Origin of the sequence: Flavobacterium sp. LMO6, from assembly GCF_009495795.1 — a bacterium.
Classification (GTDB): domain Bacteria; phylum Bacteroidota; class Bacteroidia; order Flavobacteriales; family Flavobacteriaceae; genus Flavobacterium.
Genome location: NZ_WIBH01000002.1, coordinates 173,015 through 230,685, shown reverse-complemented (window position 1 = coordinate 230,685; position 57,671 = coordinate 173,015). Strand labels below are relative to the sequence as shown.

Here is a 57,671-nt window from a genome sequence, read left to right as displayed (position 1 = left end):
CCTAATTGCTTTGGAAGTAAGAATAAATTCAACACTTCTTCTAACGTGATATTTCCGATATTTTGATCTTGACGTAAACTTGCGAATTGCTTATTTTCTTCGTCAATGTCACCAATCTGAGCCATAGCTCCATATTTTCCTAAGCGTACCGAAACTTGTTTTCCTGAAACAGGATGAACTCCTAAGATTCTTTCACCACTTTCTCTATCTGCATTTTTTTCAACATCAACTACATTTGGATGAAAATGTTGGTAAAAATCATTCATCATTTTTGCCCAATCTACTTTTCCTTCAGCGATTTCGTCAAAATCTTGCTCCACTTTCGCAGTGAAATTATAATCTAAAATAGTTCCGAAGTTTTTCACCAAGAAATCATTTACGATAATTCCTATATCTGTTGGAACTAGTTTTCCTTTGTCCGAACCTACATTTTCAGTTAAAACTTGTGATTTTACTTCGCTATTTTTTAAAACTATTTGCGTGTATTTTCTTTCTTGACCTTCAAAACTTCCTTTTTCTACATAGGTTCTAGCAATAATTGTAGAAATAGTTGGCGCATATGTAGATGGACGACCGATTCCTAATTCTTCTAATTTTTTTACCAAAGAAGCTTCTGTATAACGACTAGGCGGGCGAGAAAAACGTTCAGTAGCTGTTATATTATTATTGACTAATTTTTCATTTACTTTTAAAGCAGGCAACATACCTTCTTGCTCTTCTTCATCGTCATCATGACCTTCCAAATATACTTTTAAAAATCCTTCAAATTTAATAACTTCTCCTGTTGCAGTAAAGGTTTCAGAATGATTGCTCGCTTCTATTTTTACGTTAGTTCTTTCTAACTCAGCATCGCTCATTTGAGATGCTAACGTTCTTTTCCAAATTAAATCATATAATCGAGCTTGATCTCTATCAATATTTACAGTATGACGCGACATATCGGTTGGACGAATTGCCTCATGCGCTTCTTGAGCTCCTTTCGATTTAGTATTAAAATTTCTTGGTTTAGAAAATTCAACTCCGTAGTAACTTGTAATTTCTGCCTGAGCTGCCGCCATTGCTTCTTGTGATAAGTTTACACTATCCGTTCTCATGTAAGTAATAAGTCCGGCTTCGTATAAACGTTGTGCAATTTGCATGGTAATTCCAACAGGTAAATACAACTTTCTAGCTGCTTCTTGTTGCAATGTAGATGTTGTAAATGGAGCTGCAGGTGATTTTTTTGTTGGTTTTGTTTCTAAATGACCAACTTTGTATGACGAACCAATATTTTTGGATAAGAAATCTTCTGCTTCTTTTTTAGTAGTGAAATTCTTAGGTAATTTTGCTTTGAATATTTTCCCGGCTTCGTTTGTAAATTCTGCTGTAATACTATAAGAAGCTTCTGCGTTAAAATCTTGAATTTCTCTTTCGCGTTCTACAATCAAACGAACAGAAACCGATTGCACACGACCAGCAGACAAACCACCTTTTACTTTTTTCCAAAGTACTGGGGACAATTCGTAACCTACTAATCTGTCTAAAACTCTACGCGCTTGTTGTGCATTTACTAAATTATAATCTATTCCTCTCGGATTTTCGATTGCTTTTTGAATGGCTGTTTTTGTAATCTCATGAAAAACAATTCGCTTCGTTTTTTCGGGTTTTAAATTTAATTCTTCAGATAAGTGCCAAGAAATTGCTTCTCCCTCACGGTCCTCATCGGAAGCCAACCAAACCATTTCGGCATTTTTAGCTAATCCTTTTAATTTTGTCACTAAAGCTTTTTTATCAGTAGAAACTTCATATTTGGGTTTAAAGCCATTTTCTACATCTACCCCTATTTCTCTCGAAGGCAAGTCGGCAATATGACCATAACTCGACTCAACTTGATACTCACTTCCTAGAAATTTTTCGATGGTTTTTGCTTTTGCTGGTGACTCAACGATTACTAAATTCTTTGCCATTTCACTTTTTATTTGTTCGACAAAAGTATAGGTTTTTTTTAAATTTTAACATCCTGAACTTTTTTTTACCTCAAATTACCCTAAATTTTGGTTAAATTACACCTATATATATAGGTGTAAAATCCATGAAAAACGGCTACTTAGAATCGGAAGAAAAAATAATTTAAAAATTTCATGTTAAACCTTTTCTGCCATCTTGTCAGATTTTATAATTTAGTATTATCTTTGCAATCCGAAAGTACGGAATGTCTTAAAGGAAATCTTTATATGGAAAAGGAAATTGACGAGAAAAAACAAGGTCAGAGTTTAGTGCTTGACCAAAAAGAAGGAAATACAAAAAAACTTTTTATAGAAAGTTATGGTTGCCAAATGAATTTTTCGGACAGCGAAATTGTGGCTTCTATTCTTTATGAAAACGGATACAATACAACTCAAAACTTAGAAGATGCCGATTTAGTTTTGGTAAATACTTGTTCTATTCGCGATAAAGCGGAACAAACTATTCGTAAACGTTTAGAAAAATACAACGCAGTTAAGAAAATCAATCCAACCATGAAAGTTGGGGTTTTAGGCTGTATGGCAGAACGATTGAAAAGTCAGTTTTTAGAAGAAGAGAAAATTGTAGACATGGTGGTTGGACCCGATGCATACAAAGATTTGCCTAATTTATTAGCAGAAGTAGAAGAAGGAAGAGATGCAATCAACGTAATTCTTTCAAAAGAAGAAACGTATGGTGATATTTCACCTGTTCGTTTAAATAGTAACGGAGTAAATGCTTTTGTTTCGATTACAAGAGGTTGTGATAATATGTGTACGTTTTGCGTTGTTCCGTTTACACGAGGACGTGAGCGTAGTCGTGAACCACAAAGTATTATTGACGAAATTCAAGATTTATACGATAGAGGTTTCAAAGAAGTAACGTTGTTAGGACAAAATGTAGACAGTTACCTTTGGTATGGTGGTGGTTTGAAAAAAGACTACGACAAAGCCACTGAAATACAAAAAGCAACCGCTATGGATTTTGCGCAATTGTTAGACAAATGTGCTACGTTGTTTCCAAAAATGCGTTTTAGATTCTCTACTTCGAATCCACAAGATATGCATGAAGAAGTATTGCATGTAATTGCGAAACACCATAATATTTGTAATTACATTCACTTACCTGTTCAAAGTGGAAGTACAAGAATTTTAAAAGAAATGAATCGCCAACACACCCGTGAAGAATACATGGCGTTGATTGATAAAATATACTCGATTATTCCAGATATTTCATTGTCACAAGATATGATTGCAGGTTTCCCAACAGAAAAGGAAGAAGATCATCAAGATACATTGAGTTTAATGGAATATGTAAAATATGATTTCGGATTTATGTTTGCGTATTCAGAACGCCCAGGAACATTAGCTGCCAGAAAAATGGAAGATGACGTTCCAGAAGAAGTTAAAAAACGTAGATTAACCGAAATTGTAGATTTACAACAAAAACACGGTTTAGAAAGAACACAACGTTTCATTGGACAAGAAGTAGAAGTATTGATTGAAAAAGAATCAAAACGTTCTGATGCTCACTGGAGCGGAAGAAATTCTCAAAACACGGTAGTGGTTTTCCCAAAAGAAAATTACAAAGTAGGTGAATTTGTAATGGTAAAAATTACAGATTGTACCGCTGCAACTTTAATTGGAGAAGCAGTTGGTTATTCTGAAATAATGAATTAAAAATATAAGCCACGGATTAAAAGATTAACACGGATTTCAATATGGGACTTTACAGAGAAGAAGAAACTTTTAAAATTATTGGGATTTGCATGAAAGTTCATAGAAATCTTGGTCCGGGATTACTTGAAGTAGTTTATAAAGATGCGTTAGAAATAGAATTTAAAGCAAATAATATTCCTTTTGAGAGAGAAAAAGAATTTTCAATCGAATATAAAGGAGTTATATTACCGCATAAATTTTATGCTGATTTCATAGTAAATGAAGATATTGTTTTAGAGGTAAAATCTATAAAAGAATTTTCAGGAGAACATACTGCACAAGTATTGAATTATATGAAACTTTCAGATTCAGAAATTGGATTATTAGTGAATTTTCAAAACAAATCATTACAACATAAAAGATTAGTATTTTAATTAATCCGTGAAAATCCTTTAATCCGTGGCAAAAAAATAAAAAAATGGAATCAGTACAAGCTATAAAACAACGATTTGAAATTATTGGGAATGACCCAAAACTAAATCGTGCCGTAGAGAAAGCTATTCAGGTAGCTCCAACGGATATTTCGGTATTGGTAACAGGTGAAAGTGGTGTGGGAAAAGAAAGTATTCCTAAAATCATACACGCACTTTCGCATAGAAAACATGGGAAATACATTGCAGTAAACTGTGGTGCCATTCCTGAAGGAACTATTGACAGTGAACTTTTTGGTCATGAAAAAGGTTCGTTTACTGGAGCAACTGGAACACGTGAAGGTTATTTTGAAGTAGCCGATGGCGGAACTATTTTTTTAGATGAAGTTGGCGAATTACCATTAACTACTCAGGTACGTTTGTTACGTGTTTTAGAAAATGGGGAATTCATTAAAGTGGGTTCTTCGCAAGTGCAAAAAACAAATGTTCGTATTGTTGCGGCTACGAATGTAAACATGTTTGATGCGATTGAAAAAGGCAAATTTCGTGAGGATTTATTTTATCGATTAAGTACGGTTGACATTATGTTGCCACCACTTCGTGAACGTAAAGAAGACATTCATTTATTGTTCAGAAAATTTGCTGCCGATTTTGCTCACAAATACAAAATGCCTCCTATTAAATTAGATGAAGACGCCATTCAATTGTTAATAAAATACCGATGGAGCGGAAATATTCGCCAATTGCGAAATGTAGCTGAGCAAATTTCAGTTTTAGAAACCAAACGTGAGATTTCTTTGCAAACACTTCACTCCTATTTACCTCAAGAAAACGCAAATTTACCTTCGGTAATTGGAACTAAAAAATCAGAAAGTGATTTTAGTAACGAAAGAGAAATCCTATACAAAGTACTTTTTGATATGAAAAGCGATTTGAACGATTTGAAAAAATTGACTCTAGAGTTGATGCAAAACGGAAGTTCAAAAGTGCAAGAAGCAAATAAAGGATTAATTCAGAAAATTTACGGAAAGCCAGAAGAAAATGCTATTTTTGAAGAAGAACCAAGAGTAGAAATGCTTACCAATAAAAACAATCCAATTCAAGAAAATTTTGAAGACGATGATGATGAAAATTATTTATTTGCAGAAACCGTTGACGAAGAAGAAACGTTAAGTTTAGAAGCTAAAGAAATTGAATTAATTAAAAAATCATTGGAACGAAATAAAGGTAAAAGAAGAGCTGCCGCAGATGAATTGGGTATTTCGGAAAGAACTTTGTACAGAAAAATTAAACAATACGATTTATAATGAGATATTTAATACTTATTCTTAGCATTGCTATTTCTCTTTTAGTTAACAGTTGTGGTATTTATAACTTTACTGGTGCAAAACCCGTAAATGCTAAAACATTTCAAGTGAATTACTTTCAAAACAATGCGCCTTTAATTGAACCAGGAATTGAAAGAATTTTTACACTAGAACTTCAAGATATTATTCAAAGTCAAACCAATTTAAATTTAGTTATTCAAGGTGGAGAATTAATTTATGAAGGAGAAATCGTAGATTACCGCATTACTCCTATGACTGCAACTGCAGATCAAAGAGCGGCTCAAAATAGATTAACCATTTCGGTAAATGTAAGATTTAGCAATAGAAACAGTGAAGATGATGATTTTGAAAAACGTTTTTCATTTTTCTATGATTTTGATGCAAATGAACAATTAGTAGGATCGCAATTAACAACAGCATTAGATGTAATTTTTGAAAGAATTACACAAGATATATTTAATGAGTCGTTAGCTAAATGGTAATTTTTAAACAGTTTTAAATTTTGAAATTGAAGTTGTAATTGAACTTGAAAATGAACATATCCGATTTAACATATCTTTTAAATAAGCCCGAAACCATAAACGAAAAGCAAACCATTGCTTTAGAGAATGTAGTTTTGCAGTTTCCTTATTTCCAGGCAGCTCGTGCTTTGCACTTAAAAGGATTGTACAATCAAGATAGTTTTAGATACAATTACGAATTAAAAAAAACAGCGGCTTACACAACAGATAGGACTATTTTATTTGATTTTATAACTTCGGATAATTTCACAGCAATAGAACAAGAGAAGATAGATGAAATTCAAAAATCATTATTAGATATTGAAGTGCATTATATAGAAGAAGTAATAGTTTCACCTCAAATAGAAACTATTTTTACGGAGGGAGAAAAAGCTGAGATTGAGGCAATAGAAAAAACTTCAGAAGAAAAATTAGATATTGGAAAACCTCTACCTTTTACACCTTCTGAAAAACACTCGTTTCAAGAATGGTTACAATTAACAAAGTTTAGCCCAATTGAACGTGAAATTGAGGAAAAAAATACACAAAATGATCCTGAGAAAGAAAAAAAATTGGCTTTGATAGATAAATTTATCGAAACCAATCCAAAAATTTCTCCGGTGAAGGAAATGACCAAACCACCTGCAAATATTAGCAAAAGTACCGAAGAGCCTAGTCACTTAATGACTGAAACTTTAGCAAAAGTGTATTTAGAACAAAAAAAATATACAAAAGCTATACAAGCTTATGAAATATTAATTTTGAAATATCCAGAAAAAAGTAGTTTCTTTGCAGACCGAATAAATGAAATCAAAAATTTACAACAAAATAATAATTAATTATGGGATTCACAGGTTTTTTAATTGCGATAACAATTGTTTGTTTTTTATTAATCTTAGCTATTATGGTTCAAAACCCTAAAGGTGGAGGTTTATCTTCTTCATTTGGTGGTTCACAACAATTAGGTGGAGTTCAAAAAACAACAGACTTTTTAGATAAAAGTACTTGGACGTTAGGCGGTATTTTAATTGCATTAATTTTACTTTCTAGCTTAAGTTTTAATGGAGCTGCATCTGGATCTAAAGTATTAGGAGACGATGAGTCTTCTATTCCTACAACAACTGTTCCTACAACTCCAGAGGCTGCTAAACAAGCTACTCCTGCAGTTGCAGCAGATTCTACAAAATAAGAATTGATAAAATATTTAAAATGCCAGCATGTCAGTGCTGGCATTTTTTTTACAGAAAAATTGTCAGAAAATTGATTTGGCACAATTTCTGAAAAACAACAAGCAACAATAATTTAATAAATAAAATATATAACCATGTCATTAAACATTAAACCTATTTCAGATCGCGTAGTAATTGCTCCGTTAGCAGCAGAAACTACAACAGCTTCAGGAATTATTATTCCAGACACTGCAAAAGAGAAACCGCAAAAAGGTACTGTAGTAGCCGTAGGAAATGGTAAAAAAGATTATACCATGACTGTTAAAGTTGGTGATACAGTTTTATACGGAAAATATTCGGGAACAGAATTCAAATATGAAGGTAAAGATTACCTGATTATGAGAGAAGACGAAATTTACGCTATTCTATAATAATAGTTAAAAAAGAACTTTTAAACATTTAAACGTTAAACATTTAAACAATACAAAAATGGCAAAAGATATAAAATTCGATATAGAAGCACGTGATGGATTAAAACGTGGTGTAGACGCATTAGCAAATGCAGTAAAAGTAACTTTAGGACCAAAAGGAAGAAACGTAATCATTTCAAAATCATTTGGTGGACCAACAGTAACTAAAGACGGTGTTTCTGTTGCAAAAGAAATCGAATTACAAGATCCATTAGAAAATATGGGAGCTCAAATGGTTAAAGAAGTAGCTTCAAAAACCAATGACTTAGCTGGAGACGGAACAACTACTGCAACGGTTTTAGCTCAGGCTATCGTTAAAGAAGGTTTAAAAAACGTAGCAGCTGGTGCAAACCCAATGGATTTAAAAAGAGGAATTGACAAAGCAGTGGAAACTATTGTTGCTGAATTAGGAAAACAATCAGTAGCTGTGGGCGATTCATCAGAAAAAATCAAACAAGTTGCCTCTATTTCTGCTAACAATGATGATACGATTGGTGATTTAATTGCAACTGCTTTTTCAAAAGTTGGAAAAGAAGGAGTTATCACTGTTGAAGAAGCAAAAGGAATGGAGACTTACGTTGATGTAGTTGAAGGAATGCAATTTGACAGAGGATATTTATCACCTTATTTTGTTACCGATGCTGATAAAATGGTAGCTGAGTTAAGTAATCCATACGTATTATTATACGATAAAAAAATATCTAATTTACAAGAATTGTTACCGGTTTTAGAACCAGTAGCGCAATCTGGAAGACCATTATTAATCATTGCTGAAGATGTTGACGGGCAAGCATTAGCAACATTAGTAGTAAACAAATTACGTGGAGGATTAAAAATTGCAGCTGTAAAAGCACCAGGTTTTGGAGACAGAAGAAAAGCTATGTTAGAAGACATCGCTATTTTAACTGGAGGAACTGTAATTGCTGAAGAAAGTGGCTATGCATTAGAAAACACTACTTTAGACATGCTTGGAACAGCAGAAAACATTACTATTGATAAAGATAATACAACTATTGTAAATGGTTCTGGTGACGCTGAAAATATTAAAGCAAGAGTCAACCAAATAAAATCTCAAATTGAAACTACTACTTCAGACTACGATAGAGAAAAATTACAAGAACGCTTAGCTAAATTAGCTGGTGGTGTTGCTGTTTTATATGTAGGAGCTGCTTCGGAAGTAGAAATGAAAGAGAAAAAAGACCGTGTTGATGATGCTTTACACGCAACAAGAGCTGCTGTAGAAGAAGGAATTGTCGCTGGTGGAGGTGTTGCTTTAGTTAGAGCAAAAGCAGCTTTAGCAAACATTAAAGCTGAAAATGCAGACGAAGCAACAGGAATTCAAATCATCAATAAGGCAGTTGAGTCTCCTTTAAGAACTATTGTTGAAAATGCTGGTGGAGAAGGTTCTGTAGTAATTGCAAAAGTAACTGAGGGAACAGCTGATTTCGGATTCAACGCTAAAACTGGAGAATATGTTCAAATGTTAGCTGCTGGAATTATAGATCCTAAAAAAGTAACTCGTGTAGCGTTAGAAAACGCTGCTTCTGTAGCTGGAATGATTTTAACTACAGAATGTGCTTTAATTGACATCAAAGAAGATAGTCCTGCAATGCCAATGGGCGGAGGAATGCCAGGAATGATGTAATTCAAAGTACGAAGTAAAAAATACAAACTAATAGAAACCCCGATTTGAAAATTCAAATCGGGGTTTTTAAAAACAACTAACTTTAAAAATTATAAATCAAAATTTCTAACAAATGTAGTTTGGATAATAGGGGTTGAAACAAAAGTGTTATTCCCTAAAACGTCCCATTGATTCATATAACCTAACTGTAAATTTGTTTTAGGATTAAATTTATATCCTAAACCTAAATACAACCAATTTCTATTAAATGCTTTTGGAGCTAATTTATCGGTCTGTGAAAACCAAATTTCATCAAAACCTTGAAAAAACAGTTCATCTCCATTTGCTAATTTTTTTACTGTAGTATTTACTGTTAAACGGTATCTAAATCTATTCCCATAATCGGTACCTATTTTTGTATAAGAACCATCTAAATTTTGACCAACTGTATCAAACCATCTGTTTTCTTGTCTAAATCGATGCTGAAAGTGTACTTTTTTAATATCATGTTTTAATAAAACTTGCTCCCAAATGTTATTTTCAACTACTCCAATTTTTGGATTTGGGTTGGGATCGTTTGGTTTATTATTTATATGAGAATAACCAAAACTAAACTCAACCATGTTATTCACGTGAAAATCTACAGAAGGACGCCACAGAAAAGTTCCTTGTTCGTTCATAAACGCTCCTAAACGTTCATGTAATTCGTTTGAAACACTCCATTTAGAATTTATATTCAATCTATTTAACATAGTGAACCAAGTATTGGTGTCATCTCTTAAAATAGTTTCGTTTTGTGCATTACTAAATTGAAAACTAAAAATAGTTATCATTGTAATGGCTGTATATTTTAATAAATTTTTCATTTTTTTTCGCATAGATATATTGGAAACCCTTTTCGTGAGGGCTTCCAATTAAATTAAGTATAAAAAGATCTTATTTTGCTTTTCTTGAAGATAATGGATGACTAGAAAGCGGTTTATGATCATCTAATCCGATGATTTTAACCGTACTGTTATCATGCGATTCATAATCGTGTTTAAAATGCTCTAAATTCTCCATCACAGAATGATCAACTAATTTAGTTTTCTTCAAATCAATTGTTACGTTAAATCCAGGAGGAATAGCATCTAATTTACTTTTTACTCCTAAGTAATTAGTAAAAACAGCTGCTTTGTCAATTTCAACTAAATAATTATCTCCTTCAAAAGATACTAAAGTTGGTGCTTTAAACATTGAACTTAATGGAGTTCCGTTAAATAAATGAATAATAATTTTTAATACAATACCAGCTGCAATTCCAACTAATAAATCTTCAAATAATGTAAAGAAAATAGTAACCAAGAAAATTGCTAATTGCTCTTTACCAATTTGGAAAGTATGAATAAATTCTTTTGGATGAGCCAATTTAATACCTACCGTAATTAACATTGCAGCTAAGGCAGCATTTGGAATCATTTCTAATATTGGTGCTGCTAACAACACGAATAAAAGAATAAAAACACCATGAAAAAAGTTTGCCCAACGCGTTTTTGCACCATTATTTACATTTGAAGAAGAACGAGCAACTTCAGATATCATTGGAATTCCGCCTAAAAATGCTGCAAAAGTGTTTCCAATTCCAACTGCAATTAAATCTTTATTCATATCTGATTTTCTCTTAAAAGGATCTAATAAATCTATTGCTTTTACTGTTAAAAGCGATTCTAAAGTTCCAACCAAAGCAAACATAATAACATATTTAATAAAAACTCCTGTTTGCGATAATCCAGCAAAACTAGCATTCATTCCTAAACTATCAACAAAATTTCCAATCTTTACTAAAGCGTAAGCTGGTTCTGTTTCTTTAAAATGCATAAATAATTCGCACGGAATAGCAAATAATAAAACTACTAATGGAGCAGGAATCATTTTAATACTTTTGTTTTTGATATAAGGCCAACCCATCATAATGGCTAAACTTACAATCCCTATAAATGAAGCTTTTGGATCTAAATTCATTATAAAATTAGGAATATTCGCTAATAATTCAATTGGTCCTTTTCCTTTTCCTAAAAGAGGATCATCATTTAATAAAACAGGAATTTGCTTTGCTATAATAATAATTCCAATAGCAGCTAGCATTCCGTGAATAGCAGAAAGCGGAAAAAAGTCGGCTAACTTACCTAGTTTAAAAACCCCAAATAAAATTTGAACGATACCCGCAACAACCATTGCTCCTAGAGCTAATTTCCATCCTAAAATATTATCACCATGCCCAAATTCGGCAACTGAACCTGCAACAATTACAATTAAACCAGCCGCTGGCCCTTTAATTGTTAAACGTGAACCCATGAAAAAACTCACAAGAACTCCACCAATAATAGCCGTTAACAACCCCATAACTGGAGGAAATTCTGACGCTTTTGCAATTCCTAAACTTAAAGGCAATGCTAACAAGAAAACGATAAATCCTGAAATTGCATCTGTTTTAAAGTTTTCTTTTAATCCTGCTAATCCATCAGCAGGAATGTATTTTTTTATATTTGAATTCATTTTGAATAATGTATTAAGATGATTTATACGGTAACTCATGATATGTTTTTACATGAGGACCAAGAAATAAACGAGCATAAATACGAATTCCGGCAATACCCGAAACTACAAAGCTCGATGCAATAAAAAAGGCTAAGAAAAGTTGATTACTTTCAATGTGACTAAATAACAAATCTTCTCCAATAAATGTAGTTGTGATAGGGAATCCTGTAATACCTAGAGTAGCCAATAAGAAAAAGAAAGCAAACTTAGGGTGTTCATAAACATGTCCTAAATACTGACTGATTAGTATTTTGTTTTCTAATTTTCTTAATTGTAACAACGCTAAATAACCTACAGTTCCGGCAACAATAATACCGGCTAAATAATAAGCAATTTCACTTATACTTACTTTATCATTAAAAACTATTGCTAATGCTATCCAGAAATGGTTTAAGACAATTAAAATCCAAGCTAAAAATGGACTTTTTCTTTCCGAAAAGGATTTAAAAACAAATACTAATCCAATAAAAGCAAACAATTCTGGAAGTATATTTGTCATTTGATACGGCAAATGCAATTTGAATTTATAAGTGATTAACCCCATTACATAAATAGGAATGAAAAAGAAATAAATTCGTTTTATATTTAAGAAATCCAATGATTTTCCAATGATTTTCAAAGGTTTCCATAAAACCATATTTAAAAACCCTTCTAAATTGAATTCTTTTAAAGCTAAAATATAAAGCGTGTATTCGATTTTCTTTGGATACGAATCTTCGATTGCTTTTTCTCTTGGTTTGAAATTATAAAACTGATCACGAATTAAGTAACTTACCACTGATGGAGAAACTAATAATTGATAGGTTCTTAAAAAGGCGTTTCCAGCAAAGTGAATTAAAGCTAAGGTTTCGAAACCTAAAGCAATTTCAATGAAAATAATTCCAATTTGAGAAATAGAACTATAGGCTACTTGACTTTTCACAGATGACTGAACTCTAGCCATAACCGATGCTGCCAAACTCGTAGTTAATCCCATTAATCCGATAGCAATTCGCATAGATGTTTGGTGCTCCCAAAAAGGATATGTTCTCAACATTAAGAAAACTCCTAAATGCACCGACAGCGATCCGTAAAAAATAGCACTTGAAGGCGTTGGCCCTTCCATTGCTCTTGGTAACCAAGATGAAAATGGAATTTGAGCTGATTTTGCAGCCGCAGCACAAGCCAAACAAAGCGCAATAAAAATACCTATCATTGAATGACTTTGCAAGTGTTCATTAACCAATTCGTAGTTATTCAACTTCATGAAGGTAATATTTTCATGAAATAAATGATGACTTGCCCACATAGCTAATAGTAATCCCACATCACCTATTCGATAAATTGAAAATACTTTAAATGCATTTTTAACTGGCAAATAACGCTCTCTATAAAAAGCAATTAAAAGAAAAGACGAAATTCCAATGATTTCCCAACCAATGAATAACGTTTCAAAATTTCCTGATAAAATAGCTAAGTTGTATCCGAAAAAGAAAAACAAAACAGTATTAAAAAAACGTTTGTATCCTTTTTCTCTATGTAAATAATAGCGACTATAAGTAGTAATCATTGAAGTTAATAAAGCACCAATGAATAAATAAACGGCAGAAATTTGATCAAAATAGAAATCAATAAAAAACTCATAATGAGCTGTTTTTAAAACTGATAATTCTACTAAGTTTAAATCTTGCGCTCCGTCTATTATCCAAAAAATGATAAAACCAACTAGCCCTATAAGTTGTAAAAAAACCGTTCCAAAAGCCGTCCATGAGATAGCTTTCTCTTTCGATTCAGGCAAAAACAAACTAATGATAAAGCCTAAAAACGGTAACAGTATAAAATATTGTAATATCTCGTTCATGACTTAAAATGTATTTGTAAATATTCCTGTTGGTAGATTCTCTTTTGTAGTTTCAGCTAACTGTAATTCATCGGCAATAAAATTAACAGCTTGCAACGGCTCATATGAAATGAATTTCTCATCTTCAAACACAAAAAGTTCTTTTGTTTCTGGATGAACCGCTACTAATTTTACCCAATCGTTCTTGAACCATTCATAAGTTGCCGGATTTTTTGAAATCGCATACAATACCTTTTCTGGAAAATGTTCTGCGATAACTAATAATCTAACTGGGTCGTGAACTTCAATCATTTGACTTGGTAAACCTGGTCGTAAATCGCCATCAATTCCATTAGCAACTCCAATTAATCCCATAACATTATGAGGTAATTTAGAACCAGCTCCTAGTTTTTGATTGTCTACTCTTGAGAAATAATATTCTAAATTAATTCCTCCGCCTACTGGCGCAACTGCACCTAAAATAATAGACAAATAATCTCCAGATGGATCTACTTCGTAATCATAAGAATTTAAAAAAGAACGTCTGTCTAAAAACAACTGTTTTGACAAACTTCTTCTTCCCACGATACACATTGCATTTGTAGCATGATTTAACTCTGGACGTGGTTCAAATAATGAAAGTGAACGACGTTTTACTTTTTCATGTACTTTTTCTAATGTATCTGTAGAGTCAATAGTATCAAAACGTCTTGAACGTTCTTTAGCATTATTATCTAGTGCTTTTGTGAAGGTAATAACGTTTTGTTGATGTAAAATTCTATTTTCATCAGACAAGGTATCTTCATCATAAAAAGCAATCTCATCTCGAGTAGTATCATGTAAAGCGGGTAAAAACTGAGTAGCAACGGGAATATCGATGCCACGCTCTTTTAAAATTGCTCTTACACTAGGATGATTTGCTGCAAATGATGCTACTTTAGCATTTACAGAACTTGGTCTTCCACAACAAGCACCACAATCATAACCTGCGTAATGCGTATTATTGATACTAGTTGCTCCGTGACCTACTACATAAACAATAGGTGAAAAATCAGTTACAAGTCCAATACTTTTTAACAAACCTTCTACTCTATTAGCCATTTCTTCTACAGAAAACCCAATTTGTAAATCAGATTCTCTCTGATTGGCATCTTTGTTTTCGATGACCAATTTCGATTTTTTATGTAAATGTTTAAACGAAGCTGTTGTAGCTGGCGACATAGAAGGTTTAAAAATATTTAAGAATAATTTTAAAGCCGATGAAAAACCTAAGGTTTGACTAATTATCCAACCAAAAAACAACGAGTGCGTTTGTTTGTGATAATGAAAATCTTTTGCATGTTTTTTCTTTCTATGTTCTTCTTTAATTAAGTATTTTGGCGTTACTGGTGCCGGACATAATTTAGTGTAAAATTTTCCGTTTACAGGCTGATAAAAGAATTCGAAATTAAAGAAAGCGGCTGTTCCATAAGTAGAAGCTGCTGCATCAATATGTTCTATATGTCTTCTAAACGAACATTCTCTGTCGTCCATACAAAACATTCCTTGAAAGCTAGGCGTATTTTCTAGTTTAACTTCTTTTACATTTTGAACGTTTGATAAAACTGCGTCATATAAATTCCATTCAAATGCTTGTTGCCAAATAGATAATACATCAAAAAGTTCATTATACTCAACTTTTTCAAACAATAAAAATTCTTGATTTTCTATTTTAAATCCAAGAGGCGCCCAAATATCATTGAACTTAGTATCTAAAGTATCAATCTCTAAAAGCAATTCAAATTTTATTAATTCTTCTAACGTAATTTGCTTTGTATCTAATAAAGAACTCGGATTATTTTCAATAGTAGCTACCATTCCGCTCCAACCAGGATGACCAAATTGCTGATCGAACAAATACTGTTCAAACAACTCTTCTTTTCCCACAATTAACTCTAGTAATTGTGTAATGGAAGCGTCATCTTGTAGTAATTTTTTTGCTCTATTTGAGTTAAAAATTCCTTTAAAAGTATTTTTCTCTAATTCTTTTATTGAAGCTAAAAAACCTTTATCGTGAATTGGAAAATTCCAAATGGCAATACCTTGATCTAAATAACTACACAACACTCTAAACAATAAACTATGCGTAGATTTTTCAAGATTTATAGCATAATATTTTTTCCAATTAGAACGCAAGCTTCCTATTCTTGGAGAAACAGATTCATCATAATTTGTTTTCAATAATTTATCTTTCCAAACTGAAAGATTAAAAGCTCCTTTTGCTTTTACAATAACGCTATCTAAAACCGCTTCATTGATTTCTTTATTAGCAAATCGCTGTCTAAAATCGGCAATAGACAAATACGTTTTATAACCAAAAATTGCTGATGCTTCTAGTAAAGCTTCATGAAATTTTTTGTTTTGAAAAGCGTGTAACGTATTGTGATGCACAAAGTCTTTTAATGGATTTTGTGCTGGTAAATAATGGGTTAAGTTATGAAGAACTTCATGTTCGTCAAAACCAACGTTATGTGTTTTCATTGATTAATGAAATAAATTAATACACAGTGAAGAATCACAATCAAAATAATGATGTGATAAAAATTAAAGGTGTATTAAGAAAGATGAAACTTCCAATTACAATATAAATCGTAAAGTGGAATAGTTTCTTTAGAAGTTAATAGTAATGTAGTGTATGAATTTGAGCTTTGTTTTAAATCTGTGTTTTTAAATTTAACAGCCTTGGAATTAACTAAAAACCAATCTAACTCAACTTCAAATTCAGGTTCAGATTCTATAAAGACAAACTCACTTTCTTCCACCTCAAGAGTGTGATAATGGAAAAAATTAGCTGTGTTATTATTTTGATGAAATTCAACTTGAGATTTAATTCCCGTATTCGTGTTCGGATTAGATCCAACACCAATAGCCCACATGAATAATGGGAGTATGAAAAACGGAAACAATTTTTTAAATTTATTCAAACTTGATTTCACTTTTTACCTAAAAGAAAGTACAAATGTATAGTATATTTTTAATAGAAATATTAATTTATAATTATTTTTAACAAAAAATCCGATTAGAAATTCTAATCGGATTTTTTACTATTCCATTCTTTCATATAAACAACAACCATGAAGTTGATCATAAACAGCATCATCTGCTTTTATAGAACCTGTATCATGTCCTACAGCAGCGATAGCTTTTGCAACATCTTCTTTAGAGCATTTTGTTTCATCAATAATTAAATGAATATCTCCATGATCGGCATGCCAATCGGCACTTTTAACTCCTTTAACTGAAAATGCAGCCTTTTCAATTCGCTTTTCGCACATTTCACAATTTCCAGCTACTTTGAATTCTACTTTTTTGTTTTTACTTTTCTTTTCCTGAGCTTGAACTGATATTCCAATTAAAGATACCAGCACAATTAAAATGATTTTTTTCATGTTATTATTTTTTTATCTTAATACTTAATACTTAATACTCAAATCTTAATTCTATTTAATTTTAAATCGCAATCCAGCGTAATACATCGCACCAAAAGTGGGTCCATATATCATACTACTATCAAAATAAGTACCAAAAGGGTTTTCATTTTGAACAATTCCATTCTTTTGTTTGTAATTCCCCATGTTTTCACCTCCTATATATATCTCAAAAGTACTTGAAAACGTTCTTGTAACTTGAGCATTTAAAACACCAAACGCAGGTGCATACTCATCTAAACGATATTGCACCGGATTAGATTGTGTAAATGGCAAACGTTGTTCGCCTAACCAATTGTATGTTACATCAAATTTCCATTGTTGCCCTTTATCTTTGATATGCGTTTCATAAGCTAAATTTCCAAAAACTCTATGTTTTGCTTGTAAAGCTCTTTGCAATTGACCTGTTGTAAATTGCGTTTGTACATCGTAATATTTATAAGCCGTTTTAAAGGTTAAATGCGTCATCAAATCAATTGAAAATTCGGCTTGAAATGAATTCGCAAAACTTTTCCCTTTTAAATTATAAAACAAAACGTCTTGAGGAGAATTATCGACATCTACAACTGCTTGATTTTGAAAATCTGTTCTGTAGTAATCTAAAATCACCTCAGCATCTTTTCCTGCTAATTTGAATTTTTGAATAAAACTCAATCCATAATTCCATGCAATCTCCGGATTTAACCCATACAATTTTCCGTCTGTATTTAAGATTGAGAAATTTCTATTGGAAGCAAATAATTGTTGGTTTTCAGCAAAAATATTAGCAGCTCGTTTTCCTCTTCCGGCTGAAGCTCTAATTACAGCTTCTTTCCATGGATTGTAACGAATGTGTAATCTTGGCGTGATAAAAGTTCCTAAACGATTGTGATTATCAACTCTTGCTCCGGCTACTAAACTAAAATTATCAGTATTATCAAACGTGTACTCAAAAAAAGCACCAACAGAATTATCAATTCTTGAAAAATCGCGACTGAAATTCACATTTACAAACTCGTTATAATCATCATAAGTAAAATTTAAACCGGTTGTGAATTTATTCTTGGTGTTGTTGATAATCGAATTGAACAACAAGTTAGAATAAAAACTTTTTTGTTGAATATCATACTGACTTAAACCAAAATACGATTCTTGCTTATGTGATTGAAATGAATTTTGAAAACCAAAACTTTGATACGGCATATCTGGAAAAACGTAACCTGTTTTGTTTGAGATTTCTATTTTTTCAGTATTGATTTCACTTCCCCAAGCGTTTGTGGTTAATCTATCCGTATCAGGATTAAAATCCATTTCCCCTGCTTGCTTTTCATCGTTCATGTAGCGAACATTTAAAAAACTGACAATGCCATTTTCGGCATCATTATATTGCCAACGATTTAAAACATTTACTTGTTTTCCGACTGGACCATCTAAAAATCCATCATCATTCATATCGTTTTTATTTTGTCTGGTATTACCATGCAAAAACAATGTAGAACTTAATTTATCTGAAAATTTGTTGTTAAAATGGGTGTTGATTTCATAACGACCGTCTTGAGAACCATAGGTATTTAAGAAAAATGGAATATCGTTTATAGGCTTAAGAACTTCATAATTGATTTGTCCTGAAATACTTTCATAACCATTAATTACACTTCCAGCACCTTTAGTAATCTGAATACTTTCTACCCAAGTTCCTGGCACAAAAGACAATCCGTAAGCTTGCGAAGCGCCACGAACCGAAGGAATATTTTCTTCCGTAATTAAAATATAAGGACTTGTTAATCCTAACATTTTTATTTGACGATTTCCTGTTACGGCATCTGAAAAATTAACATCGATAGATGGATTGGTACTAAAGCTTTCAGACAAATTACAACAAGCTGCTTTTAACAACTCTTTTTGCCCCATTACTTGCACATTTTGAACTTTGTATAAAGAATGTTCGGTTCCTTTTTTGGTTTTGGTAATTGTTACTTCATTTAAAGTTTTTACTTCTTTTAAAACCACAGAGATTGTGCTAGAAGTAATTTCTATTTTTTTAGTTTCAAAACCAATGTAACTTATTACTAAAGAGGAAGTCTCTAGATTTTTTTTAATGGAGAAATTTCCATTTTCGTCTGTTGTGGTTCCTATTGATGTATTGAACCAAAACACATTAGCACCTAATAAAGGTTGATTATTTTCGTCTGTAACTATTCCTTTTATGGTTTCTTGAGAATAAACAAAACTTGAAACAAAGAATAGCAAAAACGCTATTTTTTTAAACATAATAATTTATTTATTGTTATTAATTCTTTGATTTACAGAATAAAAAACAATAAACTTATGCGTAAAAAACCAATTGACAGTAAAGTTTGTAGAGAGGCGGTGCGTGTGAATCGCAATAAAAAGCAACTTCATTAGAGGTTGCAATAACTGTTTCAAATGCAACTAAATTTGGTTTCCAATCGGCATTAAAAACAGTTGGTTCTAAATCTAATTGAAAGTTATTTACCAATATATCATCGGTCTTTTTCTCAACTTTTATTACTTTATTTGAACAACAAGAGTCGTGAGAATCTTCTTTAGCACAACAAGATTTTAGATCTTCAACACAAGGTTCGTCTTCTTGATATTGAAAAGAAACCGATGCAATTTCATCCTTACAATAATGCACAGCGAAACTTAACCCTAGATTGGCAAGCAATACTAGAGAAGCAAGAAGTATACTTATGTGTTTTCTGAAATTCATTACTGCAAAAGTACTATTTATTTTGCAATTTGCTGATAATAAAATGCTGGAATAAAAAGAACTAAAAAAATCGGTTGAATTAAAAAGCGTCTTAAATAAAATAAAATAAGATAGTCTGGCTGACTTGAAAGAAACAAAACAGCGTAAAACAAGAGTATTAAAATCGCAAATAAAACCAAAAACAATATAGCAGAAAACTGAACTAGTTGTATTTGTTTAAAGAGTAAATAAATAATACCTAATGAAAGTAATGTGTTTAATAAATACCTTGAGAATAATCCAAAAAACAATTTTAAACCATCAAAATCAGGTAAGGATTGAGTTTTAGTGTTATTCATAAAAAAAGATAAAAATGGATCATAAAAAAGATCATCTTCAAATACACGTACCATAACTAATCCTACTAAAAACAAAAAAAGAAATAAAACACGCATTTTATGATTACTAATTTTTTTTAACATAGCCAGAAAATTTAGTTATCCATAAAATCCACAACAAAAATACCACACCATAAATGAATAATGGAAAAATACTACCGTGCAATATTTTTTCATAATCTGGATAATAATATAGAGCATAGCATAATAATGCAATTCTAACTACATTTAAAATATGAATTAATAGTATTCCTAGTCCAATATATAAACTTGTTTTCTTCCATTGAGTTGAAAACGAAAAAACAAAGGCAGCAAATAATATCATTACGCTAATAGCATTGCATCCTTCAACAACTCGTGCTACATATTTATGGTTGTAAAAAAGCTTAATAGAATATTCAAATTCATGAGGAAATGTATGAGAAGTATCTGCAAATAGATTCAATAGATATACCGTTTGTTTTGCCACAACTTCAGTAAAAAAATCCACTTCATTCTTAGCAACATTATATTGATTTAAATACACTTTATATATAAAGGTAAAAACCACATAAAAAAGCAGGAACTTTGATAAAAAAACAAAGAAAGGTTTGTATTGAGAAAAAATATTTTTCAAACTGTGAATTTTTAACAAAAATATAGAATTTTTAATACGCAGGAATAAATACTTTTGTAAAAAAAATAAAAAAATGAGTTTTGAAAATTTAAAACCTTTAGTTTCTTCGATACTAACAAAAGAAAACACAACAAGAGATGAAAAATTATTAGCGGTTTGCCAATTACTAACCGATTCTATAGACTATTATAATTGGGTAGGTTATTACTTTGCTAATCATGAAACAAAAACCTTGCATTTAGGACCTTATGTAGGAGCAGAAACTGATCATACTGTAATTCCTTTTGGAAAAGGAATTTGCGGACAAGTTGCAGAATCAAACGCTAATTTTGTAGTACCAGATGTAAAAGCACAAGACAATTATATTGCATGTAGTTTTACAGTAAAATCAGAAATTGTAGTTCCTTTATTTGTTGATGGAAAAAACATTGGTCAAATCGATATTGATTCTCATGTAATAGATCCATTTACTGAAGCAGACGAGCGCTTTTTAGAATTTGTAAATCAAGAAGTAGCAAAGTTATTTTTATAATTACTTGTGATTTTAAAAAATAAAACTACCTTTGCATCCGAATTGCAACCATACAATTCATACATAATAATCATTTAAAATAATATTAGCATGTACTTGACTAAAGAAACAAAAGCTGAAATTTTCGCTAAACACGGAGGTAAAGCTGAAAACACTGGATCTGCTGAAGGGCAAATCGCATTATTTACATTTAGAATTTCTCACTTAACAGAGCACTTGAAAAAAAATCGTCATGATTTTAACACAGAGCGTTCATTAGTACTTTTAGTAGGAAAAAGAAGAAGTCTTCTTGACTATTTAAAGAAAAAAGATATCAACAGATATCGTGAGATTATTAAAGAATTAGGTATTAGAAAATAATCAACTAAAGGGGCTTTGTGCCCCTTTTTGTTTTTTTATATTGACAGAAAAAGTTTGGTTTTTCATTGGGTTATAAACAACTACACACACAACAACACAACTAAAACCCATTGTTTAATCAATTAGAGAATTAATTATGATTCCACAATTATTTGTAGAAAGCATCGATTTAGGTGATGGCAGAAGCATCACAATCGAGACAGGTCGTTTAGCCAAACAAGCAGACGGCTCTGTAGTAGTAAGAATTGGAAAGACTGTTATTTTAGGTACAGTTGTTTCCGCAAGAAAAGCAAGTCCAGGCATCGATTTTTTACCATTAACGGTAGATTATCGTGAAAAATTTGCTGCAGCAGGTCGTTTTCCAGGAGGTTTTTTCAAAAGAGAAGCACGTCCAAGCGACAGCGAAGTATTAACCATGAGATTAGTTGACCGTGTATTGCGTCCACTTTTCCCATCAGATTACCATGCAGAAGTTCAAGTTATGATTCAGTTAATGTCTCATGACGAGGATGTTATGCCAGATGCACTTGCAGGTTTAGCAGCTTCGGCAGCACTTGCATTGTCTGATATTCCTTTTGAAACTTTAATTTCTGAAGCTAGAGTTGGAAGAATTGATGGAAAATTCATCATCAACCCATCTCGTGCACAATTAGAATTGTCTGATATTGACATGATGATTGGAGCTTCAACTGATTCTATCGCAATGGTAGAAGGAGAAATGAAAGAAATCTCAGAAGCAGAAATGCTAGAAGCAATTAAATTTGCTCACGAACACATTAAAGTACAAATTGCAGCGCAAGAAAGATTAGCAACTGCTTTTGGAAAAAAAGAAGTTCGTACATACGAAACTGAAAAATCTGATGATGCTATTTACGCTAAAGTAAAAGCAGCAGCTTATGATAAAATTTACGCTATTGCAAGTAAAGGTTCAGCTAAACACGAACGCTCAGCTGCATTTGATGCTGTAAAAGAAGAAGTAAAAGCATTGTTTACTGAAGAAGAATTGGCAGAAAATGGAGATTTAGTTTCTAAATATTTCTATAAAACCAATAAAGAAGCAGTTCGTAATGTAACTTTAGATTTAGGAACTCGTTTAGACGGAAGAAAAACTACAGAAATCAGACCAATTTGGTGTGAAGTAGATTATTTACCATCTGTTCACGGTTCGGCATTATTTACACGTGGAGAAACGCAAGCTTTGGCAACTGCAACTTTAGGAACTTCTAGAGAAGCAAACCAAATCGACTCGCCTAGCGAGCAAGGTGAAGAAAAATTCTATTTACACTATAATTTTCCACCATTTTCTACAGGAGAAGCTCGTCCGTTAAGAGGAACTTCAAGAAGAGAAGTTGGTCATGGAAACTTAGCGCAAAGAGCGTTGAAAAATATGATTCCTGCTGAAAATCCTTATACAATCAGAATTGTTTCTGAAGTATTAGAATCTAACGGTTCATCTTCAATGGCAACTGTTTGCGCTGGAACATTAGCTTTGATGGATGCTGGAGTTCAAATGATTCGTCCGGTTTCTGGAATTGCAATGGGATTAATTACTGACGGAGAACGTTTTGCTGTTTTATCTGATATTTTAGGAGATGAAGATCACTTAGGAGATATGGACTTTAAAGTAACGGGTACTTCAGAAGGAATTACAGCATGTCAAATGGACATTAAAATTGACGGATTAAAATATGAAATCATGGAGCAAGCTTTAGCTCAAGCTCGTGATGGACGTTTACATATCTTAGGAAAATTAACTGAAACATTGGCGAAACCAAATACTGATGTTAAAGTTCATGCTCCAAAAATTATCATGAGAACCATTCCTGGAGCTTTCATTGGAGCGTTAATTGGTCCTGGTGGAAAAGTAATTCAAGAATTACAAAAAGCTACTGGAACTACTATCGTAATTAATGAGGTTGACGAACAAGGAGTTGTTGAAATTCTTGGAACTGATCCTGACGGAATTGCAGCAGTATTAGCTAAGATTGATTCTATCATTTTCAAACCAGCAATGGGAGAAGCTTATGAAGTAAAAGTAATTAAAATGTTAGATTTTGGAGCTGTTGTAGAATATACACAAGCACCAGGAAATGAAGTTTTATTACACGTTTCAGAATTGGCTTGGGAAAGAACAGAAAATGTTACTGATGTAGTGAACATGGGTGACGTTTTTATGGTGAAATACTTAGGTGTTGATCCTAAAACACGTAAAGAAAAAGTGTCAAGAAAAGCACTTTTACCAAGACCTCCAAGAGAAGAAAGACCTATTGAAAAAAAGGATACGCCACAAGGTTAATACTTAATTATTAGTTCATATAAAAACCCCAATTCAAAATTTTGAATTGGGGTTTTTGGTTTTTGAGGCTAAAAGTTCCAACTACCAGAAATACCAAAATTAATTGATGACGCTCCAAAATTTCTCTCAACTTTTGAATTAAATAGTGTATAGGGCGAATATTGATAATTGCAGTGCAATCCAAATCCGTAAAGAACAATTTTTATACCTTGCGACACGGCTATTGTATTTAACGTTGGCTTTATATCTAACTCATCATAAATTTCATCTTCTGGTTTTGAGTAATGCAGGTATTTCCAGCCAATTCCTGAATTAGATTCGATATGGAAATTTTCATTCTTAGATTGGAATAAAAACCGAGTATAACGAAACCCTAAGAAAAGTGCCGACTTACTTCCATCTAACCGAATATTTTCAGTTTCTGCATTATAATCGATGCTATTTCCTTTCACAATTCCACTTAATTCTACACCAAAATCAACAAACTGTCGCTTTGCAATTTTAGTACGCATATAAAAAGCAGTTGTAATTGAACTTTCATACTTATTCGCCAAATTCCCGAGTGGTTTCCCATAACTAACTTCTAAAATATTTCTTTTAAAAGCGTCAATTTTAGGAAAAACAATGGTGTCTTGCGCCCAAACAGAACAGCAAATAAAAAATAAAATTATTGACTTTTTCATTTTTATATTTTTTTAGTTTAATATATTAATTTGCAATGAAACATTATGTTCTTGCGGTTGCAATTCACTTTGTTTAATTAGATTTAAATTCCATCCATAGTACAATGTTATATATCCGAAAACGGACAAACCAATTTTAGGCATTATTCTTACTTGAGTTGAATCATTAGTAAAAAGAAAATCAGATGCTATTTGTCCTGAAAAAAATGCAAAACTATTTTCGTATGACAATTTTGTTCCAAATACATTCATATTACCAATTCTTAAGTATTCCAATCCAGCTCCAATATACTGAACTCGCATAATCATACCACCAAAACCAGGATCATTCTGCGGGTATGATGTTATTAAATATGATGCTTCTAATTCTAAACTCTCTTTAAAACCAGCTCCAAATCTATACCCATTCACATTTTCCCAAGGATTTAAAGAAAACCTATTTGCTTTTTGAGAATAACTATTGAAACTGCATAATATTCCAATAATCAAAAGCAGCTTATTCATCTTTTATAATTTTAAAAATATATTCTTTTTCTGAAGAGTTTTCTGCTCCAAATAACAAAAGCATTCCTTCACTGGTATAACTTCTTTTAAATAAAACAGTTTCATTATTCGGGATTTCAACTGTATATTTTGTCATTTGTTTTGAAATAAAAAGTATTGGAAAAGAAATCGTTTCATAATTGGTATAAAAAACAAAACGCTTTTTATGGTGTTTTCCGCTAACTTTAATTACAAACTGTTTCTTTAAAACATCTTGAAATGTTATGTACAACTCGTTTTTTTCTATTTTTAGCTCTAAAGGTTCAGCATAATCAATATTTTTTTTATCTGAAAATTCATTTATTAAGCTCCTAGAAAAATATTGATTGCCATAATGATGCTGAATCGTATCTAATTTATCATAAAACCGAATTGACATCGTTTTTGGCATTCTTTTAAAATCATCTTTATTAATTTGATTTTGAACACTACAAGAAGCTAAAAAAAACAGAAAAACAAATCGCCATTTTCTTTTAAAATATCGGTTTACAACCTTTGAATACTTTTTTAGATCTTGCTCCCGAAAAGATTCTAAATGTTCTCTGATTATTTTTCTCATAATTATTTAATTAGAAAACAAAAATATTTCGATAATCACAAATATAAATGTGAATATTAATTAATTCATTTCTTATATTTGTGAAAATCACAAAATATGAAATCGCAAGAAATTCTATTATCCACTATTCGGAATCTAATATCAAAAAACATTTCATTGAATGAGGAAATTGCTAGAATTCTAGACATTAGCTATGATGCAGCGCATAGACGAATTTCAATGAAGAGTAAATTTTCAATAGAAGAAACCGTAACAATTTGTGATTATTTCTCATTATCAATGGATTCTTTATTCAGAAATAAAGGCCAATTAATAATAGAAAAAACTAAAGAAATAACAACATTAACTGATTTTAAGGACTATTTTAAAAAAACAAATCAAATACTAACTACATTAAATCCAAAAGAAACAACAGTATATTATGCTGCAAAAGATATTCCTATGAATTATGCAGTTTCGGGAACATTATTTTCAAAATTTAAGTTTTTTATCTGGTTCAATCTTCTAAACAAAGAACAAAAATCTAGTTTTGAAGAATTTGCATTTGACGAATCTGTATTAGGTGGAAATAATAATTTAAAAACATTTTTTGAAAACTCTAAAAGAGTTGAAATTTGGAATGACACCACAATAAATAGTTCACTACAGCAAATAAGTTATTTTTTTGAAGCTGGTTTACTAACGTACAATAATGCTATATATATTTTAGAAGACTTAACTGAAATTATTAAAACAATAGAAAAAAAATGCGAGTTAGATACTGATGACTTTCAACTCTATTATAATGAGTTATTAATCCTTAATAATTCTGCGTTATTTAATTCAAAAGAAAAATCTGCATTTTTCCTTCCCTACAATGCACTTGGATATTATGTTACGTCTGACAAAAACACTTGCGAAGAACAAAAACAATATATTATAAATCAACTTTATAACTCCAAATCTTTAAATCAATCTGGCAAAAAAGATAGAAAAATTTTCTTCTTTAAAATGCATCAAAAAATACAATTTTATAAAGCAAAAATTGAAAATTATATAATTGAATAAGTTTTTTATAAAGTTGTGTAACTTTTTTATATGTTGACACGTATAATTACCAGAACTTTTAAAAAGTAAGGAGAAAATATAAATGAGACAGCTTAAAATTACCAAGCAGGTAACTAATCGTGAAACTGCTTCCCTGGACAAATATTTACAAGAAATTGGAAAAGTTGACCTTATAACCGCTGACGAAGAAGTAGAATTAGCACAAAGAATTAAAGCTGGAGACCAAAGAGCTTTAGAAAAATTAACAAAAGCTAATTTACGTTTCGTAGTCTCTGTAGCAAAACAATATCAAAATCAAGGACTTACACTTCCTGATTTAATTAACGAAGGAAATTTAGGATTAATTAAAGCAGCTCAACGTTTTGATGAAACGCGTGGATTTAAATTCATTTCATACGCAGTATGGTGGATTCGTCAATCCATTCTTCAAGCTCTAGCAGAACAATCTCGTATCGTTCGTTTACCATTAAACAAAATTGGTTCTATCAATAAAATCAACAAAATGTATGCGTTGTTAGAGCAATCTAATGAGCGTCCGCCTTCTGCTGAAGAAATTGCAAAAGAATTAGACATGACAGTTAATGATGTAAAAGAGTCAATGAAAAACTCTGGTCGTCATTTATCTATGGATGCACCTCTTGTTGAAGGAGAAGATTCAAACTTATACGACGTTTTACGTTCAGGCGAATCTCCAAATCCAGATAGAGAATTAATTCATGAATCATTACAAACTGAAATCGAAAGAGCATTAGAAACATTAACTCCAAGAGAGGCAGATGTAGTTCGTTTGTATTTTGGTTTAGGTGACCAACATCCTATGACTCTTGAAGAAATTGGAGAAACTTTTGACTTAACTCGTGAGCGTGTACGTCAAATTAAAGAAAAAGCGATTAGAAGATTAAAACATACTTCTAGAAGTAAAATTTTAAAAACGTATTTAGGATAACACTTCGACTGCGCTCAGTGTGACACTATAAAGATAACAACAGTCTAAGACTGTTCGTTTTTTGATTGATGATTGAAACTCCGGCTGATTACCGGAGTTTTTTTTATTAACACATTATTAACACATACCAATATTCAATAACAAAAAAGTAAATCTATAGTAAATAAACGATAACAAGTAAGCAGAATTAATCATCTAATATTGCGGTTTAAATACTAAACCAAAAAAAAAATGAAAAAAATTGTATTATTTATAATACTTGCATTTGCATCTAACCAGATTGTCAATGCACAAAAAAACGGAATCATATCCGGTAAAATTACTGAGGCTGAAACTAACTTTTCACTACCTGGAGCAACAATAAAATTAGAAGGTATTAATAAATATACGTACTCTAATCAAAATGGTGAATTTGAATTTTTAAATATTCCTGAGGGGAATTACCAAGTTGAGATTACTTATATTGGTTATGAAAAACAAACCCAAGAAGTAAAAGTGGAAGCAGGCAAAAACACAAACATAAAATTTGTGTTAATTACGGCTTCAAATGAACTTGAAAATGTAGTTGTTATTGGAGACCGTCTAAGAGGGCAAGCAAAAGCTTTAAATAAACAAAAAAGCAATCAAAATATTACAAATGTTATTTCATCTGACCAAACTGGTCGTTTCCCAGACGCAAATATTGGAGATGCACTAAAAAGAGTTCAAGGTATCACCATGCAGAATGATCAAGGTGAAGCTAGAAATATAATCATAAGAGGTCTAGCACCTAACTTAAACTCTGTTACCTTGAATGGAGATAGAATTCCATCTGCTGAAGGAGACAATAGAAATGTTCAAATGGATTTAATTCCAGCAGATATGATTTCAACAATTGAAGTAAATAAAACTTTAACTTCAGATATGGATGCAGATGCAATTGGAGGATCTGTAAATTTAATAACAAGAGCAACTCCAAATGGCGAAAGAATTTCTGCTACACTTGCGGGTGGTTATGGACCAATTCGTGAAAAAGGAAATTATACTGCAGGTTTTGTATATGGAAATAGATATTTGGAAAACAAATTAGGAGTTGTATTTAGTGCTTCATACTTTAATAATATTTTTGGATCTGACAATGTAGAAGCTGTATGGGTTAAAGATGATTTTGATAACGTGTATATCGAAGAATATGATGTTAGAAAATATGATGTACAAAGAGTTAGAAATTCATTTGCATTTGCAACAGATTACAAGTTTAACAATAACAATAGCATTTATTTTAATGCAATGTACAACATAAGAGATGACAGAGAAAATCGTTATCGTGCAAGATACAGAGGCATAGATCCAATTTATGATGTAAATGATAACATTATTGGGTTTGAGGGAGACGTAAGAAGACAAACAAAAGGAGGTATAGATAACAAAAAAAATAAAAACGCGCGTTTAGAAAGACAAAAAGTTCAAAACTATTCTATTGGAGGTGAACATTTATTAAGTCCTAAATTAGATATGGATTGGTCTGTAAACTATGCAGAAGCTAGTGAAGATAGACCAAATGAACGTTATATCGAGTTTCAAAATAAGGGTCTAGATTTTGATATGAATTTAAACAATACAAGATTCCCATTAATAACTGGAATTGGAGATAATTTAGCCGAAGATTTTGAATTTAGAACATTATCTGAAAACAAAAACTATACTGAAGAAAGTGAATTAGGTGCTAAAATTAATTTTAGAGTTCCTTTTTCAATTATTGAAAATCAAAAAGGTAGAATTCGCTTTGGAGCAAGATTAAGAATAAAAGATAAATTTAGAAACAATAATTTTTTCGAATATGAACCAATTGTAGATTTTGGAAATCTTAACACGCTTCAAACCACCTCATATGGTGGAGAAAATTGGCAAGCTGGTTCACAATATATCCCTGGAACTTTTGTAAGCAATTCATTTTTAGGAAATTTAGACCTTAATAACTCAGCAATATTCAACAAACAAGATATTCCTTCTGAATATTTAGGATTAAATTACAAAGCAAAAGAAAATATTTATGCAGGATATATAAGATATGATCAGGATTTCAATGATAAACTTTCTATGATTGCCGGTTTGAGATTAGAAAACACTTTCATTGATTATACAGCAAATTATATTGAAAACGAAGAAGATTTGGTAGGAGAAATTAACAATACTAACTCTTATACAAATGTTTTACCTAGTTTAGCTTTTAAATATAATAATGAAAAAGATTGGGTATATAGAGCTGCATTTACAACATCTATTGCAAGACCAAATTACTATGCCTTATCTCCATTTTTAAGTGTTATACCTGATGATGATTCTGCAATTGACGCAGGTAATCCAAACTTAAAAGCTACTTACGCATACAATTTTGATTTAATGTTAGAAAAATATTACAAATCTGTTGGTTTATTATCAGGAGGTGTATTTTATAAAAAAATGAATGATTTTATTTATACTTATCGCGATAATCAATATACAAATGCAAAATTTACACAAGACTTCCCTAACTTAGTGAATCCAATACCTACAATCAATCCAGGAAATTGGTCTTTAACACAACAAAGAAATGGAGAAAAAGTTAGTGTATATGGATTTGAAGTTGCAGTACAAAGACAATTAGATTTTATTCCTGGAAAATTCTTTAAAGGATTAGGAATCTACTTAAACTATACTTACACAGATTCTAAAGCAGAAGGTATTACAAATGCAGATGGAGATGAAAGAAAAGATGTAACTTTACCAGGAACAGCGCCTCACATGTTTAATAGTTCTCTTTCGTGGGAAAACAAAAAATTCTCTGCTCGTATCTCATTAAATTATACTGCAGACTATTTAGATGAACTTGGTGGCGATTCTTTCGATGATAGATTTTATGACAAACAAACCTTTGTTGATGCTAATGCTTCCTATAAATTTACAAAACAATTAAGAATTTTTGCTGAAGCTAATAATCTTACAAATCAGCCTTTACGCTACTATCAAGGGGTTTCTGCTAGAACAATGCAAATGGAATATTATCAAGCAAGATTTAATCTAGGATTAAAATTTGACTTTTAATTTAACGTTAATTTTTAATAAATTCGGCAAACTTTTAAGCTTGCCGAATTTATATTTATATAGAAAAATAATTTACGATTATGAAACATTATATATACCTTTTTGTACTATTACTTAGTATTCAAATTACAAATGCACAAAAAGAAGGACAGAAAACATTAAAGAATAGTGAAAACTTTATTGTAATAGGAGATTTTGGAAGATTTGGAGAATACAATCAAAAAGAAGTTGCAAATCAAATGGCTAAAACAGCTATTGAAATAGATTTAGACTTTGTAGTTTCAGTTGGAGATAATTTCTATCCATATGGTGTTCAGAGCACTCAAGATCCTCATTTTGAAAAATCATTTGAGAATGTATATCATCATTTTGATTTGCAATGTGATTGGTATTTAGGATTAGGAAATCATGATTATTCAGGAAATATACAAGCACAAATAGACTATTCTAATATTAGTAGAAGATGGCATATGCCAAGTCAATATTTTGAACAAATAATTGAATTAAAAGGAGGAAAAAAACTTCAGTTAATTTTTATTGATACAAATCCTTTTATAAAAAGTTACTATGAAAATAATGATGAAAAAGGACGTAACGTAAAAAAACAAGACACTATTGCTCAAAAAAAGTGGCTGATCGAAACTTTAAACAAAAAAGACGCTTCTATTAATTGGAAAATAGTTGTAGGACATCATCCGATGTATTCTGGAGGAAAAAGACTAAAAAGCCAAGATACTAAAGATATAGAAAACTTATTGACACCTATATTTAACGAATATAAAGTAGATGCCTATTTGTGTGGTCACGAACATGATTTACAAATTATTAAATCAAAAAATTGCTATACCACTCAATTTCTATCTGGAGCAGGAAGCGAAGTAAGACCAACAGGAAATAGAGAAGGTACAATCTATGCTATTTCACTTCCAGGATTTATGACTTTTTCTGTAAATACAGAAAAAATGTTAGTTCATCTAATTAATGAATCAGGAACTGTATTATATACACATGAAATTAATAAAAAATAATGAATAAATTAAAATTAGCACTGTTTTCATTTGTCATTCTAATTGGATGCAAAGACCAATTAGCTCCCATAGCTAAAAACGCCCTACAACCTAAAATTATTACTGAGAACACACCTCATGATACTGATGATCCAGCCATTTGGATTCACCCAACTAATCCTTCAAGCAGCTTAATAATTGGAACTGATAAAGACTCTGATGGTGGTCTTTATTTATATGATTTAAATGGTAAAATTATAAAGAAATCAATTCCATTAAAAAGACCAAATAATGTAGATGTTGCTTATAAATTAAAAGTAGATAAAACAACTTTAGATATAGCAGTAACTACTGAAAGAGAAACAAATAAAATCAGAGTGTTTTCTTTACCAAATTTAGAACCAATTGATAATGGAGGGATTGAAGTATTTGAAGGAGAAACCGAAAGAGATCCAATGGGAATTGCACTTTACACAAGACCTTCAGACGGTGAAATTTTTGTAATAGTAGGAAGAAAAAATGGCCCATCTGGAAGTTATTTGTGGCAATACCAATTAGAATCTAAAAATGGAGTGGTACAAGCAAAAATCATAAGAAAATTTGGAAATTATAGTGGTAAAAAAGAAATAGAAGCAATAGCCGTTGATAATGAATTAGGCTATGTTTATTATTCAGACGAGCAAACAGGAATTCGAAAGTATTTAGCAGATCCTACAAAAAATGACAATAATGAAATAACAATTTTTGGACAAAATGATTTCAAATCCGACAATGAAGGAATAGCTATTTATAAAAAGACTGAAACTACTGGATATATTTTAGTTTCCAACCAACAAGCTAATACTTTTATAGTATATACTAGAGAAGAAAATTCTAACAAAAAAAACAAGCATACTAAAATTGCAGAAATACCAACATCAACAATTGAATGCGATGGAGCCGATGCAACATCCATAAATCTTAATAAAGATTTTTCAAAGGGAATGTTAGTTGCTATGAGCAATGGAATGACCTTTCATTATTACGATTGGAACTTAATCCAAAAAGAAATAGATAAACAAATAGAATAATTTAGATAAATATTTAGAATTTAACCTCGGCTAATTAGCCGAGGTTTTGTTTTTTAGCTTTAGCCAAAACTTTTAAACTCATAATCTTTTAAACTAAAAACTAAAAACTATCTTTGCACACAACAACACACACTTAAAGATTTTATGAAAAATACATTTATCGCTCCTTCAGTTTTGGCAGCTGATTTTGCTAATTTACAACGCGACATCGAAATGATTAATGCTAGTGAAGCGGATTGGTTTCACATTGATGTAATGGACGGTCATTTTGTTCCTAATATATCATATGGAATGCCTGTAATTCAGGCTATAAAAAAGCATGCCACTAAACCATTAGATGTTCATTTAATGATAGAAAAACCAGAGAGATACATTGAAGAATTTGCGAAAATTGGCGCTGATATTATAACTGTACATTATGAATCTACAGTTCATCTTCATAGAACATTAAGACAAATAAAGGCTGCTGGATGTAAAGCTGGCGTTGTTTTAAACTTAACCACACCCGTTTCTGTTTTGGAAGATATTCTACCAGAATGCTACATGGTGCTTATTATGTCTATAAATCCTGGTTTTGGAGGTCAAAAATTTGAAGAAATTACTTATCAAAAAGTAAAAAAACTTAAAAAAATGATTACAGAGCAAGGTTTAGAAACTCTAATTGAAATTGACGGTGGTGTAACTAATAAAAACGCAAAACAATTAGTTGAAGCTGGTGCAGATGTTTTAGTAGCAGGAAGTTATGTTTTTGGAGCAGAAAATCCGATAGCAACTATTGCTGATTTAAAAGAAATCACCAAATAAAATAAAATAAAACCTGACAGGTTTTTGAAACCTGTCAGGTTTATTAATACTGGTCAATCAAATACTTTATTAAATCGGTTGTGGTTATAATTCCAACCAGCAAATCTCCTTCACAAACCGGCAGCGCATGAAACTCTCTTGAAGCTAATATTTGTGCTGCTTCTTTTATTGTGGTTTCAGGAGAAATAGAAACTAATTTTTTAGCCATTACTTGCTCTACAGTAAACATATTATAAACTGTAGTATCAACATCATCTTCATCTTCCATTGCATCAGCAAAAGAAATTCTAAGCAAATCGGTATAACTCAACATACCAATAATAACATTACCATTAACTACTGGAATGTGTCTAATTTGATGTTTTTTAAATAATATTTCAGCTTTAGTTAAATCATCAGAAAGGTTTAATTTAACTACATTTTTTGTCATAATTGATGACACAGGAACTGACTTTTTCATAACCTTTATATTTATTGATATAAATTTACTCAATAAATAAAAGTAAAAACATGATAGATATCAGTGTTTTTAAAATTCAGATGTTATAAAATATTTTTCGTTAAAATTAATCATATGCTTAACTCTTAAGAAAATAGAAGGAAATTTTGATTTAAATTCTTGCGGCGACTCAAAAAAATATTCCAACAAAACTGCTACAAATTCAAATTGATTTTCATAAGCATAATCACGTAAAAATCCAGATTCGATAAGTTTTTGTTTCATTTGCGGATTAGATACGACTTTAAACAAACTCTGTAAAGACTCATTAAATAAAACAAATGTTGCCTTTTCGCTTTTTAAAGATTGAATATGAAATGCATGAGTAAATTCATGTAATCCAAGATTTAAATTATCGTTTGTTATATCAATTCCTTCTTTAAAATGCTTCCAAGAAAAAACAATATTTTTTAATCTTGGATTAAATTCTCCTTTATGATAATTATCTGTTTGGGAAGAATAATAAATATCTGGAAATATTAAAATAGTTTTAAATAGCGGATTTAAGTAATCTCGCATTCCGAATGTTAGCATGACATAAGTTGCAGAAATTGTTATTTTCATTTCTTCAGTAACAGAAATATCTCTACCTAAAAACTCATAATTAGAAATAAACATAGAAACGCGGTGTTCAAAATAACGCTTATATTTGGGTTTTAAATTGTTATAGAAATTAAAATTTGCAGCCAAAATATGCTTTTGACTTTCAGTTAAATTTTTAAATTGGATGTTAGCAAAAACTAATAAGGGTTTTTTATAATTTCTCAGATAAATAATCTCAATAACATAAAAAGCAAATACAAAGAATATTGCTGCAAATGGAGCCACCACAACAAACATTGCAATATAATCGGCTAAAAATAACTCATGTTCAACAGGTGGCGGATTCATTGTAGGTTGGGTTGTTTTACACTTTTACAAATAACGCAAAAAGTCGCGTTATAAAATAAATAAAAACGCTATAAAAGCGTTTTTATTTATTTTGTGACCTCGAAGGGATTCGAACCCCCAACCCTCAGAGCCGAAATCTGATATTCTATCCAGTTGAACTACGAAGCCTTTTTTTTAAGTAAATAGTGAAAAGTGATAAACTAATTTATCTTTTTTACTTTTCACTATTTACTTTTCACTATTCTATTATACTAATAATTTCTTTACAATTCCAGAAATTACTTTCCCTTCCGCTTGTCCTCCTATTTGAGCAGAAGCTAATCCCATAACTTTACCCATAGAAGCAATGCCAGAAGCACCTGTTTCTGCAATTATTTTTGCAATAATTGATTCTACTTCAGCTTCTGATAATTGTGCTGGTAAGAATTTTTCAATTACAGCAATTTGAGCAAGTTCTGGTTCAGCTAAATCAGGACGATTTTGTGTAGTGAAAATTTCCGCACTATCTTTTCTCATTTTAACCAAACGTTGTAACATTTTAATTTCTGCATCTTCAGTTAATCCATCTGCTGCTCCAGCTTCTGTTTTTGCTAAAATAATTGCAGATTTAATTGCTCTTAAAGCTTCTAATGCAACTGTATCTTTTGCTTTCATAGCTTCTTTCATGTTGTCCATGATTTTTACTTCTAAACTCATATTGTATTTTTTTATTTATTGTAGTTGATTTATGTCCAAACCAAAAGCACAGGTTTAACAAACATGGTGCAAAGGTAATAAAAAAACCCGAAAATTGCTCTTCGGGTTCTTTTAGGGTAGGTTAGTTTATTGCAGATTAATCTACATTATCGTGAAGGAATGAATTGTTTGAACGAAGTTGAATATCGTCGTTACTGTCAGTTCCTAATGACATTCTAGATTGATTGCTATTTGTGTTTGGAGTTGACGTTACATCTATTCCCATTCTTTTATAAGCTGGTTCTTTTTCAAACTCATCAATTTGCGAATTGCTATTGTTGAATTTGTGATTGAACTCTTTCATTTTTCTTTTGCGTTCGTCTGCTCTAAATTTTAATGTTTCTTCAATTGACATTTCAAGAGGCGAAACAGCATCAAATTTAATATTATTTTCTGGTTTGTTCATTTCACTTTTCATAGTGAAATTTAACTCTTCATCTACTGGCTCTGCAACTACTTCAACTGGCTTAGAAGCTACTAACTCGTTTTCTTTTTCTAAATAGTCTTCTAATGAATATTTAATAATTCCGTTTTGGTTTACTTCTGTAACTGGAACTACGTTAATTGGATCTTTAACTTCCATTGCACGTGTTTCTGCAGATAAATCAAAAACAATAGTACTTTCTTCTTTTACTTCTGCTTTCGTTTCAAACAAGTCTAATGAAAAATTTATCTCTTCTTTAGCTACAACAAATTCAGGATCTTTTACTTCAATTTCTCTGATTTGTGGTGTAATAATTTCAAAACTTGGTGCTACATTTGGACTAACAATTTCAAAAGTTACATCAATATTTTTTAAAAAATCAGATGTTGGAACTAAATCAATTGTAGCCACTGGTGTATGAATTTCAAAAGTAGGCGCTTCAACTTCTTCCTCTAAAGTAAAAACGATTTTTTCTTCCATTTCATCACAAATTGGATTGATAATATCAGCTTTAACCTCTTCTACTTTCTGACTTTCGAAAATTGGTTCATTTACCGGAAGACTAGCAATCGTTTTATTTAATAATTCATGAACGATTTTTTGTTCATCTTCTAATGAATGAATAATCTTTTTAGGCTCTTGATTTACGATTTCTGCTTGCTGTTCAATATTAAAACCTGTAGCAATAACAGTTACAGAAATTGAATTTTCAAGTTTTTCATCTTCACCTAAACCCATGATTATATTTGCACTATAACCTGCTTCGTTTTGGATATATTCGTTGATTTCGCTAATTTCATCAATACTTATTTCGTTTTCTTCTCCAACACCCGAAACAATTAGAAGTAAAACTTGTTTAGCTCCTGTAATTTTATTGTCGTTTAACAACGGTGAATCTAAAGCACTTGTGATGGCTTTTTTTGCTTTTCCCTCACCTGACGCAATTGCAGAACCCATAATAGCTGTTCCACTATTAGCCAGTACTGTTTTAGCATCACGTAAATCGATATTTTGAATATAATGTTGTGAAATTACCTCTGCAATTCCACGAGCAGCCGTTGCCAACACTTCGTCAACTTTTGAATAACCTGATTTATACCCTAAGTTTCCGTATACTTCACGCAATTTATTATTATTGATAACTATCAAAGAATCTACTTGCTTTCTAAGGCGGTCAACTCCAGCTAAAGCTTGATCTGAACGATTTTTACCTTCAAATTGAAAAGGAATTGTAACGATACCTACTGTTAAAATATCGCGTTCTTTTGCTAATTTAGCAATGATAGGAGCCGCTCCAGTACCTGTTCCACCACCCATTCCTGCGGTAATGAAAATCATTTTGGTGTTGCTGTCTAACATTTTTTCTATTTCAGCGATACTTTCGATTGCCGATTGTTGCCCAACTTCTGGATTTGCTCCAGCACCTAATCCTTCTGTTAAGCTTACACCTAACTGAATTTTATTTGGCACAGGACTATTTTGCAAAGCCTGAGAATCGGTATTACAAACTACAAAATCAACACCTTTAATCCCTTGTTTAAACATGTGATTAATAGCATTACTACCTCCACCTCCAACGCCAATTACTTTAATTACGTTAGATTGGTTTTTAGGTAAATCGAATGAAATGTTTCCAAATTCTGACATAGTATCTCCTTTTATTCTGCGTTATCTAAAAATTCTTTAATCTTATCAATGTATTTATCAAAAAACGAACGTTTGATTTTATCATCTGTCGTTTCGGTTTTGATAGACTCTACTGCTTTTGGCTCCTCTTGAACAATTGGTTCTTCAACTACAACTTGAGGTTTAACTGCAATAGGTTCTTCTTTTTTTATTTCAACAAATGGGGTAGCACTTTTAGTATTATTTCTAATACTGTTCATTACTAAACCAACTGCTGTAGCATAAAGCGGACTTGACAATTCTTCATTTGAATCTCCTGCTAAATGCTCGTTTGGATATCCAATTCTAGTATCCATTCCTGTTATATATTCAACTAGTTGTTTAATGTGTTGCAATTGTGCTCCACCACCAGTTAAAACAATTCCGGCAATTAATTTTTTCTTAGGATCTTCATGTCCGTATAATTTAATTTCGGCATAAACTTGCTCAATAATTTCCACAACTCTAGCGTGAATAATTTTTGACAAGTTTTTTAGCGAAATTTCTTTTGGCTCTCTACCTCTTAATCCAGGAATAGAAACAATTTCGTTGTCTTTATTTTCACCTGGCCAAGCTGAACCAAAACGCGTTTTTAACAACTCTGCTTGTTTTTCTATAATAGAACATCCTTCTTTAATATCTTCCGTAATAACGTTTCCACCAAAAGGCACAACCGCTGTATGACGAATGATTCCATCTTTAAAAATGGCTAAATCTGTTGTTCCACCACCTATATCAATTAAAGCAACTCCTGCTTCTTTTTCTTCTTGACTTAATACCGCATCGGCAGAAGCTAATGGTTCAAGTGTTAATCCAGACAACTCTAATTCGGCACTTTTAACACATCTTCCTAAATTACGAATGGAAGCAGCTTGACCAACTACTACGTGAAAACTAGATTCTAATCTTCCTCCGTACATTCCGATTGGTTCTTTAATTTCAGCTTGACCATCAATTTTAAATTCTTGTGGCAATACATGAATTATTTCTTCACCCGGTAACATGGCTAACTTATGAACCTGACCAATTAATGTATCAATATCTGCATCGCCAATTACTTCTTCTGCATTTGGACGACTTATATAATCGCTATGTTGAATACTGCGAATGTGTTGTCCGGCAATACCCACTACAACATCATTAATTTTGTATCCTGAATTGTTTTCTGCTTCAATAACTGCTTGCTGAATAGACTGAATAGTTTGCGTAATATTATTTACAACACCTCTATGCACACCTAAGCTTTTAGATTTTCCTACTCCTAGGATTTCTAGCTTTCCGTATTCATTTTTCTTCCCAATCATTGCTACAATTTTTGTTGTACCAATATCTAATCCTACTGCGATGTTGTCTTTGTTCATACCCTTTTTCTATTTCTTACAAACCACTTGTTGAGTAAACATAACGTTAACCTCTTTATAATTCTTAATCAATGTATCTTTTATAGCATGTTGAAAAAATGCTTTGTAATTCTTAAGCTTATCTTCAACATTAATTGGTTTCCCAAATACTATTTTATAATCATAACTTCTGTTAGTTAAAATAACACTACCAGAAGGCATAATTTGTGCACCCGTAATATTTTTGCTTAAAAAATCATCTTTTTTGATTTTATTAAACAAAAACAAATATGGCCTACAATTTTCTTCACTAATTTCGCCAGTAACTAGCGGAACTCGTGCAGAAAAATTATCTGACAACGACATTTTATCACCTTTAGAATCAAGATAATAACTCTCGTTATCAGTAATAACTCTTACGATTGGGGTCTTTTGAGTAATACGCGTATTTAGAAGCCCGTCTATTGTTGAAAAAACTTGTGCTTTTTCAATCATCTCGTGATCATCGAGAACAGTTTCTAAAGTATTCAAATCTACCTTATCTTTTTGAATTGTTGAAGCACCTCCAAAATTTTGTATTAACAAGTTATTAACCATTTCATGTGTTAAAAACATATTTTCATTAGAATCAAATTTGATATCTATCTTAATGATTTTACGCTCACTATTTCTTTTAGAAGAAAAAGAATACAGGAAAATCATAACAAAAATGATTAACACCAAACGAACCGTATGCCAATTAATTCTTTTCATGAAGTGTTTTTTTAATATTTTTTACTAATTCTCCAATGTCTCCAGCTCCAATAGTTATAAACACATCTGCATCTGAATTTTTAAATGCAACTAATAATTCTTCTTTACTTACTAATTTTTTATTTGGGTTATTAATTTTATTTAACAACCAAGTCGAATTCACTCCTTCCATAGGCAATTCGCGTGCAGGATAAATTTCTAGCAAAAGAACTTCATCAAATTGACTTAAACTTTCAGCAAAGCCATCTACAAAATCTTTTGTTCGACTAAACAAATGAGGCTGAAAAGCTGCTATAATTTTTTTATTTGGATACAGCTCTCTAACCGCCTGATGCACTGCATTTATTTCTGTTGGATGATGTGCATAATCATCAATATACACTATATTTTCTTCTCTAATTTGGAAAGAGAAACGTCTTCTAACTCCTTTAAAACTTTTTAAAGCAGCGATTATATTTTCATTAGAAACACCATATGATTTTGCCATTGCTAAAGCCAAAAGCGCATTGGTTAAATTATGATGACCAGGCAATCCAAATTGCACATTTTCAATTAATTCTGATGGCGTTTTTACATCAAATACGTAAAATCCATTTTCGATTCGGATGTTTTGCGCTGAAAAATCAGCATCATTATTTACACCAATAGTATAGCCTTCTAGTGGCAATCCATTAATTACATATAAATTATCGCTAGTTGTTTTTGCTGCAAATTCTCTAAACGATTCTTCAATACTTGCAGCATCACCATAAATATCTAAATGATCCGCATCCATTGAAGTTACACAAGAAACATTTGGATGTAAATGCAAAAACGAACGATCAAATTCATCTGCTTCAACCACTGTAACGGTTTTTCCAGAAACTATTAAATTAGAATTATAATTTTCTACAATTCCGCCTAAAAAAGCAGTAACATCTACTCCACTTTCATACAAAACATGACCTAAAATACTAGACGTTGTTGTTTTTCCGTGCGTTCCTGCAACCGCAAAACAATACGTGTCTTTGGTTATGATTCCCAATACTTCAGCACGTTTTTTTACATTATAATTTCTTTCAACAAAATAATTCCATTCTGAATGCGTAACCGGAACTGCAGGAGTAACAATTACCAAAGTATTTTCTACATAAAAATCTTCTGGTATTAAACTAATATTATCTTCAAAATGAATTTCTAAACCAATGGCTTGTAATTCATCTGTTAATTGCGTTGGCGTTTTATCATAACCCACTACTTTTTTTCCAATAAATTGAAAATAGCGAGCTAAAGCACTCATTCCGATGCCACCAATTCCGATGAAATAAACGTTATGTATTTGATTTAGGTTCATTTTTAAATTCAATTTCAAGTTCAAAATTCAATTTCAAACTTTTATTATTTACTTTTTTATTGAGCTTGTTCTTATAACTGAACTCGCTCTTGAAATATTATTTTATTAGCTTAACTATTTCTTCAACAATATCTTTAGTTGCATTTGGTAGTGCTAATTTTTTTATGTTTTGACTTAATTCTGATTGTTTGCTTTCATTAGAAATTAAGTCAGAAAAAACGGCTTCAAATTGGTTTTCTAATTCCGATTCTTTAATTAAAATAGCCCCACTTTTATCTGAAATAGCTTTAGCATTTTTTGTTTGGTGATCTTCAGCTACGTTTGGCGATGGAATAAAAATAGTAGGTTTTCCCACAATACACAACTCCGAAACCGACGATGCTCCTGAACGCGAAATTACAATATCTGCAGCAGCGTAAACCAAATCCATTCTGTCGATAAAAGCCAAAACAGTTACTTTTGGTGACGGGTGATTGGTGATCGATGCTGGCTGATTGATACTATCAAATTTTTTATATTCGTCGAAATATAATTTTCCGCATTGCCAAATGATTTGAATGTTTTGATTCAATAAAAAATCCAACTCTTTCTCAATTAATTGGTTGATTCTTCGAGCGCCTAAACTTCCTCCTAAAACCAGTAATGTTTTTTTGCTTGCATCTAACTTAAAATAAGCAATTGCTTCGCTTTTACTTGCTTCGTTAATTAAATCCTGACGAACTGGATTTCCAGTTAAAATCATTTTATCCTTTGGGAAAAACTGCTCTAAATTTTCGTAAGCCACACAAATTTTGTGCGCTTTTTTTGCTAATAATTTATTCGTAATTCCAGGATATGAATTTTGTTCTTGAATTACCGTTGGAATATTCAACATTGATGCTGCTTTTAAAACCGCTCCACTTGCAAAGCCTCCTGTTCCTATAACAACATTTGGCTTAAAACTTTTGATGATTTTAAACGAATTCAACATACTTGAAGCTAACTTTAAAGGAAACATTGCGTTATCTAGAGTCAGTTTTCTTTGTATTCCTGAAATCCACAAACCTTTTATTTCATAACCTGCTTGAGGGACTTTCTGCATTTCCATTTTATCTTTAGCACCTACAAAAAGAAACTCAGCCTCTGGAAAACGAGATTTTAATTCGTTTGCAATAGCAACTGCAGGATAAATATGTCCTCCTGTTCCTCCACCGCTAATTATGAATCTTGGTTTTTTCATTTTACACCCCTAAAGTCCCCTCGAGGGGACAATTATATGATTTTGCTTTTTATTTTTTATTTAAAACAGCATTCATTGGATTTTGTCCGTTTACTAAAACATCTCCATTTTCATCTTCAATTAATGATTCTCTAATTGAAGACTTCATATTATTAATTTTTTGCTGATTCTCATCAGCTTCCCTTTCTTCGTTCAAAGAAACTTGCGCCTCTATAATTTGTTGCAAGGCTTCGTCTCGTTTACGTTTTTCTTCCAAATCAAGTGCAACTTCTTCATCTTTTTTGGTAACACTTAAAATAATTCCAATTGCAATACACGTCATCCAAATAGAAGTTCCTCCACTACTAATTAATGGTAAAGGCTGTCCTGTAACCGGAAGCAATTCTACTGCCACTCCCATGTTAATGAAAGCTTGAAAAATTATTGGAAATCCTAGACCAATGATTAATAATTTTCCAAATAAAGTAGTTGCTTTTTGCGCATTTATGATGAATCTAAAAAACAATAACAAATACAAAAAGATAATTCCCACTGCACCTACTAAACCATATTCTTCAACAATGATGGCAAAAATGAAATCGGAAGAAGATTGAGGTAAAAAGTTTTTTTGAACACTTTTCCCAGGACCTAATCCGTATATTTTTCCAGATGCAATAGCAATTTTAGCTTTTTCTATTTGGTAATCATCCTCATTAGGCGTATCGTCTGAAAATCGTTCAATTCTTTTTTCCCAAGTATTTACTCTACTAAAATACTTATTGGTTGGAAAAGCTTTAGCTAATAAAATAAACAGCATAATTGCACCTATTCCCATAACTAAAACATAGCCTAAATATTTTAACGGATAATATCCTATAAAAATTAGCATACAAACCATTGAAAAAATCAAGGCTGTTGTAGAAAAATTCGCTGGTAATATTAAAATTAATACTGCAGCTACAGGTAACCAAAGTTCTACTACTGATTCTTTAAAAGTATATTCTTTATCACTTACTTTAGCTAGGTATCGGGCAACATAAATCATTAGCACAATAAAGGCCAACGTAGAGGTTTGAAAACTAACACCAACAAAAGGAATTTGAATCCATCTACTTGCATTTGCCCCGCCAATTTCAGTTCCTTTAAATAAAGTATAAACTAAAAGTAATATGACTAATGGAATTCCGAAAATTGAAAGTGCTTTAAAGTAATGATAAGGTGTTTTATGAATGGCATAAATAATACCAAAACCTAACATTACATGTACAAAATGTTTAAACAAATATCCTATTGTTGTTCCTTTTCCAATAACATAAACCAAGTTGGTACTTGCGCTATATACTGGCAAAAACGAGATAAGTGCTAATAGAAAAACTATAGCCCAAATGGTTTTATCGCCTCGTATTTTACCAATTATATCAAACATTTTTTTATTTTTAAACACATAGGAACATAGTTTCCATTTTCCTATGATTGTGTTTAGTTATTACATTTTAAATAGATTACAATAGATTTATAAATTATAAATAGCATGTTTAAATTGTTTACCTCTGTCTTCGTAGTTTTCAAATAAATCGAAACTAGCACAAGCTGGCGACAAAAGAACACTATCTCCTTTTTCTGCTAAACGTTGTGCAATTTGAACTGCCTCAGCCATTGAAGTAGTTTCTACCATAATATCAACTACATTATTAAATGTATTACTGATTTTTGTATTATCAACTCCTAAGCAAACAATAGCTTTTACTTTTTCACGAACTAATGGCATTAATTCGTCATAATCATTTCCTTTATCAACACCACCTACAATCCAAACTGTTGGAGTAGTCATACTATCTAAAGCATAAAAAACCGAATTTACATTTGTTGCTTTTGAATCGTTAATATATTGAACACCTTGAATTTTTAACACTTTCTCTAATCGGTGTTCAGCACCTTGAAAATTTGTTAAACTTTCTCTTATAGTTTGCTTTCTTATATTTAACAATTGCGCTACAGCTGTTGCAGCCATTGCGTTTTTAATGTTATGTTTTCCTTCTAGTGCAAGTTCGTTGATTGGCATAGTAAATGTATCGTTATTAATTGTGCTGTTCATGTTGTTTTCGTCTAAAAATCCTCCCTCTACTTCTGGTTTTGTGGTAAGAGAAAAAGGAACTTTATTTGCTTTAATCGTATTATTTTTTAACCAATTTTTAATCGCTTCATCTTCTTTATCGTAAATCAAATAATCGGCTTCTGTTTGATTTTTTGTAATTCTAAATTTAGAATTGATATACAAGTTATAATCGTAATTGTATCTATCTAAATGATCTGGACTTATATTTGTAATTATTGCTATGTTTGGTTTATAGTTAAATACACCATCTAACTGAAAACTACTTAATTCTAAAACATAAATATCATGTTTGTTTTCGGCCACTTGCCATGCAAAACTTTTACCAATATTTCCTGCTAATCCTACATTTAAACCCGCTTCTTTTAAAACATGATATGTTAAAAGTGTTGTGGTTGTTTTTCCGTTACTTCCTGTTATCCCTACCGTTTTAGCTTCTGTAAATTGAATTGCAAATTCGATTTCTGAAATTACTGGAATATCTTTCTCTAATAGCTTTTTAACAATTGGCGCTTTGTCTGGAATTCCAGGACTTTTCATTACAACATCAGCATTCAGAATTAATTCTTCTGTGTGTTTTTCATCTTCCCAGTCAATACCATTACTTATAAGAACTTCTTTATAATTATCTTTTATTTTTCCAAAATCAGAAACAAAAACATCATATCCTTTTTGTTTTCCTAAAATGGCGGTTCCTACTCCACTTTCACCACCGCCTAAAACTACCAGTCGCATTTTATCTTAATTTTAAAGAAACGAGTGAAAAAATAGCTAGTAGAATTCCTACAATCCAAAAGCGCGTTACAATTTTACTTTCGTGATATCCTTTTTTCTGATAATGGTGATGCAAAGGCGACATTAAAAAAACACGTCTTCCTTCGCCATATTTCTTTTTGGTATATTTAAAATAACTAACCTGAATCATTACTGATAAATTTTCGGCTAAGAAAATGCCACACAATACCGGAATTAATAGTTCTTTACGAATTGAAATTGCTATAACTGCAATAATACCTCCGATTGTTAAACTTCCTGTATCGCCCATAAAAACAGATGCTGGATACGCATTATACCAAAGAAATCCGACTAAAGCACCAACAAATGCCGACACGTAAATAGTCATTTCTCCTGAGTTTGGGATATACATAATGTTCAGATAATCTGAAAAAATAATATTCCCCGAAACAAAGGTAAAAAGCCCGAGTGTTAGTACCGAAATTGCTGATGTTCCTGCAGCTAAACCATCTATTCCATCTGTTAAATTTGCACCATTAGACACCGCAGTAATAATTAAAATAACCATTGGAATAAAAATTAGCCAAGCATAATTTTTATAATCATCGCCCATAAAAGACAAAACTTCGGCATAATCAAATTCATTATTTTTCAAAAAAGGAATGGTAGTTGCCGTTGATTTTTCTTCTAATTTGGTTGGATTAGTATTGTTTTCAATTTTAACTCTTTCTCCTAAAGTATCTTTTCTTACTGTAACTTCTGGACTGAAATACAAAACAGAACCAACAATTACACCTAAACCAACTTGACCAATAACTTTAAAAATTCCTTTTAATCCTTGTTTGTCCTTTTTGAAAATTTTAATATAATCGTCAATAAAACCAATTGTTCCCATCCATAACGTTGTTATAATTAATAATATAACATAGATATTATTCAATTTTGCTAACAAAAAAACCGGAATAAGAGTCGCCAAAATAATTATTATTCCACCCATTGTAGGAGTACCTGCTTTTTGAGTTTGTCCTTCCAAACCAAGTTCGCGAACTGTTTCACCTACTTGTTGATTTCTTAAAAAGTTAATTATTTTTTTACCATAAATTGTAGCAATTAACAACGACATAATAAAAGCCAATGCTGAGCGAAACGTAATGTATTGAAACACTCCTGCTCCAGGAACATCAAAAGCTTTGTCTAAGTATTGAAAGATGTAATATAACATAGTTAAAAAGTTTCAGGTTGCGGGTTTCAAGTTGCGGGTTTCAAGTTGCGGGTTATCTTTAAACTCGTAACTCGAAACAATTATTTATTCAATTGTTGTAATAATTCGGTTATAATTTTTAAATCATCAAAATCATGTCGCACTCCATTTATTTCTTGATACGTTTCATGACCTTTTCCTGCTATTAAAATGATATCATTTGGATTTGCTAATTGACAAGCGGTTTTAATGGCTTGTTTTCTATCTAATATGGAAACTGTTTTCTTAAAATTTTGAGGTTCAACCCCTTTTTCCATTTCTTCAATAATCGTTTCAGGATTTTCAGTTCTAGGATTATCGGATGTAAAAATGGCTTTATCACTCAATGAAGAAGCAATATTTGCCATTATAGGCCTTTTAGTTTTATCTCTATCACCACCACAACCAACAACTGTAATTAACTGTTCGTTTTTAGTACGAATATCTTCTATAGTTTTTAATACATTTTCTAAAGCATCTGGTGTGTGAGCATAGTCTACAATAGCGGTAATTTTTAAATCGGAAACAATAAATTGAAATCGTCCTGAAACACTTTCTAATTCAGAAAGTAAACGCAGTGCTTCCATTTTATCAATACCTAATTCTACTGCTACGCCATAAATTGCTAACAAATTATAAGCATTAAACGAACCAATTAATTTTACCCAAACTTCATTATCGTTAATTTTTAATAACAATCCTGATAGTTGATTTTCTAAAATTTGAGCTTTATAATCTGCATAAGATTTTAAAGCATATGATAGTTTTTTTGCTTTTGTATTTTGAAGCATTATTGCTCCATTTTTGTCATCGATATTTGTTATTGCAAACGCATCTTTTGCCAAGCTATCAAAAAAAGATTTCTTAACATCTCTATATTCTGCAAACGTATTATGATAATCTAAATGATCATGAGATAAATTAGTAAAAACGCCTCCCACAAACTGAAGCGCTTCTGTTCTTTTTTGATGAATTCCATGAGAGCTAACTTCCATAAAGCAAAATTCGCATCCGGCACCAATCATTTTGTCTAAATAATAATTTAACATTAATGAATCAGGTGTGGTATGTGTCGCTTTATAATCATCATTATCCACCATAATTTTTACAGTTGATAACAATCCTACTTTGTAGCCCGCTTTTTTAAACAATTGGTATAACAATGAAGCAATTGTTGTTTTTCCGTTTGTTCCTGTTACACCAACTAATTTGATGTTATGCGAAGGATTATCAAAATAATTAGCCGATAAAAACGCTAATGCTTCATTAGTATCTTTTACCTTTATATACGTTACTCCATTTACAATATTACTTGGAAGCTCTTCGCAAATTATTGCAATAGCACCTAAACTTAGTGCTTTTTCTATGTAATCATGACCATTTGAAAGTGTTCCTTTAATTGCCACAAAAACATCATTCAATTCAATTTTTCTAGAATCAAATTCAATTTTAGAGATAGCAATATCTGTAGTTCCATGAACTGCTTCAATTGCCACTTTATATAGTATGTCTTTTAAAATCTTCACGATAATTCTAGTGTAATAATTTGATTTTTATTAAAAGCTTGTCCTGATGTTAAGGATTGTGTTTTTACTCTTCCGATACCAATTACTTTAACCTTTAAACCTAAATTTTCTAGCAAAGCCACGGCATCCATTCCGTCCATTCCTTTAACGTTAGGTATTAGATTGCTTTCGTTTTCAACTGCTTTATAATATTTTGAATAGTTTTCTTCTTGAGAAGCAACTTTAGCATTAATATTTTTAACATGATTAGTTGAAGGTGAATCGGTAAATATTTTTTGCGCTATTCTTTTAAAAACGGGACCCGCTACATCAGCTCCGTAATATCCGGCGGCAACATTTGGTTTATGAACTACAACGATGCAAGAATATTTTGGTTGATCTGCTGGAAAATATCCTACAAATGATGATGCATAATATAATTTTGATTTGTCTTTATAATTAACTTGAGCTGTTCCTGTTTTTCCTGCCATAGAAAAATCTTTTGAGTACAATTTTGAACCCGTTCCTCTTTTAACGACATTTTCTAAAACCTTATGAACTTTTCGCAAAGTTTCATCAGAGCAGATTTTAGGATTAATAATTTCGGTATTGTATTTTTTAATGGTTTTATTCCATTCCTTTATTTCGCTTACAAAAATTGGTTTTACCATTACACCATTATTGGCAACAGCATTATACAAGGTTAACGTCTGCAAGGGCGTTACCGATACTCCGTACCCAAAGGCCATCCAAGGCAAAGCTACTCCAGACCAGCCAGAAGTTCCAGGCTGTGGAATAAAAGGTTTCCCTTCCCCTGTAATTGGCAAACCTAATGGTTTATTTAATCCGTAGCTGTTGATTCTATCTACAAACTGTTTTGGATTGTCTTTATAACTTTCATATACCGATTGTACTAAAACTGTGTTAGAAGAAACTTCAAAACCTTTTGCTAAAGTTATTTTTCCATAACCACCTTTATGAGAATCTCTTACACGTCTTTTATAATATTCAATCTCTCCACCTTTTGAATCGTAAACGGTACTTGTATCTGCTTTTTTATCATCCAAAACAGCAATTAAATCCATTAATTTGAATGTTGATCCAGGCTCATGCGATTCAGTAATGGCATAATTTTGTGTTTCATAGTATGAACCATCCTCGGCTCTTCCTAAATTAGAAATTGCTTTAATGTTTCCTGTTTTTGTTTCCATTACAACCACGCAACCATGATCTGCACTATAAAACTCAAGTTGTTTTAACAAAGCATGATGTGCAATATCTTGAATATAGACATCGATAGTAGAAATAATATCATAACCATCTTGTGGTTCTTTTTCGTTAAGATCGCTAATTGGTTTCCACTGATTTTTTGCGATTTTTTGCATCATTCTGTGGCCATTTTTACCATTTAAGTAATTACGAAAAGCAAATTCCAATCCTTTACCATCTTCATCTGATCGCTCATAACCTATAGTTCTTTTTGCCACTAAACCAATTGGATGTTCTCTAACTATTTTTTGTTCAATAATTAAACCACCTTTATTCGCTCCTTTATTAAAAAGAGGAAATGATTTTAATCGCATTTGCTCAGTATAGCTCATTTTTTTTGCAATGAACACATAACGACTTTTATTTGCTCGTGCCTTTTGAAGCTTAGCCTGATAAAAACCAGCATTTTTACCTAACATAACAGCTAACGAATCTGACAAACCTTTTATATTTTCTTTAAAATGCTCATCTGAAGGAGCAACCGCATCAAAATAAATTGTGTATTCTGGAATTGAAGTAGCTAATAAACTTCCATCTGCAGCATATACATTTCCTTTATTGGCAGGAATTGTAAAATTCTTAACCGTTCTTTCCTTTGCTAATTGACGATAATATTTACCATCAACCCATTGAATATTATTCAATTTAATTAAAACAAACACAGCCATTATGAAAAACATAACAGCTACAAAATACATGCGATTCGATATTTTTTTATCTTCTATTGCCATATTTTAAATTTGTCCCAAAAGGTTTTTTTATTTTCTGAACGCTTTACTACAATTTTGGTTGGCGGAACTTCTGACGGAATAATGTGTCGCGTTTCCATTTTTTTAGCCACTGTTGATTCCATTTTAAGTTTCATTAACTCAGAACGTTTATCAACAAATTCAGATCTTAATTCTTTTACTTGATTATTTAATTCCGTAATTTTATAATTCTTAGCATCGTATTGATGATTATTAGCAATCATTATCATTCCTAAAATCACTAAAAAAACAATGAATTTCCAGTTCTTAAGAGCGTCATCACTAATAAGAAATTTGGCTTTTAACAAACTGTAAACTCCGTTTTTCATTTATATTAAATTTTTTCTGCTACTCTTAATTTTGCGCTTCGTGCTCTATTATTAATTGCAATTTCTTCTTCAGATGGCACAATTAATTTTTCAATCGTTTTAAAAGGAACTTCAAAATTTCCAAAAAAATCTCTTTCTGGCTCCCCTTCAAACATTCCATTTTTTACAAAACGTTTTACTAATCTATCTTCTAAGGAGTGATAAGAAATAACACTCAATCTTCCGCCAGGTTTTAAAATTTCTAAAGATTGTTCTAAAAATTCTTTTAAAACTTCCATCTCTTGATTTACTTCAATTCGAATTGCCTGATATATTTGTGCTAAAATTTTATTTGCCTTATGACCAGGCAAAAACTTAGCTAAAACTTGCTTTAATTGATCTGAATTTCTAATTTCTTTATCTTTTCGAGCTGTAACAATAACATTTGCCATTGCTCTTGCATTCTTAAGTTCACCATAATTAAACAAAACTCGAGAAATTTCTTGCTCATCATATTCATTTACAACATGATAAGCACTTATATCGCCTTTTTGGTTCATTCGCATATCTAATTCCGCATCAAAACGTGTTGAAAAACCACGTTCAGCAACATCAAATTGATGAGAAGACACACCTAAATCTGCTAAAATTCCATCAACTTGTTTAATTCCGTGGAATCGTAAAAATCTTTTTATGAATCTAAAATTTTCATTAATTAAAACAAATCGCTCGTCATCAATTGCATTTTTTAATGCATCCAAATCTTGATCAAACGCAAACAACTTTCCGTTTTCACCTAAACGACTCATTATTTCTCTCGAGTGACCGCCGCCACCAAAAGTAACATCCACATATACTCCATCAGGACGAATATTCAATCCATCAACTGTTTCTTTTAACAATACCGGATTATGATATTCCATCTTCGTCATCATTTAAATTACCCATTACTTCTTCTGCCAAATCTGCGAAATCATCTGTAGCATTTTCAATCGCGTTTTCGTATTTATCTTTATCCCAAATTTCGATAATATTGATAGCTGAATTCAACACAATATCTTTATCAATTTGAGCAAAAATTACTAAATCTTTAGGAATTAAAAGTCGTCCTGTTGCATCAATCTCTACCATTTTAACTCCTGCTGTAAATCTTCTAATAAAATCGTTGTTCTTTTTAACAAAACGATTTAGCTTATTGATTTTCAACATCATTTTATTCCACTCACTCATTGGGAATAATTCCAAACAAGGCTGGAAAACCGAACGTTTCAACACGAAACCTTCCTCTAAAGAACCCAATTGTTTCTTTAGCGACGTAGGGAGCATCAGCCTTCCTTTGGCATCTACTTTACATTCGTATGTTCCGATTAGTGTTTTCAATTTTTTATTTCAATTAGAATAAGTACAAATTTAGAAAAATTTTACCACTTTTTACCACATACTACCACTTTGTTAATAAGTTTTTGGATTTGAAAAAATGCTTTACCACTTTTAACAAAAGAATATTTGCAAAATCAAGAATTAAGAAGAATTTATATCAAAAATTCAAACATTAAAATAGAGCATCAATTTCAATTAAAAAGTCTAAAATTGTTGATAACTAACATTTTACAAGGCGTAAATGATTAAAATTTTCTCTATTAATTTTTTCTTTAGATTCTTCAATAAAATAGTATATTTGTCAATCATTAGAACTAATACTTTAAGTGGAATTTATGTTAAAAAAAGAAAAGAAATACACCTATTTTGAAGCTGGCGAAGGAACTCCAATAATCATTCTTCATGGTTTAATGGGAGGACTAAGCAACTTTGATGGTGTGGCTAATTTTTTTCCTCCTAAAGGATACAAAGTGGTAATTCCTGAATTACCTATTTACACGCAAAACATTTTAAAGACAAACGTTAAAGCATTTTCTAAATTTGTTAAAGACTTTGTTGTTCATAAAGGATTTGATCAAGTAATTCTTGTGGGAAATTCTTTAGGCGGACACATTGGACTATATTTTACAAAAATGTATCCAGAACTTGTAAAAGCATTAGTAATCACAGGAAGTTCAGGCTTGTATGAAAGTGGAATGGGTGAAAGTTACCCAAAACGTGGTGATTATGAATACATTAAAAAGAAAGCTGAAGATGTTTTTTATAATCCTGAAATAGCAACCAAAGAAATAGTTGACGAAGTTTTTGCTACAGTTAATGATAGAATCAAATTGATTAAAACCTTAACCATTGCAAAGAGCGCTATTCGTCATAACATGGCGAAAGATTTACCTAAAATGACAACTCCAACATGTATTATTTGGGGTAGAAATGATAAAGTAACACCACCTAATGTTGCAGAAGAATTTGATAAATTATTGCCAAACTCAGAACTTTTTTGGATAGAAAAATGTGGCCATGCTGCCATGATGGAGCATCCGGAAGCATTTAATCAAGTTTTGTTTGATTGGTTACAAAAGAAGAATTTATAATAGTTCCCCTTTTTGGGGAATTTTATTTTATATCCTATGAAAATTAATACCGCCGAATTTATAATTAGCAATTCAGAAGTTGATAAATGTCCAAAAGAACGTTTACCTGAATACGCATTTATTGGCCGATCAAATGTAGGAAAATCATCGTTGATTAACATGTTGACGAACCATAAAAATTTGGCAAAAACCTCATCAAAACCAGGAAAAACTCAGTTAATTAATCACTTTAAAATTAACAACAATTGGTTTTTAGTGGATTTACCAGGTTATGGTTACGCAAGGGTTTCTAAGAAAACGAAAGCTGTTTTTCAACAATTTATTATGGATTATTTTGAGCAAAGAGAACAATTAGTTTGTGCTTTTGTTTTAATTGACATTCGATTAGAAGCTCAAAAAATTGATTTAGAATTCATGGAATATTTAGGAGAAAGTGAAATTCCGTTTGCGATTATTTTTACCAAATCAGATAAGCTAGGAAAAAACAAAGTAAACAATCATGTGGAAGCTTACAAGAAACAATTATTAGCTGGTGATTGGGCAGAAATGCCACCTTATTTTGTTACTTCGTCTTTGGAAGCTATTGGTAGAGAAGGAATTTTAGAATACATCAATCAAATAAACGAAGATATTTTTAAGAATGATAGTTTTATCTAACTTTCAATAAATATAACAATCTAGATAAAAAAAATGCCGCTAAAACAATTAGCGGCATTTTTTACGCTTTTAATTCCATTTTTTCAGCGAAGTAATCACAGAAATCACGCATGGTATCGGACATTTTTTCATCGGCAGTAGCGCGTTGAAAAGTATCTGCCATAGCTACTAAAGTCTGATGAAAGAATTGTTTCATTTCGTCAACTGGCATATCTTTTGTCCATAAATCAATACGAAGGGTTTCTTTAGCTTTACTATCCCAAACTGACAACAATAAAGCTTTAGCTTCTTCTTGCTCGATTCCGCCATCTTGTGCTGTCCATAATAATGTATCAGGAACATTATTTTCATCTAACCCAACGGTAATTTTTATATCTGATTTTTTCATTTTTAAGGCTTTTTTGGTTTGTATTTTGAATTTTCGAAAATAGATTTAGAATCCATTCCTAATAATTGGTCTAAAGTTACATCTTCGTTGTTTTCCATATAACTTCTTACGATTTGCCAACCTAACCATTGCCCCACTTTTCCTGGAGTTTGATTATCTATTTCTAAATAGAATTTTGTAAAAGGTGCTGGTTTAATAAATCGTAATTCGTTTTTAGGATTAGAATCGTACAAAAGTTTATTTTCAACTAAATTACTCCACATATAATATTCGTTTGCTTGACAAAACTGCAATTGTGTTTCAGTGTAGCCTATCTTAACTGCATCTGAATATTCAGGAATTAATTTATCTTTTACATATAATTCTTTTCCGTAATAAATCATGGCAGAAAGCAAAGTTCTATCTGCTGGAGGCGCAATTTTACCATAACAAAAACTTGTTACTAAATTAGGTAAAATTTGATTTTGTTCCATTTCGGGCTTTTTAAATTCTGGAAAATCTACATAAAAACGATGATCTTTTCCCAAATAGCAATCTAGTGAAATAAGCGCTAAAGTATCTGTATAAAAAACTCTACCTTCTGTATCTACTTCATTAATTAAAGTAATTACTCTTGGTGTTTTATTCTTTGGAAAATAATACTGCACATGTGCAAAAAGCTTTTCTAAATCAGGTTCTATCTTTCCTAAATTAGGATATTGCAGTTGTACTTCATTATAAAGTTCTTTTAGCAAAGGATCATTTAATTTATTTATTAGTGTTGAATCTGAAATATGCGATGGAAAAAAATACGGATATTGTTCTTTAACTTTTTGCAAATCTTCTGGTTTAGATGTCCAAAAAATTCTATCAAATCGTTCTACTTTAAACTCAATTGGTATTTTAGCTACCGCTTCTTCCACTTTACCATCTTCTTTACAAGAAAAGAAAGTAATAGCAACAAGGACAAATAATAATTGCTTCATATAGCGTATTTTTTATATTTTTATCAAAACTAATTTGGTTTGCAAATATACAGTTATCGACTAATAAATTTTCATAAAAAAATGACAAATTCCAACACCTTTCAAGCAGAAAAAATCAATCAACATATTGTAAAATGGTTACTCGATTATGCTACTAACGCAAAAGTAAAGGGTTTTGTTGTGGGAATCTCTGGCGGAATTGACAGTGCTTTAACTTCTTCGCTTTGCGCACAAACCGGATTACCAACTTTATGCGTAGAAATGCCAATACATCAAGCTGAAAGTCATGTAAATAGAGCAAACGAGCACATTGATCAATTAAAAAAACGTTTTTCAAATGTTTTTAATGAAAGAGCCGATTTAACTCCGATTTTTGAATCCTTTAAATCTCAAGTACCTTCTTCTGAAAATGAAGCTACTTTAAATCTTTCATTAGCGAATACGCGTGCTAGGTTACGAATGACTACTTTATATTATTTTGCTGGATTACATGGTTTTTTAGTAGCCGGAACTGGTAATAAAGTAGAAGATTTTGGCGTAGGATTTTTTACAAAATATGGAGATGGCGGAGTTGATATAAGTCCGATTGCTGATTTAGTGAAAAGTGAAGTTCGATTATTAGCTGCCTATTTACAAGTGCCAGAAAGTATTTTAAAAGCAAAACCAACCGATGGATTATTTGGTGATGACAGAAGCGATGAAGATCAAATTGGTGCAAATTACGACGAACTAGAATGGGCAATGCTTCAATTAGAACAAGGAAAAACAATAGAAGATTTTACAGATAGAGAAGCTCATGTTTTTTCTATTTATAAAAGATTAAATACAATTAACCAACACAAAATGAATCCAATACCTGTTTGTGTAATTCCAAAAAACATTAAATAATTACGATAAATTTTAACAAGTAATTACATTTTTTAGTAACTTTGAGAGTATATGTAAAAAATTTAATTTCTAAGTTATGATTAAAATATGTATCGCAGATAGTTTTCCGGTTGTAATCGAAGGATTGCAATCGTATTTTCAGGGTAATGAAAATATGGAAGTTATAGGAGCTGCTAAGAATTTAGAAGCTTTACTTTCTATATTAGACAATAAACGTTGTCAAATACTTATTCTTGAAGTAGAATTAGATGGTTTATCTAGTGTTAGAGATATTAAAAGTTTATTAAAAGACTATCCCGAAACTAAAATCATCCTTTTTACAAGAGTTTCTGAGCAAATGTATGCTCCAACAGCTATTAAAACAGGAGTTTCGGCTTATGTATCAAAAAATAGTTCCTTAAAAGAATTAGAATCAACTATTACAAAAGTAATTGAAGGAAATGTTGTTTTTAGTGATGCTGTTAAAAAAAGTATTGCTATTCTTAGTAAAGGAAAAAAATCGGAACGATTGTTTAAAAAATTATCAACAAGAGAAATTGAAGTGCTTCGCTACCTAAATGATGGTAAAAAAAATAAAGAAATAGCTCAAATTCTTGGTTTAGATGAAAAAACAATTAGTACGTACAAATTACGATTATTAGCTAAACTGAATGTAACTAACTTAGTGGATTTATTAAAAAAAGCAAAAGACTTAGATATAATTTAATTGTATCTTGATAAAACCCTACCTAAGCTTTTAGAAAACATATGCGTAAGCCCCAAATACGCCATAACCATTTCAAGTGATTCTCTATTATCTAATTCTTCTTCTGTAGATAAATTATTTTTTAGTTCGTCTATAATATTGTTAACCAAATACCAACGGAGCGTTATAATTGTTTCTGTTACATATTGGCTAATTGTATCTTCTTTTTGTTTAACATAAATTTGTTGCACTTCCCAATTATGAAGAACTTCGCGCTCTTCATCCATTAAAACTGTAGTAACTTCTTGTGCTAATTCTTCAGGAAGATGCATTAAATATTTATCTAATTCAAAGACTTCATTTTCATTAAAGTAAGCAATTAAATGATTGTAAATTGCTTTAAAAACCGGATTAGCTAATTCTACTTCATCTTCTTGCAAGCTTAAATAAACCCTTTGATAAACTTTGTATTTGATTTTTTCTGTTACCTCAACAAATTCTTTATCTTCATTTTCTGACAAAATAGTATCCTCAAACTCTGCTTCTTTATTTCCATACAACAACAAAATTTGAATTATTTTGTGTTCAAGTTCATACTGAATATCTACTTTTGAAGCAGGCTGCGAAATATCGTTTTTTACTACTTCAAAAGCTTTTTGTTCCTCTTTATATTGTTTATTTGCTTCAGATAAATCTTTTTTGACTAATTGTGCTAAGGTATTAAAAAGTACATCTTCAGAAATATCCATAATTCTAGAACATTCCTTGATATATACTTCACGTTTAATTCGGTCTGGAATTTTTGAGATACTTACTACCATATCACGAATCAAATCTGCTTTTTTAATTGGATCATTCTTAGCTTCTAGCATCAATAAAGACGCCTTAAACTGAATGAAATCTTTAGCATTTTCTTCAAAATACAATAATAAATCTTCATATGAAGTTTTTCTAGCAAAACTATCTGGGTCATCGCCATCTGGAAACGTACATACTTTTACGTTCATTCCGGCTTCCAAAATTAAATCAATCCCTCGAATTGAAGCTCGAAGTCCGGCAGCATCACCATCAAAAAGCACCGTAATATTAGGTGTTAATCTATTAATTAAGCGAATCTGATCAGGCGTTAAAGCTGTTCCTGAAGAAGCAACAACGTTTTCAATTCCCGATTGATTCATTTGAATTACATCGGTATAGCCTTCTACCAAAAAACAGTTG

General features: G+C 31.3%; 54 protein-coding genes and 1 tRNA gene (2 of these 55 running past the window's edge). 21 read left to right on the top strand and 34 right to left on the bottom strand.

The genetic code is table 11. The features are described from left to right. A protein-coding gene (gene topA, locus GFJ99_RS03585; RefSeq protein WP_153207555.1) for a type I DNA topoisomerase crosses the window boundary here: on the bottom strand, positions 1-1,946 show its 5' portion. 559 nt of this gene lie to the left of the window's left edge; the window shows 1,946 of its 2,505 coding nt (coding positions 1-1,946); its start codon is at positions 1,944-1,946; its stop codon lies off the left edge, out of view. A gap of 267 nt (positions 1,947-2,213) precedes the next feature. Between topA and miaB the strand changes: the two genes are divergently transcribed. The 8 genes from miaB to groL all read left to right on the top strand — a co-directional run bounded on the left by miaB (position 2,214) and on the right by groL (position 9,184). Continuing rightward, a complete protein-coding gene (gene miaB, locus GFJ99_RS03580; RefSeq protein WP_153207554.1) occupies positions 2,214-3,662 on the top strand; it encodes a tRNA (N6-isopentenyl adenosine(37)-C2)-methylthiotransferase MiaB in 1,449 nt (482 codons plus the stop codon). A 41-nt stretch (positions 3,663-3,703) separates the two neighbouring features. Continuing rightward, a complete protein-coding gene (locus GFJ99_RS03575) occupies positions 3,704-4,075 on the top strand; it encodes a GxxExxY protein (RefSeq protein ID WP_153207553.1) in 372 nt (123 codons plus the stop codon). A gap of 44 nt (positions 4,076-4,119) precedes the next feature. Further along, on the top strand, positions 4,120-5,379 hold the full coding sequence (locus GFJ99_RS03570) for a sigma-54-dependent Fis family transcriptional regulator (RefSeq protein WP_153207552.1): 1,260 nt from the start codon (positions 4,120-4,122) through the stop codon (positions 5,377-5,379). Continuing rightward, entirely contained in the window at positions 5,379-5,882 is a 504-nt protein-coding gene (locus GFJ99_RS03565; protein WP_153207551.1) for an LptE family protein, read from the top strand. Before GFJ99_RS03570 ends, GFJ99_RS03565 begins: the two co-directional genes overlap by 1 nt. Before the next feature lie 50 nt (positions 5,883-5,932). Then, positions 5,933-6,739 carry a tetratricopeptide repeat protein gene (locus GFJ99_RS03560; RefSeq protein WP_153207550.1) on the top strand — a complete coding sequence of 269 codons (807 nt, stop codon included), beginning with the start codon at positions 5,933-5,935 and terminating at the stop codon, positions 6,737-6,739. A 2-nt stretch (positions 6,740-6,741) separates the two neighbouring features. Then, the gene (secG, locus tag GFJ99_RS03555; protein WP_008256450.1) at positions 6,742-7,089 is read left to right on the top strand and encodes a preprotein translocase subunit SecG; all 348 of its coding nucleotides are present in this window, start codon (positions 6,742-6,744) and stop codon (positions 7,087-7,089) included. Positions 7,090-7,224: 135 nt separating this feature from the next. Next, complete coding sequence (gene groES, locus GFJ99_RS03550) at positions 7,225-7,500, top strand: co-chaperone GroES (RefSeq protein ID WP_008256449.1); 276 nt, start codon at positions 7,225-7,227, stop codon at positions 7,498-7,500. A gap of 58 nt (positions 7,501-7,558) precedes the next feature. Then, positions 7,559-9,184: a chaperonin GroEL gene (groL, locus tag GFJ99_RS03545; protein WP_008256448.1), complete on the top strand. Its 1,626-nt coding sequence runs from the start codon at positions 7,559-7,561 to the stop codon at positions 9,182-9,184. An 89-nt stretch (positions 9,185-9,273) separates the two neighbouring features. Here the strand turns inward: groL and GFJ99_RS03540 are convergent, their stop codons facing one another. The 10 genes from GFJ99_RS03540 to xrtF all read right to left on the bottom strand — a co-directional run bounded on the left by GFJ99_RS03540 (position 9,274) and on the right by xrtF (position 20,732). Continuing rightward, positions 9,274-10,029 carry a DUF2490 domain-containing protein gene (locus GFJ99_RS03540; protein ID WP_162523909.1) on the bottom strand — a complete coding sequence of 252 codons (756 nt, stop codon included), beginning with the start codon at positions 10,027-10,029 and terminating at the stop codon, positions 9,274-9,276. Positions 10,030-10,099: 70 nt separating this feature from the next. Beyond that, positions 10,100-11,698 carry a SulP family inorganic anion transporter gene (locus GFJ99_RS03535; protein ID WP_153207548.1) on the bottom strand — a complete coding sequence of 533 codons (1,599 nt, stop codon included), beginning with the start codon at positions 11,696-11,698 and terminating at the stop codon, positions 10,100-10,102. A gap of 13 nt (positions 11,699-11,711) precedes the next feature. Beyond that, a complete protein-coding gene (locus GFJ99_RS03530; RefSeq protein ID WP_238990065.1) occupies positions 11,712-13,580 on the bottom strand; it encodes a proton-conducting transporter membrane subunit in 1,869 nt (622 codons plus the stop codon). A gap of 3 nt (positions 13,581-13,583) precedes the next feature. Beyond that, positions 13,584-16,079, bottom strand: a complete 2,496-nt coding sequence (locus GFJ99_RS03525) for a YbcC family protein (RefSeq protein WP_153207547.1) — start codon at positions 16,077-16,079, stop codon at positions 13,584-13,586. A gap of 74 nt (positions 16,080-16,153) precedes the next feature. Beyond that, on the bottom strand, positions 16,154-16,522 hold the full coding sequence (locus GFJ99_RS03520; RefSeq protein WP_153207546.1) for a hypothetical protein: 369 nt from the start codon (positions 16,520-16,522) through the stop codon (positions 16,154-16,156). 120 nt (positions 16,523-16,642) lie between these two features. Then, positions 16,643-16,987, bottom strand: coding sequence for a heavy-metal-associated domain-containing protein (locus GFJ99_RS03515; protein WP_153207545.1), 345 nt, complete (start codon positions 16,985-16,987; stop codon positions 16,643-16,645). 51 nt (positions 16,988-17,038) lie between these two features. Beyond that, positions 17,039-19,276, bottom strand: coding sequence for a TonB-dependent receptor (locus tag GFJ99_RS03510; RefSeq protein ID WP_153207544.1), 2,238 nt, complete (start codon positions 19,274-19,276; stop codon positions 17,039-17,041). A 55-nt stretch (positions 19,277-19,331) separates the two neighbouring features. Beyond that, positions 19,332-19,739, bottom strand: coding sequence for a hypothetical protein (locus tag GFJ99_RS03505; RefSeq protein WP_008256435.1), 408 nt, complete (start codon positions 19,737-19,739; stop codon positions 19,332-19,334). Between the two features lie 17 nt (positions 19,740-19,756). After that, positions 19,757-20,200: an exosortase F system-associated protein gene (locus GFJ99_RS03500; RefSeq protein ID WP_153207543.1), complete on the bottom strand. Its 444-nt coding sequence runs from the start codon at positions 20,198-20,200 to the stop codon at positions 19,757-19,759. Then, positions 20,184-20,732, bottom strand: a complete 549-nt coding sequence (gene xrtF / locus GFJ99_RS03495) for an exosortase family protein XrtF (protein WP_238990064.1) — start codon at positions 20,730-20,732, stop codon at positions 20,184-20,186. The genes GFJ99_RS03500 and xrtF overlap by 17 nt, the downstream gene beginning before the upstream one ends. 73 nt (positions 20,733-20,805) lie before the next feature. On the opposite strand from xrtF, the gene GFJ99_RS03490 reads away from it, so the two are divergent. The 3 genes from GFJ99_RS03490 to GFJ99_RS03480 all read left to right on the top strand — a co-directional run bounded on the left by GFJ99_RS03490 (position 20,806) and on the right by GFJ99_RS03480 (position 23,920). Then, complete coding sequence (locus GFJ99_RS03490; protein ID WP_153207541.1) at positions 20,806-21,264, top strand: GAF domain-containing protein; 459 nt, start codon at positions 20,806-20,808, stop codon at positions 21,262-21,264. Positions 21,265-21,354: 90 nt separating this feature from the next. Continuing rightward, positions 21,355-21,624, top strand: coding sequence for a 30S ribosomal protein S15 (gene rpsO / locus GFJ99_RS03485; protein WP_008256427.1), 270 nt, complete (start codon positions 21,355-21,357; stop codon positions 21,622-21,624). A gap of 136 nt (positions 21,625-21,760) precedes the next feature. Continuing rightward, on the top strand, positions 21,761-23,920 hold the full coding sequence (locus GFJ99_RS03480; protein ID WP_008256423.1) for a polyribonucleotide nucleotidyltransferase: 2,160 nt from the start codon (positions 21,761-21,763) through the stop codon (positions 23,918-23,920). Between the two features lie 68 nt (positions 23,921-23,988). Here the strand turns inward: GFJ99_RS03480 and GFJ99_RS03475 are convergent, their stop codons facing one another. Genes GFJ99_RS03475 through GFJ99_RS03465 form a run of 3 tightly spaced genes read right to left on the bottom strand, consistent with a single transcriptional unit; the run spans position 23,989 to position 25,705 of the window. After that, positions 23,989-24,603 carry a hypothetical protein gene (locus tag GFJ99_RS03475; RefSeq protein WP_008256414.1) on the bottom strand — a complete coding sequence of 205 codons (615 nt, stop codon included), beginning with the start codon at positions 24,601-24,603 and terminating at the stop codon, positions 23,989-23,991. A gap of 12 nt (positions 24,604-24,615) precedes the next feature. After that, positions 24,616-25,107 (bottom strand): hypothetical protein, encoded by a 492-nt coding sequence (locus GFJ99_RS03470; RefSeq protein WP_153207540.1) that lies wholly within the window; start codon positions 25,105-25,107, stop codon positions 24,616-24,618. Further along, complete coding sequence (locus GFJ99_RS03465) at positions 25,100-25,705, bottom strand: hypothetical protein (protein WP_008256410.1); 606 nt, start codon at positions 25,703-25,705, stop codon at positions 25,100-25,102. Before GFJ99_RS03465 ends, GFJ99_RS03470 begins: the two co-directional genes overlap by 8 nt. 96 nt (positions 25,706-25,801) lie before the next feature. Here GFJ99_RS03465 and GFJ99_RS03460 point away from each other — a divergent pair, with 96 nt between their 5' ends. The 6 genes from GFJ99_RS03460 (at position 25,802) to rpe (ending at position 33,642) form a co-directional block, all read left to right on the top strand. After that, positions 25,802-26,752 carry a helix-turn-helix domain-containing protein gene (locus GFJ99_RS03460; protein ID WP_040470631.1) on the top strand — a complete coding sequence of 317 codons (951 nt, stop codon included), beginning with the start codon at positions 25,802-25,804 and terminating at the stop codon, positions 26,750-26,752. Between the two features lie 82 nt (positions 26,753-26,834). Then, positions 26,835-27,698 (top strand): RNA polymerase sigma factor RpoD/SigA, encoded by an 864-nt coding sequence (locus GFJ99_RS03455; protein WP_008256407.1) that lies wholly within the window; start codon positions 26,835-26,837, stop codon positions 27,696-27,698. A 231-nt stretch (positions 27,699-27,929) separates the two neighbouring features. Then, complete coding sequence (locus tag GFJ99_RS03450; protein ID WP_153207539.1) at positions 27,930-30,761, top strand: TonB-dependent receptor; 2,832 nt, start codon at positions 27,930-27,932, stop codon at positions 30,759-30,761. Between the two features lie 80 nt (positions 30,762-30,841). Continuing rightward, complete coding sequence (locus tag GFJ99_RS03445; RefSeq protein ID WP_153207538.1) at positions 30,842-31,789, top strand: tartrate-resistant acid phosphatase type 5 family protein; 948 nt, start codon at positions 30,842-30,844, stop codon at positions 31,787-31,789. Next, on the top strand, positions 31,789-32,838 hold the full coding sequence (locus GFJ99_RS03440; RefSeq protein WP_153207537.1) for a phytase: 1,050 nt from the start codon (positions 31,789-31,791) through the stop codon (positions 32,836-32,838). Before GFJ99_RS03445 ends, GFJ99_RS03440 begins: the two co-directional genes overlap by 1 nt. A 144-nt stretch (positions 32,839-32,982) precedes the next feature. Next, positions 32,983-33,642 (top strand): ribulose-phosphate 3-epimerase, encoded by a 660-nt coding sequence (rpe, locus tag GFJ99_RS03435; RefSeq protein WP_153207536.1) that lies wholly within the window; start codon positions 32,983-32,985, stop codon positions 33,640-33,642. Positions 33,643-33,685: 43 nt separating this feature from the next. Here rpe and GFJ99_RS03430 read toward each other — a convergent pair whose 3' ends face one another. The 17 genes from GFJ99_RS03430 to mraZ form a co-directional block, all read right to left on the bottom strand. Then, entirely contained in the window at positions 33,686-34,102 is a 417-nt protein-coding gene (locus tag GFJ99_RS03430) for a CBS domain-containing protein (RefSeq protein ID WP_153207535.1), read from the bottom strand. A gap of 69 nt (positions 34,103-34,171) precedes the next feature. Next, positions 34,172-35,032: a zinc-dependent peptidase gene (locus GFJ99_RS03425; RefSeq protein ID WP_153207534.1), complete on the bottom strand. Its 861-nt coding sequence runs from the start codon at positions 35,030-35,032 to the stop codon at positions 34,172-34,174. 94 nt (positions 35,033-35,126) lie between these two features. After that, positions 35,127-35,200, bottom strand: a tRNA-Arg gene (locus GFJ99_RS03420). A gap of 78 nt (positions 35,201-35,278) precedes the next feature. Further along, positions 35,279-35,728 carry a GatB/YqeY domain-containing protein gene (locus tag GFJ99_RS03415; protein ID WP_008256393.1) on the bottom strand — a complete coding sequence of 150 codons (450 nt, stop codon included), beginning with the start codon at positions 35,726-35,728 and terminating at the stop codon, positions 35,279-35,281. 136 nt (positions 35,729-35,864) lie between these two features. Then, positions 35,865-37,838 (bottom strand): cell division protein FtsZ, encoded by a 1,974-nt coding sequence (ftsZ, locus tag GFJ99_RS03410; protein WP_153207533.1) that lies wholly within the window; start codon positions 37,836-37,838, stop codon positions 35,865-35,867. A gap of 11 nt (positions 37,839-37,849) precedes the next feature. Beyond that, a complete protein-coding gene (gene ftsA / locus GFJ99_RS03405) occupies positions 37,850-39,217 on the bottom strand; it encodes a cell division protein FtsA (RefSeq protein ID WP_153207532.1) in 1,368 nt (455 codons plus the stop codon). A 9-nt stretch (positions 39,218-39,226) separates the two neighbouring features. After that, a complete protein-coding gene (locus GFJ99_RS03400) occupies positions 39,227-39,949 on the bottom strand; it encodes a cell division protein FtsQ/DivIB (RefSeq protein WP_153207531.1) in 723 nt (240 codons plus the stop codon). Next, a complete protein-coding gene (murC, locus tag GFJ99_RS03395; protein WP_153207530.1) occupies positions 39,936-41,282 on the bottom strand; it encodes a UDP-N-acetylmuramate--L-alanine ligase in 1,347 nt (448 codons plus the stop codon). Before murC ends, GFJ99_RS03400 begins: the two co-directional genes overlap by 14 nt. Before the next feature lie 97 nt (positions 41,283-41,379). Next, a complete protein-coding gene (gene murG / locus GFJ99_RS03390; RefSeq protein WP_153207529.1) occupies positions 41,380-42,501 on the bottom strand; it encodes an undecaprenyldiphospho-muramoylpentapeptide beta-N-acetylglucosaminyltransferase in 1,122 nt (373 codons plus the stop codon). Between the two features lie 49 nt (positions 42,502-42,550). Continuing rightward, positions 42,551-43,906, bottom strand: a complete 1,356-nt coding sequence (locus GFJ99_RS03385; RefSeq protein ID WP_153207528.1) for an FtsW/RodA/SpoVE family cell cycle protein — start codon at positions 43,904-43,906, stop codon at positions 42,551-42,553. Positions 43,907-43,993: 87 nt separating this feature from the next. Then, positions 43,994-45,328: a UDP-N-acetylmuramoyl-L-alanine--D-glutamate ligase gene (gene murD / locus GFJ99_RS03380; protein ID WP_153207527.1), complete on the bottom strand. Its 1,335-nt coding sequence runs from the start codon at positions 45,326-45,328 to the stop codon at positions 43,994-43,996. A 1-nt stretch (position 45,329) separates the two neighbouring features. Then, positions 45,330-46,550 (bottom strand): phospho-N-acetylmuramoyl-pentapeptide-transferase, encoded by a 1,221-nt coding sequence (gene mraY, locus GFJ99_RS03375; protein ID WP_153207526.1) that lies wholly within the window; start codon positions 46,548-46,550, stop codon positions 45,330-45,332. 80 nt (positions 46,551-46,630) lie between these two features. After that, a complete protein-coding gene (locus tag GFJ99_RS03370) occupies positions 46,631-48,094 on the bottom strand; it encodes a UDP-N-acetylmuramoyl-L-alanyl-D-glutamate--2,6-diaminopimelate ligase (RefSeq protein WP_162523908.1) in 1,464 nt (487 codons plus the stop codon). Beyond that, positions 48,091-50,073, bottom strand: coding sequence for a penicillin-binding protein (locus GFJ99_RS03365; RefSeq protein ID WP_153207525.1), 1,983 nt, complete (start codon positions 50,071-50,073; stop codon positions 48,091-48,093). The genes GFJ99_RS03370 and GFJ99_RS03365 overlap by 4 nt, the downstream gene beginning before the upstream one ends. Next, a complete protein-coding gene (locus GFJ99_RS03360; RefSeq protein WP_008256357.1) occupies positions 50,064-50,420 on the bottom strand; it encodes an FtsL-like putative cell division protein in 357 nt (118 codons plus the stop codon). The genes GFJ99_RS03365 and GFJ99_RS03360 overlap by 10 nt, the downstream gene beginning before the upstream one ends. Positions 50,421-50,425: 5 nt before the next feature. Next, positions 50,426-51,334: a 16S rRNA (cytosine(1402)-N(4))-methyltransferase RsmH gene (rsmH, locus tag GFJ99_RS03355; protein WP_203228769.1), complete on the bottom strand. Its 909-nt coding sequence runs from the start codon at positions 51,332-51,334 to the stop codon at positions 50,426-50,428. Continuing rightward, a complete protein-coding gene (gene mraZ / locus GFJ99_RS03350; RefSeq protein WP_153207523.1) occupies positions 51,309-51,779 on the bottom strand; it encodes a division/cell wall cluster transcriptional repressor MraZ in 471 nt (156 codons plus the stop codon). Before mraZ ends, rsmH begins: the two co-directional genes overlap by 26 nt. Before the next feature lie 335 nt (positions 51,780-52,114). Here mraZ and GFJ99_RS03345 point away from each other — a divergent pair, with 335 nt between their 5' ends. Both GFJ99_RS03345 and yihA read left to right on the top strand, forming a co-directional pair. Next, on the top strand, positions 52,115-52,870 hold the full coding sequence (locus GFJ99_RS03345; RefSeq protein WP_153207522.1) for an alpha/beta fold hydrolase: 756 nt from the start codon (positions 52,115-52,117) through the stop codon (positions 52,868-52,870). A gap of 36 nt (positions 52,871-52,906) precedes the next feature. Then, positions 52,907-53,527 (top strand): ribosome biogenesis GTP-binding protein YihA/YsxC, encoded by a 621-nt coding sequence (gene yihA / locus GFJ99_RS03340; protein WP_153207521.1) that lies wholly within the window; start codon positions 52,907-52,909, stop codon positions 53,525-53,527. Positions 53,528-53,588: 61 nt separating this feature from the next. Here yihA and gldC read toward each other — a convergent pair whose 3' ends face one another. Both gldC and gldB read right to left on the bottom strand, forming a co-directional pair. Further along, positions 53,589-53,915 carry a gliding motility protein GldC gene (gene gldC / locus GFJ99_RS03335; RefSeq protein WP_153207520.1) on the bottom strand — a complete coding sequence of 109 codons (327 nt, stop codon included), beginning with the start codon at positions 53,913-53,915 and terminating at the stop codon, positions 53,589-53,591. Between the two features lie 2 nt (positions 53,916-53,917). Further along, positions 53,918-54,880: a gliding motility lipoprotein GldB gene (gldB, locus tag GFJ99_RS03330; protein ID WP_153207519.1), complete on the bottom strand. Its 963-nt coding sequence runs from the start codon at positions 54,878-54,880 to the stop codon at positions 53,918-53,920. 81 nt (positions 54,881-54,961) lie between these two features. Here gldB and nadE point away from each other — a divergent pair, with 81 nt between their 5' ends. Beyond that, on the top strand, positions 54,962-55,768 hold the full coding sequence (gene nadE, locus GFJ99_RS03325; RefSeq protein ID WP_153207518.1) for an NAD(+) synthase: 807 nt from the start codon (positions 54,962-54,964) through the stop codon (positions 55,766-55,768). A 76-nt stretch (positions 55,769-55,844) separates the two neighbouring features. Further along, positions 55,845-56,474 (top strand): response regulator transcription factor, encoded by a 630-nt coding sequence (locus GFJ99_RS03320; RefSeq protein ID WP_153207517.1) that lies wholly within the window; start codon positions 55,845-55,847, stop codon positions 56,472-56,474. Here the strand turns inward: GFJ99_RS03320 and dnaG are convergent. Continuing rightward, on the bottom strand, positions 56,471-57,671 hold the 3' portion of the coding sequence (gene dnaG, locus GFJ99_RS03315) for a DNA primase (protein WP_153207516.1). Its footprint extends 776 nt past the window's final position; only the last 1,201 of its 1,977 coding nucleotides appear in the window; its start codon lies off the right edge, out of view — the gene reads right to left on this strand; the stop codon is at positions 56,471-56,473. The genes GFJ99_RS03320 and dnaG overlap by 4 nt on opposite strands.

Coding starts and splice junctions, on each gene's coding strand:
- miaB (WP_153207554.1), top strand. CDS start 2,214: ATGGAAAAGGAAATTGACGAGAAAAAACAAGGTCAGAGTTTAGTGCTT.
- GFJ99_RS03575 (WP_153207553.1), top strand. CDS start 3,704: ATGGGACTTTACAGAGAAGAAGAAACTTTTAAAATTATTGGGATTTGC.
- GFJ99_RS03570 (WP_153207552.1), top strand. CDS start 4,120: ATGGAATCAGTACAAGCTATAAAACAACGATTTGAAATTATTGGGAAT.
- GFJ99_RS03565 (WP_153207551.1), top strand. CDS start 5,379: ATGAGATATTTAATACTTATTCTTAGCATTGCTATTTCTCTTTTAGTT.
- GFJ99_RS03560 (WP_153207550.1), top strand. CDS start 5,933: ATGAACATATCCGATTTAACATATCTTTTAAATAAGCCCGAAACCATA.
- secG (WP_008256450.1), top strand. CDS start 6,742: ATGGGATTCACAGGTTTTTTAATTGCGATAACAATTGTTTGTTTTTTA.
- groES (WP_008256449.1), top strand. CDS start 7,225: ATGTCATTAAACATTAAACCTATTTCAGATCGCGTAGTAATTGCTCCG.
- groL (WP_008256448.1), top strand. CDS start 7,559: ATGGCAAAAGATATAAAATTCGATATAGAAGCACGTGATGGATTAAAA.
- GFJ99_RS03540 (WP_162523909.1), bottom strand. CDS start 10,029: ATGAAAAATTTATTAAAATATACAGCCATTACAATGATAACTATTTTT.
- GFJ99_RS03535 (WP_153207548.1), bottom strand. CDS start 11,698: ATGAATTCAAATATAAAAAAATACATTCCTGCTGATGGATTAGCAGGA.
- GFJ99_RS03530 (WP_238990065.1), bottom strand. CDS start 13,580: ATGAACGAGATATTACAATATTTTATACTGTTACCGTTTTTAGGCTTT.
- GFJ99_RS03525 (WP_153207547.1), bottom strand. CDS start 16,079: ATGAAAACACATAACGTTGGTTTTGACGAACATGAAGTTCTTCATAAC.
- GFJ99_RS03515 (WP_153207545.1), bottom strand. CDS start 16,987: ATGAAAAAAATCATTTTAATTGTGCTGGTATCTTTAATTGGAATATCA.
- GFJ99_RS03510 (WP_153207544.1), bottom strand. CDS start 19,276: ATGTTTAAAAAAATAGCGTTTTTGCTATTCTTTGTTTCAAGTTTTGTT.
- GFJ99_RS03505 (WP_008256435.1), bottom strand. CDS start 19,739: ATGAATTTCAGAAAACACATAAGTATACTTCTTGCTTCTCTAGTATTG.
- GFJ99_RS03500 (WP_153207543.1), bottom strand. CDS start 20,200: ATGTTAAAAAAAATTAGTAATCATAAAATGCGTGTTTTATTTCTTTTT.
- GFJ99_RS03490 (WP_153207541.1), top strand. CDS start 20,806: ATGAGTTTTGAAAATTTAAAACCTTTAGTTTCTTCGATACTAACAAAA.
- rpsO (WP_008256427.1), top strand. CDS start 21,355: ATGTACTTGACTAAAGAAACAAAAGCTGAAATTTTCGCTAAACACGGA.
- GFJ99_RS03480 (WP_008256423.1), top strand. CDS start 21,761: ATGATTCCACAATTATTTGTAGAAAGCATCGATTTAGGTGATGGCAGA.
- GFJ99_RS03475 (WP_008256414.1), bottom strand. CDS start 24,603: ATGAAAAAGTCAATAATTTTATTTTTTATTTGCTGTTCTGTTTGGGCG.
- GFJ99_RS03470 (WP_153207540.1), bottom strand. CDS start 25,107: ATGAATAAGCTGCTTTTGATTATTGGAATATTATGCAGTTTCAATAGT.
- GFJ99_RS03465 (WP_008256410.1), bottom strand. CDS start 25,705: ATGAGAAAAATAATCAGAGAACATTTAGAATCTTTTCGGGAGCAAGAT.
- GFJ99_RS03460 (WP_040470631.1), top strand. CDS start 25,802: ATGAAATCGCAAGAAATTCTATTATCCACTATTCGGAATCTAATATCA.
- GFJ99_RS03455 (WP_008256407.1), top strand. CDS start 26,835: ATGAGACAGCTTAAAATTACCAAGCAGGTAACTAATCGTGAAACTGCT.
- GFJ99_RS03450 (WP_153207539.1), top strand. CDS start 27,930: ATGAAAAAAATTGTATTATTTATAATACTTGCATTTGCATCTAACCAG.
- GFJ99_RS03445 (WP_153207538.1), top strand. CDS start 30,842: ATGAAACATTATATATACCTTTTTGTACTATTACTTAGTATTCAAATT.
- GFJ99_RS03440 (WP_153207537.1), top strand. CDS start 31,789: ATGAATAAATTAAAATTAGCACTGTTTTCATTTGTCATTCTAATTGGA.
- rpe (WP_153207536.1), top strand. CDS start 32,983: ATGAAAAATACATTTATCGCTCCTTCAGTTTTGGCAGCTGATTTTGCT.
- GFJ99_RS03430 (WP_153207535.1), bottom strand. CDS start 34,102: ATGAAAAAGTCAGTTCCTGTGTCATCAATTATGACAAAAAATGTAGTT.
- GFJ99_RS03425 (WP_153207534.1), bottom strand. CDS start 35,032: ATGAATCCGCCACCTGTTGAACATGAGTTATTTTTAGCCGATTATATT.
- GFJ99_RS03415 (WP_008256393.1), bottom strand. CDS start 35,728: ATGAGTTTAGAAGTAAAAATCATGGACAACATGAAAGAAGCTATGAAA.
- ftsZ (WP_153207533.1), bottom strand. CDS start 37,838: ATGTCAGAATTTGGAAACATTTCATTCGATTTACCTAAAAACCAATCT.
- ftsA (WP_153207532.1), bottom strand. CDS start 39,217: ATGAACAAAGACAACATCGCAGTAGGATTAGATATTGGTACAACAAAA.
- GFJ99_RS03400 (WP_153207531.1), bottom strand. CDS start 39,949: ATGAAAAGAATTAATTGGCATACGGTTCGTTTGGTGTTAATCATTTTT.
- murC (WP_153207530.1), bottom strand. CDS start 41,282: ATGAACCTAAATCAAATACATAACGTTTATTTCATCGGAATTGGTGGC.
- murG (WP_153207529.1), bottom strand. CDS start 42,501: ATGAAAAAACCAAGATTCATAATTAGCGGTGGAGGAACAGGAGGACAT.
- GFJ99_RS03385 (WP_153207528.1), bottom strand. CDS start 43,906: ATGTTTGATATAATTGGTAAAATACGAGGCGATAAAACCATTTGGGCT.
- murD (WP_153207527.1), bottom strand. CDS start 45,328: ATGCGACTGGTAGTTTTAGGCGGTGGTGAAAGTGGAGTAGGAACCGCC.
- mraY (WP_153207526.1), bottom strand. CDS start 46,550: ATGTTATATTACATCTTTCAATACTTAGACAAAGCTTTTGATGTTCCT.
- GFJ99_RS03365 (WP_153207525.1), bottom strand. CDS start 50,073: ATGGCAATAGAAGATAAAAAAATATCGAATCGCATGTATTTTGTAGCT.
- GFJ99_RS03360 (WP_008256357.1), bottom strand. CDS start 50,420: ATGAAAAACGGAGTTTACAGTTTGTTAAAAGCCAAATTTCTTATTAGT.
- rsmH (WP_203228769.1), bottom strand. CDS start 51,334: ATGATGACGAAGATGGAATATCATAATCCGGTATTGTTAAAAGAAACA.
- GFJ99_RS03345 (WP_153207522.1), top strand. CDS start 52,115: ATGTTAAAAAAAGAAAAGAAATACACCTATTTTGAAGCTGGCGAAGGA.
- yihA (WP_153207521.1), top strand. CDS start 52,907: ATGAAAATTAATACCGCCGAATTTATAATTAGCAATTCAGAAGTTGAT.
- gldC (WP_153207520.1), bottom strand. CDS start 53,915: ATGAAAAAATCAGATATAAAAATTACCGTTGGGTTAGATGAAAATAAT.
- gldB (WP_153207519.1), bottom strand. CDS start 54,880: ATGAAGCAATTATTATTTGTCCTTGTTGCTATTACTTTCTTTTCTTGT.
- nadE (WP_153207518.1), top strand. CDS start 54,962: ATGACAAATTCCAACACCTTTCAAGCAGAAAAAATCAATCAACATATT.
- GFJ99_RS03320 (WP_153207517.1), top strand. CDS start 55,845: ATGATTAAAATATGTATCGCAGATAGTTTTCCGGTTGTAATCGAAGGA.